Source organism: Nitrospirillum amazonense, from assembly GCF_029594735.1.
GTDB classification, from domain to species: Bacteria; Pseudomonadota; Alphaproteobacteria; order Azospirillales; family Azospirillaceae; genus Nitrospirillum; species Nitrospirillum amazonense.
On the sequence record NZ_JARPAF010000019.1, the window covers coordinates 1 to 57340 of the forward strand.

Consider the following 57340-nt stretch of genomic DNA (forward strand, 5'->3'; position numbering starts at 1 on the left):
CAGCGTCGATGCCGGCACCGGCATCAACGTCACGGCCGCCGTCGGCCTGGCCGGCACCAAGGCGGGCGACTACCAGCTGGCCAGCACAAGCATCACGGGCGCCATCGGCGCGGTGACAACACCTCTACCAGCGATCTCTTCTCTGCCACAAATCACCCAAGCACCGGTAATGGTGACCGTCGGTGACGCAATTGTCACCTCGCGTACTAACGCCTTCTCCACGCTCCCAACGATTATTACCCGCGCAGCGCCTAACGTTCCGCCGTTGTCGGCCGACCTCGCTGGTATTGACCTGTCCATCTTATTCGCTGGCGACCCTCAAGTAGTGCGAACCGGGAATCAGCGACTTGTGCTCCGGCTCGCGCCAGCCCTTCTCTCAACTTCGGGAACTTTTTGATGTGCATCCGCAGTCTCCTCCTCTTCACCACCATCCTGACTGGAGCAGCTGTGGCTCATGCTGCTGACATTCCCCCATCTCCCGAGAACATAACCAAAACAGATAATGACACAGCTCCCCCAGCTCTAGTGCCGGTTCTGAAAGGGATGCGTTTTTCCGCATCAACCGACTGTGTCAACGAGCCAGTGATACAGCCACTGGAAATCGATCAAGGGCTCGATGTGTTGCAGGATCCGAAATTTAAGGGGGTGGTCGAATCCTACTTGGGGCGACCAACCACCATGGCGGACATCCAGCAGATCAGCCAGGCAGTAACCACGGCATACCGCAACCGGGGCGCCCCGTTTATGCGTGTAACAACGCCTCCCCAGGACATCACCGATGGTGCCATCCGCTTCATCATTACGCCGTTCCGCCTAGGTCATATCGCAGTAGCCGGAAACCAATGGTTTTCGGACGAGACCCTTGTTTCCGAATGCGATTTGAAACCCGGCCAAGTGCTTCTGCTTGCCGATGTAAATGCCGACCTGGAGCGGCTCAACGCCAACCCATTTCGACAGGTGGAAGCCCATTTCTCTCCCGGCACCGATCCCGGGACCACCGACCTGACCCTTCAGACCAAGGACAGGTTCCCCATTAAGGTTTTCGCATCGTACGACAATGCCGGCGCCCCCTCCGTTGGGCAAACGGAATGGGCTACCGGCATAACCTGGGGCAACGTCGCCGGTCTCGACGCCCAGGCCTCCTACCAGTACATGAAGAGCGACAGCGGTCGTTTCGAAGGCCATTCCGCGACCCTCTCGGCTCCATTGCCTTGGCATGACCAAATCCAGCTGCAGGGCGCATATTCCGTTCAAACACCCAGCTCTGACACGATACTTGGAATCCAGGGCGTTAGCGGACAGGCGTCCTTGCGCTACATCCATGCTTTCGGCCTTCTACACCTGACCGCCAACACCACTTTTTCTCAGTCCCTGCAGTTCGGATATGATTTCAAGACCACGAACAACAACATAGAATTTGGCGGCTTCCGCATCTTCGCGACACAGGTCGAGGTCGATCAGTTCCCGCTCACCTACGATGCCGTCCTGGCCGATAAATGGGGACAATTCGCATTCGAGAACTCACTATTTCTCAGTCCTGGCGGCCTCACCTCCAACAACAATGCTGCCGCTTTTCGCGCATTACTTCCAGATGCACGAGACACGTACTTCTACGACCGCATGAGCCTCACCAGAACAACCTTCTTCGGAGGCGACTTCAGCCTCACCTCGCGGCTTATCGCCCAGATGAGCCCGCACAATTTGATGTACACTGAGCAACTCGGCATCGGGGGCGTCAACAGCGTTCGCGGCTATTTCAGTAACACGGCAACAGGAAGCACCGGCTTCCTTGCCAGCAATGAACTAAGGGCCCCTCCAGCATCCCTGCTGAAACTGCTATGGCCCGAAAGCCCGGTTCTCGATCAAATACAAGCAGGTATATTCTGGGACTATGGTTATGGACGCCAAGTCACTCCCATTCCAGATGCAACGAATGAAGCGGTTCTATCGAGTATTGGATTAGATCTCCATATGGTCGCTGATAGGTACATCGACGTGAAATTTGACATTGGGTGGCGATTACGGCGCCCGCCTCAAAACGATACGCGTGGCGCTTTCGCTGATTTTTCTGTTACCGCCAGCTTTTAAATATCCGCCTGTATTCATGCAAACCTTCAACTGTCGCGTAAAGGCCGATACCTCAATGTCATATGAAGTCATTCCCGGTACATCCAATTGTGCACCCCGCATCAATTTCTGTTCACCAACAAAGCTTTTGTGGAGCGGCGCATCCGATGGGAACCTCATGGACGACATTGATCTGCGGCTAAATATGGTCCAATGGACTGAGGTCCAAGCTGCAGAACTGGGTTGGCGTGACCAGACTCTGGACCAGCGGAGCGCAAATCCCTTCCATCCAGACTTCTTGCATGGCCGTTTTCATCGTCTCTGGGAGCGATTTTATGCGGCTGGACGCTCTTTATACGATCCCAAGATCACCTTTGATGGCGATACTTTCGCAATGATCAAGGCGTCGGTGACGACTGCCAAAGGCTCAGCCATCCAAAACCCTTATGAATATCCTGCCGTCGAACAAATGCCTCTCACCATTGTCGACATAGGCCAATGTGAAGGTGTGAGCATGGAGCTGCTCACGATCGACACCGGAAACGTTCCTCTCGGCCTGGCAGCCTTAAGTCTCCGCCGCCATGTAAGAACACCCCACTATGACAACCTTTTCGGAAAACCTTTGTACTTTTATCCGGTCATAGGCGATACCGTCTCCTATCTTGGGGCAATCCTGGGCAGGCCTGCACCAGCAAGCAAAGGCGATATTATTGCCATCCCCCTCGTGGACCTCACGGCGGCGGCCGCCCTTTTTCGCGCAGGTCCTCAAGCACAACAAGATGTTTGGGAAGCCTCGGCATTACCTGGTCTGCAGACCGCTGAACTCCTCGATCTCGTGGACAACAGGGATCAAGCGAGCGCCGAGACCACGGCCGCGTTCCACGAAGCTCTGCGAAACCGACAGCCTTGGGCCCTTGATCATGCTCAAGAAGAGGAGGAGGCGCGTTACCTACACTTCCTGGAACATAGATACCCGACGGCCATTAGCGAACATGGACAGGAGTCATTATGGCTCCCCTGGCATGCGCTCATGGTGGGGCCAGAGAGATGCCGGTACAGGAGGCGATATACGAATAGTTTTGCCCTTGATGCCGGAGAACTTCAGATCGTTGTGGGTAAACTCACCCTCGCAGGTAAATTCCGTGAGGCTCCGGACGGCCGCGTGATATACCAAATCGAACAGTATGAGGAATTTGCATCAAGTGACCAAATGTCCTTGGAAGATTTTGTAACCTTCACTATACACAAGATCGTTCTGGAAAAAATTTGGCCGAAATAAAATATAATTCTTTTTTGAGGTTGTTAGTCCGCTTAGACTGCAGAAATGACGGAAAATCACATCAATCCCACTGTTTCCATCTTCAACGCTGACACCCACCCGAAATTAATGGGTGAGGCCTGGCATTTGCGATATCGCTTGTTCAAATGTCACCTCGGCTGGGAACTGGAAACAACAATCCAGGCTGAAGCTGATGAATTCGATGAGGGTGCTCTTCACTGTGGGATCATTGTAGACGGCGTCATGTTAGGTTACTGGCGCGCACTACCCACGACCAAGCCATACCTCCTCAACACGCGATTTAGCTTTCTTCTAAAATCCCAAGAGGATTTTCCGAAAGCCGATGACGTGTGGGAAATCAGCAGATTTGCGATCGATCCCACCCTTTCCACCCGACAACGCCGTCGTGTCGGCCAGGTGCTATCATCCTGCATGGCTGCTTTTGCAGCAGCTCGAGGTGCATCAACGCTGATAGGCTTAGCTGAACCGGCCTTTATGAACTTTCTCAGGCGCCAGGGCCTTCCCTTACAGGCCCTCACCTCTCCATCTCATGTGGGAAACAGCACTGCTGGAGCGGTGCATGCACTATTGGTTTCGGTCCGTACCGTTGATATACCGCCTGCCCTCGCTGCGCCCTATATCCAGCAATTTCGGCAAATGGCTTTTGCCCTGGCGAGTTGAACGGTTGCGCCACTGTGAACCGCTGAGTTCACTTGCGGGATTACCAATGGAACGACTTCCGAATTCGGAACGTTGGACCGTGACGGCCCTATAAGGCTGTCCACTGGCCATCATGAAAAGCGCCGATTTATCAGGGCGTAGCCGCGCCGATGTGACGTGAGGTCGATGCCACGTTTAAATACTGATCAGCCCTGACTGAATCGCCCGAGCGACGCATTGTATTTTAGAATATGCGTTGAATTTCTGACAGGCACCGTCGATATGAAACGTGATTGTCCGAGCTGTAACGCCAAGGATTTCTGCCGTCTCAGATACGGTTTTTCCTGTTGCTGCCCACCGTAGACACTCCTGCTCCCTGCTTGTGAGCTTTGGCAGGTCTGGTTTGTTCCCCAAACGGAGATCCGCGATTCTCTCGTGAAACGTCAGTGCGATGTGACGGAACCAAGGCGGGATGCAGCCGGGCGTCAACATTTCTTCCGGCTTATCAGACCAAAACATGCTGACCACCGCGGACACCAAGCTCCCATCAGGACCAAGGGTATGAGCGGGAATAACGTAGCCCTGGGTATAGCCGTGGTCGGCCGCCATGACCATCACCCCCACACCCTTATCGTCTATCGCTCTTCGTGATTTAGCGAGCTGAGCCGCCTGAAATTCCGGTACATCGGCCCACGTCATAGGTTTTGCCGAACGACGACATGCCAGCATCAATGGATCGTGCTGTCCGAGGCTGTTCCCCAAGTAAGTATCCACAAAATCAGGTCGGGCAGTTGACCGGACGAACAGCTCTGGCTGGTTTTGAATCCCAGTCGGACGAGTGTCAACATAACTTGCCGCCGAAAATCCCAAATTAGATGCAATTTGACTAAAAGTGCGAAAAAGATGCTCCGGGTCTGATGACGACATGAGCAGATCGAGGGTCGTCTCCAGTTCCATAATCACCTGCCAACCAATAATTGGGACCTATACCTACAACGGTAACCCTTCCCCTATTGATCTATACCAGCAGAGATATGCAAGCATTCTTCACTCCGCCATTCGGCCCAATAAACATTACATTTTTGCCGTGGCACCTTACTTGCATTCGTTTAAGCTCGCGCTTAAGCGCCTGATTTCTCGCCCATTTCTCGTTCTGTGAGAGGTTGGCCCCGCAAAATCCTCGCCGCCCTGTCGTTACATATTCTGTCGTTTTCGACATATGACATGACGTTTCCGTCATCTCAATGTACTATAAATCTCCCGCAACAATAATGCGCATTGCCTATGCCTCCACGTTACAATTGGTCCGATATCCAGCTGATTCACGCTGTGGGCCAACACAACAACCTGTCGCAAGCCGCGGAATCCATTGATATGTCACCATCGTGGGTTCACCGACGTCTGTCAGACCTGGAGAAGAAGTTGGGGAGGCCGCTGTTCATACGCAGCCGTCAGCAGACGCGGCCCACCCCATTCGGGGCAGCCCTTCTTGAAGCGGCAGAGACTATGGCAAACGGCGCCCGCATCTTCGATCGCCTATCTGATCCATCCGCATATAAGCCGACGATAACCGTCAGTGCCCCCAGTGACATCGTGGATTACATCTTATCACCGTCAATATATGCAGATAGTCTCTCGCCTTCTCAGCGGAATATGCACAAAATTCCTGATGATCTTTTACGTACAATCTCCGTGACACAAACCAATCCATCACTTAGACCCGATCTTGAATACGTCCTTGTTGCTCCTGGTCACATCGTTCGTCGTAAGGCGGATTATATCGCCGACTATACGACAAAGAAAATCGGAGGTATTTCATTTCAAATATTTATGGCTTCTTCATCTCTTCAATCGGCATCGGCGCGGCACGACATGCGTGTTATGGTCCCTTCGTACCTAGAAGATTTTAACGTCATTCATTTTATTCAAGCCTTCATTCCGGGGGTAGAATCCCCGGACATCGTTTTTCATCCATCGCCATCGATCGCCGCCAAGCTAAGCGAACAAGGCCATTGCATGGCCTATTTGCCAACCTGGCTGCACTCATTCCACCCACAACTAAAGCCCGTCGTATCACGGGGGCGGCCGCCGCTCATCTTAGACCTCAATGCATGCGCCAAGCAGGCAAGCGCCGGCGGCAACATCACGGATCCTCTCCGCCGCGCTTTAGACATGGCGATAGCTCGACATATCAATTCGGACCGCACTCCTGTATGACGTGACCGGTTCCAAAAAGAGGTTGTCCAATGTGCTATCTGGGCAACTTCTAACCGCGTGATGCTACCAACACCTTTCATGTAACGACTTAAGACGGAACGAGACTTTTAGATGGGCGTGACACTGCCACAACCCAATAGTCTTATTTCCCTACTCACAGGCACAAAGCCGAGTAGGAATACTAAAGCGCCGTTGGCGGTTCTAGAGGCTTATTATCCCAATTTTAAGTGGGATATCATGCTTCAACCTATGAAATACATCGCTGATGTCATCGCCGATGCTAGCGGTTCCGTTATTTCAGAAGACCCGAATGAATGGCTCCGCTTATCACTATTCGAACACAACAATGATTTTGCGTCACTTTGGTATAGCGTTCGCCGTGCGGCTTATGTTCGGCTCTCTTTAGAACGCACTCCCATATGGATTACAGGTAGATACGGCCCTGGTTCCTGGGACTGGGTTCAGCTTCGTCTTTATTTAACTAAGAATATTAACTCATGTCCACTGTTCGGTGAGGTATGCCCTGAGACAGAAACTGATATTTTTTATCCAGATGTGGCAGTGACCACTCCTCTAAAGCCTATATCTGCCTATGTTCCGATGTCTGATCCTCACTTCTACTTGTCTGGACACGAGCTAGTAGGACGTGCAGAGGGCCTTACATTTGGGCGTTGGGTCGAGGATTGGTACCGTAGTTCCGCCGGTTCTCATAATCCATCCGTGCACATAGGAATATCCTATGATGCAGGCCTTGGTGTTTATCGTCCGGTACCTTTACGGCCAATGCCCATATCATTACCTTCCGATTCCCAGTCATCGGCGCACTTGGCAGATGCCATTAGCATGTTCAATAAAGAAGCTGGATGGTCTTTCGCGTGGTTTTTCTTTGTCGTTATCAATCAACTGCCGGCATCCCTCCCTTATCATGTTCTGCATCATAATAACACTGGAGCCCTTCGTTTACATGAGCGGGATATCAAAATTCTTGAAAACTGGATAAATAGTCCCTATTTTCTATAGGCGCACAAATCCGATACAATATCAATCGTCGACTGTTTTATGCATGTCGCGAAGCCCTCTGTGGATCGACCGAGTCAATCATGAGCATAGCGCAGTACCTAAACATCGACACATCCTCCTCCAGCATATCTCGACCAACGTCAGATGTGTGGAAGGTCCTAATTGTCGATGACGATGAGGAAGTGCATGCCCTTACCAAGGCCTTCTTTGACGGGGAACCTATCGAAGGCCGAAATCTTCTGATGCTCAGCGCCTATTCTGCCTCGGAGGCGCGTGTCACTCTACACGCCAATCCAGACATTGCCGTCGTAATCCTAGATGTCGTCATGGAGGCAGATGACGCTGGCTTAAATCTGGTCCAACAGATCCGCGAAGCCGATCATAATTGGCTTGTCCGAATCATCCTTCATACGGGTCAACCTGGTAAGGCGCCGGTAGCCGAGGTCATCCGAAAGTACGACATCAACGACTACCGAGAGAAGGCCCAAGGGCGGCGGGAGTATATGCTCACGTCTCTCTATTCAGCGATCCGCGCCTTTGCCGCGATGGAGCGGCTTGCCAATGTCAATAAGGGCCTTGAGACGATAATCTCATCGATCGCCCCAGCGTTGAACCGTCAGGGCCTCGATGACTTTCCGGGCTTGCTGCTGAACATGGCATGCAAATCCTTGTCTCCGCTGGGCGAAGTCGACGGAGCGATGAGCGTGCTGGTGACCCCCACTGAACAGAGACTGAACGCCACCGTCGGCGAATATGCACCCCTCCAGGGGATGTCAGCACCTCATGCCCTATCTCCGCAAACGTACCGCCAAATGGAGGCTATCCTCCGCGCGAGCACTACTGATCCCGTCTTTTCGGAGGGACACTATCTCGCGAAGCTGCCGGCCGGCGGCGACACTTGTTACGTCTTCATCATTCGCATCAGAAGTGCGAGCCAACGTCAGGACCAGCGCATCCAACAAACATTCCAGGCCCTGATCCTGGCGTGCGCGGCCGGCAATGCTCATAGGATGGACGCAAGCCTCCTTCGGCGTGAAATCGTCACCAGACTTGCTGGGGCGCTACAGGCACGGATGCCGAGTGAGACCACCGACCACATTCAGCGGGTCTCTGCGTATTCGATCCTGATAGCAAAGGAACTCGGTTGGGGCGCGGAGGCGTTGAGGGTGCTTGAAGTAGGGGCGACGCTCCACGACATAGGTTGGCTGGCGCTACCAGATGAGGCTTTTCAGGAAGCCCCGGCCAACTCGCCTGGCCATTCTCTTCTCCGAGAGAGCCACACCCAGCGCGGTTCGGAGCTGCTCGCAGGCTCTGATGCGGCCGAACTGCAGATGGCCACCACGATAGCGCTCTCGCACCATGAAAACTGGGATGGCACGGGTTATCCCTTCCGCCACCGGGGCGATGACATCCCACTAGCCGGGCGGATTGTGCGCATCGCTGATTGGTGGGATACGATGATGGTAGGCCGGCCTGGCAATGAACCGCTTCCGGAGGATCAAGCGGTATCAGAACTTCAAGCCAACTCTGGCACCCTCTTCGACCCCACCCTTGTGCGGGTGTTCATTAAAGTGCTTCCTGACGCCCGTCGTGTCTTGGAAGTGTATCCCGGATAATCATGCGCGGGTGATGCGCCCAACCCACCAAATTGGATGGGCGCATCTCCGCTTCAGCGCTTCCAGGGCCCACAGTCACCACAGCCTTCCGGGAACACCGTCACGGCCGATGCCTTAAATGCCATACCCCCAAAGGCGCCCAGAGCAATGAGAGCAAGAACTCCTATCACGCGAATCTTATGCATTTTACACTCCCTAGTTGGTGAAGTCTGAACCAACCAGTTTAGAGCAAGCCATGTGCCAACTCCTTTCTAGGGAATGCCGCCGTTTTCTTGGGTATATTTCGGATTTAACCAGTACTTTTTTGCCGATCTCGTGGAAGATTTTTCCTAGTTTGAGAGAATGACCATGCTCCGTTTGATCATTTCCGCTCTCCTGGTCGCAAACACCATTACCTTGGCGAAGGCTGAGGAGACCTCAGGATCAGCTGAATTGGCCGTCAGAATGGTCTATCCGAATCAACCACCTTTCATGACCGCCGATCCACAAACGGGTCAGCCTACTGGTCCTGTCGTCGAGCGAATTAATGAAATTGCACGTTTGGCCAATGTGAAAGTGCACTGGGACCCCCTTATGTCTCGCCGTGAAATCCTCAGCCTGCTTTCCTCTGATACGGTCGCCTGCTCTCCCAATTTGCTTAAAACAAGCGAACGCGCAGCGCACTATCAGTTTACCGATCCGGCTTTTGCTCCACCTCGGTGGATGATTGTCGGATCAACCCATTTGGATTGGCACCAATACAACTCCGCCAACGAGCTGTTTTCAGACCCACAACGAACTTTCGGCCGTTTAATCAATGCCACTTTCGGTGAATACATAGACAGAATGACGCTGATCGCGGACAGTCATACTCAGACGTTTCGTGGCACCCTTATTGATCTTCTTTCTATGGTGGATGTGGGGCGTATCGATTATTTCCTAATAGGCGATGAGGCAATCAACCATATCTTTGACAATAGCCAGTCTATTGACCGTTCAAGATTCATATTTCTTAAGTTCGATGACCTTTCCCCTCTCTCTGAGGGTGGGAGAATTATGTGCTCGACTACCGTCAACGCTAAAACCATCACCGCCCTCAATCGAGGTATTGAAAAGTATTTCTCCATTCACTCCGACAAATATCGGTAACGAGCATCAATATGCGCTCACTGTCCAGCAAGTTCCGCACTATGCTATTACGCCCAATGCGGCGTCTCAGTCGGTCGACTCTATTTAGTCACAGGATCGTTCACGTTCGGCTTATTTGGATTTGCTACATCACCTTATTTTCTAGTGGCATCATCGTAACTACGGTGTCCATGGAAGACATTGTGTCAGAGGCGCAATTCGAAATCGATAATCGCCTGTCTGTACTCAACAATCAGATCGCCCTTCTACGACATGTCCTTGATCGGACATCTGAACAATTAATGAAGATACTGGAAACTGACTCAGACTCGACTGTTCTATGTAACTTAGCTGTCCGTGTCGATAATAGCTACCTCAGTCGGTATATACGTGGAAACTTTACCCTTCAGGGGTATTCCACGGGTGACTTGGCGTGTTTATCCAATTTCATCGAGCAAGCCCAGCTCAATCAAATATCATCCACCGTTTCTAGAATTAGCATTTACGGTCGGGATGGCCTTATATCTTACCCTGCTTATTCCAGTGCTGGTGAAAACGTACTGGATTTCTTTTCTCAAACCTATCGCCCTCTCCTCGACCTTGCCAAACGCCTAGGAACCCTGCCATCTATCGCTCCCGTAGAGGTCACCGCGATCCTCCCGCCACAGCCGAGCCCGGCCGACGAGGGTGGTGTCCTTAGCCTTGTCGCTATACGGTCCCCCTCCGACCCATGGTATCTGACCATTAAAGTAGATGGCCCGGACAAAAACTGGATGGCTCTCACCGGGGCCCAGGAAGGTCCTGGTTGGATATTTGAAGGCGCCTTCTTCACTGCCTATGGTCAACCTGTAAATGCTGTGCAAGACCCCCTGCGGTTTCCTCTCGATACTCTCAAATTAGAAAGTGCCTTGCCTCCAATGAAACATTGGAGTTTTCGCCATGGCTCCCTAGTTAAATCCTTCCCGCTTAACAATTCGACCTGGCGGTACGAGGCTACCATACCGCTTGTTTCGATTGCATCTATTGCCTTGACAAGCCATCCGCTCCTCTATTTCGGCGTTCTATTTAGTATGCTCATAGTGTTTTTTTTCCATACACTTTGGCTGCAGCCGTCTGCTGATCAATTCTCCCGACAACTGTTTCGTTTGGTCCAGGCTAGGCGCTCTCTGAGCGCTGTGTTTTCCATTTCCCCTGACGCCTGGGCCCTATTGAACAATCAGGGTCAGCTATTATACGCGAGCCAGAAAATGGTTCCGCTTTTATCGATAAACCGTAATAAAAGCGTTCAATGGCGGTTGCCTGCATTTCAGAATAACGTTCCTCACTATCTACCCCCCTTAGATGGAACAGTGGAGGACAGACATACTATTGTTAACGCTTTGGAAAAGGTCTATGCTATTCATCAATACATTAGGCATAATATCACAATCATCCGTATTTCTGATATCACTCAGGAGGCGCGATTAAGCCTTTCCTACAATAAAACACGTTCTGAGCTATATGAAGCCGAACAAAACCTTGGTGCCTTAAGGGCTTCACTATTAGAATCCGAAAAAATGGCTGCGCTCGGTGATCTAGTTGCCGGCTTAGCTCACGAAGTGAATACACCCATCGGTATCGCGATAGGTGCTGCCTACGAAGCCCAAACTATTGCCAAGGAACTCAAATTATCATTTGTGGAAAGCGCCATCAATGTTTCACCATCAGTGAATAAGCTGAGCAAACTCGAGTTTTATGCACAAACAGCCGTAAGAAATCTTGAGCGCGCTTCTTCGCTCATAACGCACTTCAAGGATATTGGCGCCCATACCGCCATTGAGGATATACGGACCACCAATCTCGAGGCCTTCTTGACCGAGCACGTCCCATCCCTTCGCATAGCTGCGGAAGGGCATGGACATCAGCTTCTCCTCGAGTCACCGGGTCCGGTCTACTGCCAATTCGACGTGGGCTTGGGCTGGTCCATCTTATCAAATGTCGTCAACAATGCGATTGCTCACGCATTTGATGCCCCGGGCGGCGTCATCATCGTCCAACTACTGGCCTCTGACGACAGCGCCATCCTCTCGATCCAGGATAACGGCAAGGGTATCCCAGATCATCTGGCCGGCCGCATATGGGAGCCCTTTTTTACGACCAAGCGGGGGACCGGTGGGACTGGTCTTGGTCTCTCCATCGTCTACCGGGCGGTCCATCATCTCGGTGGAACTATAAAAGTGCTCTCCACACCCGGCTCAGGCACCGAATTTGCGATAACCTTTCCGCTAATCTCAAGGACTTAGGTATGTTTTTTCAAGGCGCGCCAGCTCGCCCTCTACACATTACCGCATCTGTCAGAACAATGGTCGCGGCCGCAGGCATCACGAGTTTGCTCGCTGGGGCTATTGGCAACATCTACTTCATGCTAGAAGCACCGAGAAACGCGACCAAGCTAGCCCGCACCATTTCCGTAGCAACCGAGGAACTGATTACCATTTCCGAGGTTTCGCTTGAGGAAATCAACCGCCGTCTGTTGGACGTTTCTACTCAGGAGCTTTTAGGAAGCGCCGACCTCCACCAAACGCTTAATCGCTTTGATCGATACCTTCCCCCTGGGGCCATTATAGTCATTGCTGACTCCAGCGGCAGTATTCAATGGACAAGTCGACCTCTACCGGCACCAGCCCTCTACAAGCAGCTAATTCCAGAAACCAACAACGATAACTCGAGTACCCCAGGCGACTCCATCAGCACCTTTAAGAGCCCCGGGACTTCGAGCTTATCCTATCTCGTGGTGACCCGGCCGCGAACCCGGATCACCACGTTGGTCGGGTGGCTTTCGCTCTATGTGCCCTTATCCAATCTACAACAATTTGCGAGCGTCACCGCGGGCCCGACGCCCTACCAGCTTCTTCTTTCCACCGGGGATCAAGGGCGTCCGTTCGTCCTCGCTGGTGACCAGGGTGCTTCCATGGTTCCGAATTCGGAACCCGTTGGCACTCCACTTCAGGGGCGCGGCTTCGGTAATGACGTGTACTACGAGCAAATTGGCTCGCATGACGCCTTCATCGGCGTTAGGGCCACTCACCAATTCTGGACGAGCACCGTGCCCCACGTCGCCTGCATCAGCGGCCTGGCTGCACTTTCAATCGCTGTGTTCCTTCTGATCCTGCAAGGCATGAGACCGGGCGTCGGCAATGCATCCCTAGATGCCAATACCCCGGTCGGACCCACTTCTCAAGAGAAAGCTCCTAACCTCACCCTAGATGAAGTTCATTGTACCGTTCGCGTGTTTTCAATCCTGCAATCTGACTTGCATAGAAAAATCAATACTATTTTGGCCGACGAATTTGGGGAAACGAAGTTGTCGGCTGAGCAAAAGCACACTATCGCAAATCTGCTTTCTTATGTTGATACCCCCCCAGATGCATTCAGCATTGATCATACAATGGCTAAAAACATTCCTCTTTCTTTGTATCTTCCCTTGTTGGCTGAACTTCTGGAGAAGCTATTCAAACGAGACATCCGGGCGTCGGTAGGCGCCGATCATTTTACGCTCTACGTCACGGCGAATTCTGCGACATTGACGCTGATCATCATGTCGCTGGCCCACGCCCTTTTGCGCCAGAACGCCAGCCGGAGCATTAGTCTATCCGCGACTTTTAAGCCAACGCCCTTTTACCCAAATGCCCTGAACGATCCTGCCGACCAGGTGGTGATTTCTATTGGGTGTACAGACGCCGTGCCTACACGGCTATCACCGTTCGACAACATCACCAATGCCGCCTCTTTCGATCTCGCGGGCCGGCTCGCCAGGATCGCCGCGTTTCAACTCAGCTCAGAGACAGATCCTAAAGGTGGCCTCACATATCACCTGTCGTTACCAGTGCGCTAAAGCTAGTTGTTGGCGGATTCCTGTTTGTCGGGCCATTCCCGCAGGCGGACGTTGCGATGAGCAAGGATCGCGGGGCATTTACTCCTGACAAAACGGGCAAACTGATCCCGCCTGAAGGACTGGCGATCATCCCCCCAATGCGGATCTGAGACCGCCAGGCTCTTGAGCCGCTCGGCCTCCCTTTTCAACTCGCTGGGGGCGCCCTCGAGATTAACGAACGACACGGGGGGCTTATCCAAATCGCCTTTCCTCGACGTTCCCCAGACCACGCCGACTTCGCACAGAGCAACCCTCATTGCCAGACGGTCATTCAGCCGCGGCGCTGCCGTAACGCTGATCCTTTGCGCCAAGCGGAAGGCATCCTCTTGAGACATTGGTATTTGGCTCTGGGGAAGGCCCAGGACCGCGTCAATGGCCGGCGACGTCCAATGAGATAGCCGCCCGTACGCTTCATCGGTAACCCTGAGGGCGTAAATGTAGGCCATGACGGCGTCACTTTCAGGTTTAGGCCAGCGTCCCTGGCGATACCGAATTGCCATAAAGGCGTCCGCTTCCATCTCGGCAAATGGCCCATGCGGAATGCCGCCAGGTCCCGCCGGCGATTCCTCGAGGTCAGCTGCTTGGTCAATGCAGTGCCATTCCTCATGAGAGAATATTGCTTCAAGTATGACTTTCACGACGACCTGGTAATCCAGCTTGCCGTACCTATCTCCCGAGTATAATTGTACTCCACGAACCATTTCTCTTAATTGCTTTGGGGTGGGCATCGATATTCCACATGTACCGGCGGACTCGGACGGACTTACATCCGGGTACAGTTCTTCCAATGGGCCGGCTTCAATTATCCCGGCCTTAGGGATAATCCTCGCTAATACTCTTATTCCGGGGAAATCGGATTCAGCTTGCGCACCCCACTCAGCTCCATTTTGATTGATCATCGCTTCAAGCTGCGTATTGCCGGAAGCGGAGAAGCCCTGGTTGGCGGCTCCGACCGATGGCCCGTTCTGAAGCGTGAAGCTTTCCACATCAATCCCAGCAAATAGGCCCGCTGACAATACCGCCGCCACTGCTAATGTCCTACGCACCGCATCACCCACTGACTGTTAAGCTTACCCATCAACGACATTAAGGCCCCAGAAATATTAATAAATGGCATTAGTTCCGAGCCTTGCCTGAACATTATAGCATAGATGTATCACCCCATGCGTTTCATTTTCGTTATGTTAACTAACAACTCCAGATCGCCCGTGAATACGTATCAATATCGTGCATAGCACGCGAAAGTTTGTACTAATGCCCGACCATAAATGTGCCGCCAATCGGTACGGACATCCGAATTCGGAACTTTCGAATGTGCCCGGGATACTAGGACCACACATGCCAATGTGGTAAAACCAAGGCACATGAAACCCGATAGGCCGTAACATGGAAACCATAACCACGGTCCTCGCCTTCCAAGACATGCTGCTGAGCGCAAATCGCACACCGGGCCATTTCAAAGAAGTGTTTCGGAATGGCATGAAAAGCCTTGGGTTCGAGACATTCACCTTTGCTCTCACCAAAGTCGTTCCAGGCACAATAACGGCAGGGCAGCCAACGTTTTCTGGGCCTCCCTTTTGTATAACGACTTGGGAAGCCGGGTGGCAGAGCCACTATCAGACAAACCGTTTCTATGACAAAGATACGGTCTTCCAAGCGGCCCTTCGAAGCGTCCTTCCAGTCAACTGGGCCGACCACAAGCCTATTCGTAAGGATGATCCGGCTTGGGCAGTATTCTCACACGCGGAAGACGCTGGTTTTAATCAAGGCATCACCATCCCGATACATGGTCCCGAAAACACCTTCGGACTCATCTCAGTAACCTCCTCTATGAATGACAAGGAATTTTCTCGGCAAATACAGGTCCACCAACCTTCAATTTGGTTAATGGCTATGCATTTCTACCAAGCTGTATTGAACAATTTGAACAGCCAGGGTGGCCTCACCTATGATCCTCTGACCACAAAGGAACGTGAAGTCCTTATCTGGGTCAGTTATGGGAAAAATAATGCTGAGGTCGCGGCAATAATGGGGATCGCCGTCGGAACCGTCCGATTTCATATCGCTAACGCATGCGCAAAGCTAAAGGTCTCAAATCGTATACAAGCTGCTGTGAAGGCCAGCCAGCTCGGCATCCTTTTTGGCAGTGTCCCCGTTAGTTTCAACGATACAAACCCCTCCACCTTCGGGGATTTTCGCTAGGAAGACCCTGTCTTCAAGGGCAGCTACCGGACTATAGGGCAACCAAACTTCCCCTCGGCGGGCCCGCGACCTATTGATGTGTGTGGGCATAGTCGCTGCGGGCTAAGCTCCATGGCCTCCCCCCACACCCTGTCTATTCACACAGGTTGTCGCGGCCCCCATTCCTCTCACAAGTTGGAGCCTTGCTAGGGTTGGGATTTGCCGCAAGCGGCAGAAATCACCCGAAGATTTTGGCTCTACAGAGAGTGACGATCATGCCGCGCAGGACATCCGACGCCGTGGAACTGGCTTATGAGATGAAGATTGAACAACATTTGGCAGGCCGCATCCGGCTGCGCCGTGGCCTGTTGGGACTGTCTCAGGTGCAGGTTGCCGACGCTCTGGGGCTGACCTTTCAGCAAGTCCAAAAATACGAAAGCGGGGCAAACCGCGTATCGATCGCCAGACTCGTGCGCTTGGCCGATGTCCTGAACGTTCCAATCACTTTTTTCTTCGACGGCATGGATGGCGATATTACCTCCCGTGAGCCCTTGACACCCCCCGCCCCGGACATCACGGACCTAAAGCTCACACGGCGCGATCTGGACCTTCTCCGGGCCTGGCGGAGCGCACCGGCCAACGTCGCCGACTGTATCACCACTCTCTTGCGGGTCATCTCTCAGCAGGATGAATCCTGCGTCGTGGCTTTCCTGCCCAAGCCAGCCGAGGAAACTCAACCTGCCCCGGCACGCCGCACTTACCGCCGCCGCGCCGCTATCTAGCCCATTTCTGCCCACCTGCCCGCCTTCCCACAAGAGATTGAAATCATGAAGCCCGAATTGTACACGCAGGACCAACTTGACCAGCTCTCCGATCAAGATGCAATCAAGGGCAATGTCACGGTGTTGTCCCGAATGATCAACTCGGTCATTGGCGACAAGCCTGTAGGCCTCGCTGTCGTCGGCAAATGTGGGACCGGTAAATCTGTCACCGCATGTTCTTTAAAACCCGAAATGGTGGGCGGGGCGGATATTGTTCATTTTCCTTGGCGCTGGAATAGCGACGCTATTAAATATGAAAAGCCCACAATCGTTGTCCTCCATGAAGCCGATTGTCACCAAGACTATGAACTCCCCATTTCCGTCTTCGACACGCACATATATACTCACGATGACTATTTTGCGAGACAGTGCAGTCTGATGGCTGAGAGAACGGCAGCGCACATTGAAAAACTAAAAGGCAATCTGGGCCCACGTTCTGCCGTTATTGCTCTTTTCCAAGTGGAAAACGATGTGCCTGCCAATATGCGAATTGCCTCTCCCTATGCATTATTTAAACGCACCGGAACTGGTATGGCTGAACTGACAATCGTTTCGCGGTACGGGCGGCAGTGAAGCGTCGCCCGCAAGGCAATAAACTTCAAAGATATTATCGTGAGCGACTTGACCGCTGCCCGCAGGCTGCACCGGCCACTTTCTGGCACCGTCTTTTCAATCTGGACGGACTGGATGAGGCACAGACTGGAGATTACCCTAATGGCCGTCGTTGAAAATTTTGAAGAAATCGAGATCGATGACGATGAGCCGACAGGGGAGACCAACTGGTCATGGTGGGCAGCGCAACCAGACCAGATACGTAACCTTGATGTCGCCCGAAACGGCGACCTCTCCACGCTAACGCAAGAGGAACTCATCGACGCCCTGCGTGCCCTATCCAAGACCAGTACCGTCAAGGAGTGGTTTGGCCTGGGAAAATTCACTCTTGAGCGTCGCCGCCACGATGAAATCCATGATCTGCTATTGAGCAAATACGGCGTGTTCGCCCAGATTTGCCAGTATTGGACGGACGTGGATGTGACCTATGGCGTCGAGCCATTTGATGACTGAGCCGAGAGGGTCTTTGGAAGCGAAACATTTTGGATGATCTAAATCAGTGTGAATTTCCCTACTGACAATACCGCAAACAAGGGCTGAGTAATTTAACCATGACCTTTACCGCATTTATGTCTTATCTCGCCATTCCGGTGGCCCTGATTTTGATGTTTGAACATCGTCATCCGGTAATCAGAAGAATATCGGATTTTATATTCATGCCAGTGACCTTCGTCAGCGTACTATTCGCGCTCACTTCAACATTCGGCGTGCGCGGAACCTGGAGCCGCTGGAAGGCCGACCGCATACGGTTTGATGGCTATGGCCGCGCATTTACGCTTCCCGATGACAAACTGCCGCCTCAGCAGGCACCTAAGGCCGAGTGATAAGGATATCAGGGAGCTAGGCCCTAACCGCTGGTAAGTCGGTCCAACGGGTCGTATAGCACGGGGTTCTCTTGGCAGATGTAGTGGCCCAGACCCGCCTACCGGCGATCCCCGCCCCTGCCAACCCCACCGTTCCAGCTCCCATCTTCCTGTTCAAGCCATCAACGGCCGCCATCAGCGCCTGGCGCCGCGGCCCGTCACCCTCACCGAACAGTCCCGCGGGCGCGATCGCCGCCGGGTACAGCCCATCCAACACCACGCCGGCCCGCCGGCATACCCGGCCAGGCTGCCATAGTTGCTGCCCGGCACTGACCGCGGCTGCCACCAGGACGCCCGTGTCACCGGACGGCTGGGGCAGGGACACCCCTGCGCTTCGGCTGAAGTACCCGTCGGTAGGCCCGAACCGGTCACCATTGAGGAACACCCTGACGTAGCTGGCCACCAGGCCCTGGCCTCGCAGCTTCTCGCCCGCCCGGGACGTGAACGCGACCAAAGCTTCGCTCACCCCTTCCCATTGCTCCACCCCCCGGCCGAACGTGCGCGTCACGGCCAGGCTCTTCCGCGGCGGCGGTACCTCCTCCAGCGGCATGCAGGACAACCCGTTCAGTTCGTCCACGATCTTCTGCCCAAGCACACCGAGGACTTGGCGCGCCAAGCGACGGTCGAGCCGCCGCAGGTCTTCCGCTGTCGATACCCCTAGCGCCTGCACTTTTGCGGCAGTCGCCGGCCCCACGCCCCAGACATCTCCCACCGGTAAGGCCGCCAGCAGCTCCTGCAGTTCAGGCCCCGCCAGTAGGCAAATCCCCTCCGCCGCCGGCAACGCCTTCTTGGCCAGCTTGTTCGCCACCTTGGCCAGGGTCTTGGTCTTGCCTATCCCGACGCACGTTGGGATTCCTGTCCATTTCCTCACCGCCGCCCGGGAGGCTGCGGCAAGGTCTCTTAGGCCACCTAGCTCAACGCCCGACCAGTCCAAAAAGCTTTCGTCAATGCTGTAGGGCTCCACCCTGGGGGTATACCGACGCAAGACCTCCAGCACCCGCGCGCTCATATCCCCATACAGCGCATAGTTGGAGGAAAGGGCGATCAACCCCGCCGAGCGTTCCAGGTGCTTCACTTTGAAATATGGGTCGCCCATGCCGATCCCCAGCGCCTTGGCCTCGTTGGACCGAGCCACGGCGCACCCGTCATTGTTCGACAGCACAATGACCGGCCGACCTTCGAGTTTCGGATCCATGACCCGCTCGCAGGACACGTAGAAGGCGTTGCCGTCCACTAGGGCATACATGGGCTGGTCAACGCTCCGCCAGCCGCCGAAAAAGGTGAATGCCGGCGGTCACCTTGCCCCAGATATCTATCTGGGAGCCTTCCCGGGGCACCAGCTGGCGGAGATGCGCTTCGTCCTCGGGGAAAGGTTCCGACGCAAGAGCCAAACCACCAGCCGGCCCGCGCACCAGGCGCTTCACCACCAGCTCAGCGTCAACGGTAGCGACGACGATGTCCCCGACCCGAGCTTCGCTGGACCTGTCACATACGATGATATCGCTGGGATGGATGCCCGCGCGCCGCATGGATGTTCCATTCACGCGGAGGAAGAAGGTCGCGGCCGGCTCCTTCACCAACAGCCGGTCCAGGCTCAATCGCTCCTCGATGTAGTCCGCCGCCGGCGACGGAAACCCGCAACCGGCACGCTGAACAAAAAACCGCACGTCTCGGCAATGCGGGCCGAAGACCAGATCCACAATTTGCATGGCGACCTCACAAACGATGAGGCCAAGAACATAACGGGAACATTGATCAAAGAGTCAAGCGCGCGATAGGGTCCATACCCAAACGCACCGGCGCGCGCGCCTTCAGGGTCAGCAAAACAAGCGAAGCAGAGCCTGGAACAGCCCCTCGATCGCGGCGCTGAACCAATTCCGACGTCGCTCATCTCCGCGAAACCGCAGGTTTGCGCGCCCGATGACGGTGTTGGCGAACGACCCGCCAGGGGGCTCCCAGCGCTGATACCCCTTTTTCACCCCATTCCCCATTTTCCCCTCCCAAAACCTCTACCCTGAAGATGGACAGGCCCCGGCCGGTTTCAATCCCGATGCTCAGCATCCGGGTGGCGCGCTGGGGGCCGGCAGCGCCCTTCCACACTTCGTGGTGCGACGGCGGCCGGTAGAGGAAGAGGGCTGCTTGGTTCGAGTGAAGGATTTGAGCCGAGAGAGTGTCTCAAGGCACCTTCCCAGGAGCCCGATAAGCCATGAGCAAAGCCGCGACCAAGATCGTCCTTTCCCAGATCAGCAATATCTCGCTCGACAAGCTGCAGCTGTCCCAGAGCAACGTCCGCCGCATCAAGGACGGAGTGTCCATCGAACAACTGGCCGAAGACATCGCCCGACGCACCCTGCTTCAGTCCCTGTGCGTCCGGCCCATCCTCGACGCCGAAGACCAGCCGACCGGCTTCTATGACGTCCCCGCCGGCGGCCGCCGCTTCACCGCCTTGCAGCTTTTGGTGAAGCAGAAGCGTCTCGCCAAGAACGCCCCCATCCCCTGCATCATCCGTGAGGACGGTATCGCCGAGGAAGATTCCTTGGCGGAAAACACCCAACGGGCTCCGCTCCACCCGTTGGACCAGTACCGCGCCTTCAAGGCTCTGCGCGACCACGGCAAGTCCGACGAAGAGATCGCAGCCGCCTTCTTCACCACCGCCAAGGCCGTGGGCCAGCGTCTCCGCCTGGTCACCGTCTCCGAAACCCTTCTGGACGCCTACGGGCAAGATCAGCTGACCCTGGAACAGCTGATGGCCTTTTCCGTTACCGACGATCACGCCCGCCAGGAGCAGGTTTGGGAGGAAATCAAACGCAACCCGGGTTGGGGCTGCCAGCCCTATCAAATCCGGCATAAGCTGACCGAGAAGTCGATTTCCAGCACCGACTACCGCGTCAAGTTCCTCGGCCTGGCCACCTATGAAGCCGCCGGCGGCGCCGTCACGCGGGACCTCTTTTCACAAGAGGATGAGTGCTTCCTCACCGACACCGCCCTGGTTGATCGCCTGATCATCGAGCGCCTTGACGCAGAGTCCTCCGCCCTCAAGACAAAGGGCTGGAAATGGGTGGAAGCGGCCCTCTCCATCCCCTACAGCGCCAGCTACGGCTTGCGCCAGATCCAACCCACCGGTGAGCCCGATCCCACCAGCCTCGAACGACTGGCCCAGCTGGAACAACAGCGGGACGCCCTGGTGGAAGGCCACCCCGAGTACGAGGACCTGCCTGACGACATCAACGAGAAGCTCGAGGAGATCGAAGCCGCGATAGCCGAGATCGAAAACGAGCCGGCCACCTACACTCCCGCTGAGATGGCCATGGCCGGCTGCTTCGTCTCGGTGTCGCGCGACGGCGAACTGGCCATCAGCGCCGGCTACGTCCGGCCGGAGGACGAGCCTGTCCTGGACGCTCCCACAGATGCGGACGCCGACGGCGTTTCCGATACGGCCAAGGGTGACCCCACCGACCCGGACACCACCAACCCCACTGACCTACCCACCCGGGCTGCGCCGGAGCCCGAGGAAGACGACAGCGGCCCCGCCATTCCCGCACGCCTGCGGGCTGAGCTGAGCACCTCCAAAACCGTCGCCTTGCGCAACGCCGTGGCACAGCAGCCGGAAGTCGCCCTGACCGCATTGCTCCACCGACTGGTGGCCAAGCACTTCGCCGGCACCCCGCTCGCCTGCCTGGAGGCCAGCGTGCATGAGACCCGCTTCACGGCTGAACCCCCCAACCTCGATCAGAGCATCGCCGCCATCGAAATCACCAACCGGAACCTGCAATGGGCCCAACAAGTCCCCACCGAAAAGATCGCACTCTGGAATTGGCTCACCAACCTGAGCCAGGCCGACCGTCTGGCCCTACTGGCACACGTTGTCAGCTACGGCATCAATGCCATCGACGAGGTCACCTACTCCTACGGGCCGTACACCAGCCCCCTGGATCAGCGCCTGGCCGACGCGGATCATCTCGCCGCTGTCGCCAACCTCGACATGGCCACCCACTGGGAGCCCACTACCGAGAACTACCTCGCCCGCGTCACCAAGAGCGCTATCGTCACTGCCGTCAGGGAAGGGTGCGGCGACGAGCGCGCTTCGCTGATCGAGCATCTCAAGAAGCAGCAGATGGCGGCCGAGGCCCAGCGGCTGCTGAGCGGCACCGGCTGGCTTCCCCCTCAGCTGCGTGTCACCGCCGCCAATGACGATTTTGTCCCGGCTATCGCGACGTCCGACGAACTCCCCGCGTTCCTGGAGGAGACCATCTGCGATGACACCCCCGACAACATCCAGGCCATCGCCGCCGAATGATTGAATCGAAGCAGCCCCGAGCACCGGCGCTTGGGGCTGCGCAACCTCAACGGCAAAAGAGACCGCAATGAGCTACCGCATCGTATTTCGTCAGATGGCCATCCTCTTTCCCTTCGATGACGTCGCGCGCACCAAGAGGCTGACCTACGACAGCCAGTACCTCCTCTTGGAAGAAGGGGGCGACAACAACCTCTTTGACGCGCGGACCAATAAGGTTGCGCGCGACTGGACCGTCTTGGCCGCCGGCATGCATTGGCAGGTCATCGGAACTGTCACCAAACTGGCGGCGGCGGCCGCCGGCGGATCGCTCAGGCTCCGCAATCGGCAGACCACGCCGGAGGGCTACATCGGCGCTATCCGCCGACACCTTGCCGACCCCATCGCGCCGGACGAGGCCAAGCGCCAAGGGGTTCGTGTCAACGGCACCATTACTATCGGCCAAGATGAAGTCATCTACGACCCCAAGCACTACGAACGACTGGCGGAGCGCAATCACACTGAAACCAGTCGCGACGGCCAGGCCGTAAAGGTCTGGACCTTCAACTTGCTCGACCCAGGGGACCTGCTCGACTTCCTGACCTTCCACACCCTTGAACAGTACCAGGTCCAGGCAACGCGGGTGCCCAAATCCATCTGGAATCAGACCGCAGCCTGGGCTCCAGACGTCCTGTGATGCCGGACTTGAACCTGCGTAATACCCACCGCCGGGCCCGAAAAGCTCCGCGGCCCGCATAGTCGGGCCGTCGCGCCGGGCCATCTGTTTCAGGAGCCAGACATGACCGAAACACCAAACACAGTCGCAGCAACGGCCGACAACCAGTCCCTGATGTCGGAATATCAACGCTTCGCAGCACTTGACGCTCAATTATTCGAAATCAACAAAGGAGCGCTACTGGCCGCGCTCGCCACGGCGGGCATTACTCATGTCGTAGTCACGTTCGACGGCTGCGGCGATTCTGGACAAGTCGAGGATATTGAGGTCAAAGCCCGAGATAATATCTCCACTTTTCCATCCACTGTTGTCGAGTTTCTCGACGCTGTTTGGGGTGAAAATGAACCGCGCAGGTCCACTGTCAGTTTAAAGGAGGCCACTGAAAGACTAACCTATGACGTTCTCAGTCAAGTCCGTTCCGGCTGGGAAAATAATGATGGTGCCTACGGCGAGGTCGTTTTCGACGTCGCGGAGAATACCATAACGCTCGATTTCAACGAGCGTTATACCGCCATCGAATCCCATAACTACAATTTCTGAGAGGACAACATGGGACACTGCTATCACCATGCCCTCTCATCTATGAGGAAATGGGGCGGCGCACCGGAAAACTATCTCCCTCTGCACCAGTGGTTCGATGAATCGAAGGCGATCACCGCCGACTTCCGCCATCGAGCGCTTCGCCACCATGCCGAAGGCATCTTCATGCTGGAGCGCTTCTTCGGGCCGACGATCACGGTCTCCACCGGACGCATTGTGCCGGTCCGCCTCATCGGCGAGCAGCACGTCCTCGAAGACCTCGGGTATATCCCGAGCTTCGCGGACTGGGTTCGCTGCATTCGGCCCGAAGCATGGATGGGCCGCGCCCAGCCCATCCACAAGCTGGTGGACCCATTCGCCAGCCAGGCGCCGACGACACCAGTCGAGCGTGCTGCCCTTCCTGGCCTCGCAGCGCAAGCTCCAGCGTGAGAGTGAGAGGACAGTCCCTGCGGGGTGTAATCGGGCCATAGCAGAGCCCGGCGCCTAAACCCGGAGACATCATGACTACCCACCACGATAAGGCCGCCCGCATCGTCGGCGCGGCCCGCGAACTGCTGCCCATGCTCAGCACCGGCCAGCGGATCGACACGCAAACCCTCCACGCCGCCATGACCAGCGCTTTCGGGCAAACCGACGCCGCCGGCGCCTGGGATTGGAAGGCCGCCTACGACGCCTGCGAAGTCGCCGCCGTGCTCTTCCTCCTCAAATACGGCCGTGCCCTCCTGGCCAAGGCCACTTCCCCCGTTGCCCTGCTACCCATGCTGGAGCGGGTCGCCGGCCTGTTCCCCACCCACACCCGCCGGTCGGAGGAGAGCGTCGAGCTGCAGCAGTTTTCCACGCCTCTAGTCCTGGGCCTGGCCGCCGCGGCGGCGGCCGACATCACCGGCCAGGACCTGGTGCTGGAACCATCGGCGGGCACCGGCTTGCTGGCCGTCCACGCGCAGATCGCCGGCGCCACCCTCATGCTCAATGAACTGGCGGGCACCCGGTCGCAACTGCTGCGGGCCCTCTTCCCCGGCGCCATGCTCAGCACCCACGATGCCATCCACATCGACGACCACCTCGGGGACGCCCCCGCTCCCACCGTCGTCATCATGAATCCGCCCTTCAGCGCAGCGGTGAAGGTCGAAGGGCGCTCCAGCGGGGTCGGCATCCGACACATTCGATCCGCCCTGGCGCGCCTCGCCCCCAACGGTCGCCTTGTCGTCATCTCCGGGGCTCAGCAGGGCCCTCACAATCCCGCCTACCGCGCGGCCTTCACCGAAATGCAGGAAGACGCCACCCTGCTGTTCACCGCCTCCGTCGATGGCAAGCTCTTCGCCAAGCACGGCACCACCACCGACACGCGCATCAGCGTCTTCGACAAACGCCCGGCTCCTACGGTGGACCATCTGCCCAACTGCCATGGCCATGCCACCGACGGCCGCACGCTCCTGACCTGGATTGCCGACGCGCTGCCCCCGCGACTGCCCCTGTCTCCCCAGCCTTTACGATCGATCTCCACACCCACGCTGATCACCGGTCCCAAGGCCCGCCCTGCCGCTCGGCCATCCGCGCCCGCAGAGGTCCAGGGGGTCGAACTCGTGTACGAGCCCATAGCCCAGGCCCATACCACCGCCATGCGCGACGGCCAGGTCTACGAGCCCTACCAACTCCAATCCATCCGCATCCCCGGCGCCAAGCCCCACCCCACCGCCCTGGTCCAATCGGCCGCGATGGCGGCCGTCGCCCCGCCGATCCCCACCTATCGCCCGCGCCTGCTCCCCCATGTCGTCAGCGACGGCCTGCTGTCCGACATGCAGCTGGAAACCGTCATCTACGCCGGCGAGGCTCACAGCCAGTACCTCGCCGGCTGGTGGAAATCCGACGAAACCCTTGACCGTATCGAACTGGTGGCCCCGGATACCGAAGGCGCCGTCCAGTACCGCCGCGGGTACTTCCTGGGCGACGGCACCGGCGCCGGCAAGGGCCGCCAGAGCGCCGGCATCATTCAGGACAACTGGCTCCAGGGGCGCACCAAGGCCATCTGGATTTCCAAGTCCGACAAGCTGCTCGAGGACGCGCAGCGCGACTGGTCGGCCGTGGGCATGGAGCCGCTCCTTGTCGTTCCCCAATGGCGATTTTCGCACGGCGCGCCCATCGTCCTTGACCGGGGCGTCCTGTTCACCACCTTCGCCACCTTGCGATCCCAGGCACGTGGGACCGCCATCTCCCGACTACAGCAGATCGTCGACTGGGTCGGAGCCGACTATGACGGCGTCATCATCTTCGACGAAGCCCACGCCATGCAGAATGCCGCCGGCGTGCAGGACGACGAAGGCGACCAGGTCCAGGCCCCATCCCAGCAGGGCCGCGTCGGCCTGCAGCTCCAGCACAGCCTGCCCAATGCGCGGATCGTCTACGTCTCCGCCACCGGTGGCACTTCCGTCGCCAAGTTCTCATACGCGCAGCGCCTGGGCCTCTGGGGGGGCGACGACTTTCCGTTCGCCACCCGCGACAACTTCATCGCCGCCATCGAGGCCGGGGGCGTTGCCGCCATGGAAGTCGTCGCCCGCGACCTGAAGGCGATCGGCCTCTATGCCGCCCGGTCATTGAGCTTCGACGGCGTGGAGTACGAAATCCTCACCCATGACCTGACGCCGGAACAGATCAGGGTCTATGACGCCTACGCCGGCGCGTTCACCATCATTCACAACAACCTGGAATCCGTGCTGAAGGCCGCCGGCGTCATCAGCCAGGAAGGCGTCACCAGGAACCGGCAGGCCTTGGCCGCCGCGCGCAGCGCCTTCGAATCCACGAAGATGCGCTTCTTCTCCCACCTGCTGACCGGCATGACCGTCCCGACGCTCATCCGCAGCATGCAGCAGGACTTGGGCGAGGGCCGTGCCCCCGTCGTGCAGATCGTGTCAACCGGCGAGGCCCTCCTCGAGCGCCGCTTGGCGGAAATCCCCACCGATCAGTGGAACGACCTCCAGGTCGACGTTACCCCCCGCGAGTATGTGCTGGGCTACCTGATGAGCGCCTTCCCCACCCAGCTCTACGAGGAACACTCCCTATCTGATGGAACCGTGCTGTCCAGCCCCGTCTACAAGGACGGGCAACCGGTCGCCTGCCGCTTCGCCCTGCAGCGCCGCGAGCAGCTCGTTGAAAGGATAGCGGCCCTTCCCCCCGTGATCGGGGCTTTGGACCAGATCATCCAGCACTTCGGTACCGATGCCGTGGCGGAGGTCACAGGCCGCCGCCGGCGCATCGTCCGCCGTGGGCACCGCCTGGCCGTCGAGAACCGCCCTGGCAGCGCGAGCCTGGACGACACGACCGCCTTCATGGACGACCGCAAATCCATCCTCATCTTCAGCGACGCCGGAGGCACCGGCCGGTCCTACCATGCGGACCTGTCCTGCAAGAACCAGCGCCGGCGGACCCACTACCTCCTGGAGCCCGGCTGGCGCGCGGACAACGCCGTCCAGGGCCTGGGCAGGACACAGCGGACCAACCAGAAGCAGGCCCCCATCTTCCGGCCGATCAGCACCAACGTGGCCGCCCAAAAGCGCTTCAGCTCCACCATCTCCCGGCGGCTCGACAGCCTAGGCGCCATGACCAAGGGACAGCGCCAGACCGGCGGCCAGGGCTTATTCCGCCCTGAAGACAACTTGGAATCCGTCTACGGCCGCGACGCGCTCCGCCATCTCTACCACAAGATCATCGGCGGCAACGTCGACGGCTGTCCCCTCGCGGATTTCGAGAACATGACAGGTCTCAGCTTGGTCACCCAAACCGGCGCCATCAGGGACCAGCTTCCGCCAATCACCACCTTCCTGAACCGCCTCCTGGCCCTGCCCATCCACCTGCAGAACACCATCTTCGAAACCTTCCACGAACTCATGACCGCCCGGGTGGAGGCGGCCATAGCCGCTGGCGTTTATGACCTCGGCCTCGAAACCCTCACCGCGGACAGCTTCCAGGTACGGGACAGGCGCACCATCTATGTCCATCCCGCCACCGGTGCGCAAACCCAGCTGGTGACCATCGACGAGCAATGCCGTACCGACATTCTGCAGGCGGATGAGGCTTGGAAGATCATTCAGGACGGCCAAGGCAAGCCCGTGGTCAACCAGCGCTCACAGCGTGCCGCCATCCTCACGTCAGCTTCCTCCCTTCTATCTGAAAAGGGCGATCTCATCGCCCGGCTTCGCCTGGTCCGCCCCGCCAACATCGACTACATGCCCGCCAATCACCTCGCCGAAAGCAGCTGGATGCCGGCCGACGAAGAGACGTTCCGCGCTATCTGGAGCATCGAGGCCGACGCTCTGCCGACAACCACCACTCGTTCCCTGCGCATCGTCACCGGCCTCCTTCTGCCGATTTGGCGCCAACTTCCCGAGTACAGCTCTCGCGTCTACCGGCTGACCACCGATGACGGCGAGCGCATCATCGGCCGCCAGCTCCCGGCCGATTGGAACAAGTTCGGTGACTGTGCCACCGACACGCCTGACCCCGACCACGCCTGGGCCACCGTCAGCAGCGGCGACGCCATCCTCAACCTGGCGGACAACCTCAGCATCCGCAGGGTCCGTGTCATGCATGACCAGCGCTTGGAACTCTGCGGGTGGTCCGATACCGACGTCCCCAGCCTGAAAGCCGCCGGCTGCGTCAGCGAAATCATCGCGTGGCGGCTGAGGCTCTTCATCCCGACCGGCAGCCGCCACACCTTCGACGCCATCCTCGAGCGCCATCAGCTGCAATCCTCCGTCAGCACCGAGGCAGCGGCGTAGACAGCCTGGCCATCGCTCCACCCCAAAGCTTTAGAGCCCCACCCCGGCCTTCTCTCGTGGGACTAAACGCTTCTCCCGACCGCCTAAAGCGCAACGTTGAGCGGGGACTATTTTCCGCCGCCGGGCAGGCCCGGCTTTGCATCGCGACCAAAATAGCCCCCGCTCCGCCGTCCTCCGCTGCACTCCGGCCGCCGCAAGCGGCGGTGCGCCGCCGGCCGGGGAAGCGTGTGTCGTCTCCACGAAGGCCGCGAGGGCGCGGCCCCAAAGTAAAGTGGGGATCACTGAAATGACCGACCATCAATCTTCCGCCACGGCACGCTTCATCGAGCACGCGCAGTTGTTCGGCCTTCGGGAGTTTGACGACGACATCGACACCCGCCCGATGCCCGATCCCCATCAGTCCCTCGGAGCGATCAGCGACATCTTCGACGCCCTGGTTTCCACGCTGGAGGCCACCCGCATGGAACCGGACCTCGAGGAGCTACTTTGGGCCACCACCAACATCTTCCAGCGGGCGGCCGACCGCATCAGTCGCGACCTCGACCAGAATGAACGCTCCCAGCGTGAGGCCCAGCAGCAGCAGGACGGGTCCGAAGTCCGGTCAGTCGAATTGGAACGCCTTGTCGCCATCGGACAGACCATGATCGACCGCCAAAACTGGCTCGAGGCCATGCGGGACCACGCGGCCGATCTCTTCTCGGTTCACACCGGCAGCACCTGGCGTCCCCGCAGCTCCAGCCAGGTCAACCACCGACATCTCACCGCCGCCATGCTTGACAGCCGCGACTTCATGGCCGCCCGCCGTGAAGCCCGGAACTCCGTCTACATTCCCAAGGGCCCCAAGGTCGCGGTCATCGGTGGGCCCGACATCGTGGACGTCAACCAAATCTTCGGTGTCCTGGACAAGGTCCTCGAGCGCCACCCCGACATGGTCCTTCTCCACGGAGGCAGCGAAAGCGGTGCCGAACTCATCGCCGACAGGTGGGCCGCCAACCGCAAGATCACCCGCATCGCCTTCAAACCCGATTGGGCCAAGCACCAACGCGCCGCTCCCTTCAAGCGCAACGACGCGCTCCTTGACGTCGCTCCCATCGGCATCCTGCTGTACCCGGGCCAGGGTGTCGTCGACAACATGGCAGACAAGGCGAAGCGTCTCGGCATCCCCGTCATGGACTTCCGGGGAACCGGCGGCTGACGCCGCCTCTCCCCGAGGGCGGCTAAAGCCGCCCTCTCATGGCGCCCTCATCCTCCACCAGGCAATCCGTCCAGCGGCACCAGGCCTTGGACCTTCATTCCCCATTATCCTGCCCAAGCTTCCAGCACCTTCAGCCGCCGAAGCAAGGAAGGCCCCAGAGACCTCTTCACCAATCGCTGATGAAACAGCAGCATCTCCAACAGCGACGAGGCCGAACAGATCTGCACGGCGAAGCGATCTGCCACCTCTTCGCGCCTATCCAGTTCCCACTCCATTGCCCACATGTTGAACCACAGCAACAGCAGCCCCGACGCCAGGGCTCCAGCCACCCACTGCCATGGCAGCTGACCGTCGGGCGGGATGCCGTGAAACCACCATACGACCCAGAGCGGCAGCACCATCGACAGAAGCATCACTATCATCAGCAGCAACTGGGTCAGCAAAGCCCGGCCGCGGTCCTGCAGATGGCCGACCTCATGGGCAAGCAGCGCTTCAATGTAGGGATCGGGCATTACCTCCAGGAGACGGGTATCGACATGAACCCGCCCCGTCACCAGGTTCACGCAGGCCTGGTAGTACAGCTCCTTCTCCCACCTTATGGGCGGGGGCCTGACACCAGCCCTGTGAGCCGTCTCCACTATGAACGCCGTCGCCGTATCCTGATCGTGCGCCAAGTGCTCTCACCTCCCGAGGTGCAGATCCTGGTGGGTCCCTAGGCTCACCACCAGTCTCAGGTCCCGGTACAGAAACCTCAAACCCTTTCTTGCGCCCCCGCCATAAATGGCGGGGGTCATGCCCGCCCACCGGCAGGCATGACCGGCGGTACCTCCCTAGGGGTTCCGCCGTGCCCTCAGGCACGCCAGAACCCGAGGGAGCCGAGCCAGCAAGCTGTCTCGGGCCTTCGGCGTAGGGCCGGCGGGAGCCACCCGCGACTTGAGTGAGATACCCCCTCCCTCAGCCAGGCGGCGCTGACGGGTTTTCCAGCCCCTGCCGGGGCCGGGAGGCTGGGTCCTGTTCCGGCCCCACCTCCGGGCATGCCACCTATAAGGGGGGCGGCGCCGCGCCGCGCAGGGGCCAAGGCCCCCTACGGCGCAACCCCGCCCCCCTCGCCGGCATACCCCCTCCAACCCGACCCAGCTCGCCGCTCGGCAGGGTTTGCAGCAGTGGCTGCAAACCGCTAAAAATTAGGAAACATGAGGTGACCATGATCACGCAGGTGCATCCAGACCTGGCGATATGGCACCCCGTCATCCCGCGTATCCACAGCACAGCCAGGGCCGGGCGCCATACAGCCCGTAGCCGCGGGCATCGAACAGGGCTACCCTCCACCAGATTGTAAAGTTCAGCAACCACCGCGTGCCGGTGCAACAGCTGGCCGCTGAACTGTTCAACATCCAGCGAAAGGCCGACCGGTGAGCATCATCCAAAATCTCCCTGACGAGTGGTTCTCCAAAAACCCGACCAAGGACATGTTCCTGGTCGTTCGTGCCCTATCTGTCTCGCTTTTTCTTGATGTTGCTACCGTGATCGCAGGCACCTTCACCGGCGCGGAACTGGCGCCTCATACCCCGGCCGTCATTGGCTTCATCCAGGGCGGTTTGCTTCTCTGGGCATTGATCGCGCTTTGCCGCATTGCGTACCAGCTTTGGCGCCGCCGGTTGCTCTCTCGCGCCTCAGGCATCAGCGTTCAGACCTTGATGATCACCGTGGTATGTGGGTTTGCTCTCCTGCTCCAGGCCGAACCCCTTCTTCTGGCCATGTCGGGAGCAATCGCAATAGCCGCCAGAGTCTGGCCAGTTTGGCAGGCCCTCGTGGATCAATACCCAATCCCCGGTGGCATGGCCGCCGGCGCCACCGGAATGGCGCTCTGGCTTCTAGTCAGGCCCATGGTCGCCGCTCCTGCGACAATCGTGGTCCGCCATGCTTCACCCGCATTCGAGGGCAACATCCAGTTCACGGGACGCGACGGGAATCAACTCACCGGGCTTTGAACCGCCAAGAATGGTGCGACCGCCCAGCCATCTTGCGGTCGGGGCCAGCAGCGTGAACATGATCACCCCTGGCAGAAGCGCTCGTCTGGTTCGTGCAGCTTCTACCGCCGACCAACCTCAAAGGCGCCGATCGTCAGGCACATGCCCCAACGTGAAGGAACAAACAATGACCGTAGAGCGTGCGGCCTTCGAAGGCCTTCCAAATGAGGTTCAACAAGCGGTGGAGCAAGGCCGGCAAGCGCGGTTGTCCGGCCAAACTGTCGATGCGTGTCCTCACCACGCGAACGAACCTATGGAAGCCCTTCGTCGGAAGGCTTGGCTGAACGGCTCGGTGGGGCTCAATTTGGTGAAGGATGCAGGAGAACGCCCAGCCTTCGTTATTGATGCTCAACTACGTAATGAAGTATCGCTACGATTTGCGGCGGTAGAAGATCACTGGAACGCTCTCCGCACATTCTACGGATATGACTTCTCATCCATCCTTGAGGGCGAGAATACTAGGTGAAGGATGCGTTCGCAGAATGGTGTCTTTCGCAGGCCATTCTGGTTCAATCGGCACTGCTCACGGAGGAAATGCGGCATGGGAAGCTACGGCCAACAACTTATCCTCGATAACGGCCTCATCTCGGTCAGCGGCTATGCTTCGAGGGATGAAGCGACGGCTGTTGTCGTGGAACTTGCCACCAAGGACGGGTGGCGCCCACGCAGATGGTGGCAGCTCTGGCGGCCCCGGTGTCCGCCTCATGTACGGGCTGCGTTCCAACGGCAGCAAAAGCGATGACCAGGTTCAAGAACCCGATGCACCAGACGGCCTATGATCGGCTCACCGCCTTTCCTCCGCCGCCGGCCGACGACGGCGCCCCACGTGGTGGACGTGCGTTCTGGGAGGAATACCGCTTGGGTTTCCTGAAGCCTGCAGTGAAGCCGGCCCGCATCGGGCAAGGCACGCCCGGCTATGCTGCCTGGGCTGCCGGCAGGGATGCGGCCCGCCGGAACGCCAAGGCCACTGGCGTGTGCGCAGATAGCTAATGAACCGCCGGCGCAAGGACAATGAAATGGACTGGGCAGGAGAGCGGGCACGAGCCGTGATAGCGCCTTTTAGAGTGTTGTTCGAAGCGGAGGCCGCGCCACTGGCCGACGGTCTCGCCGATGCCATTGCCGGGGAACTCCGCGGAACTGCGGAGAGAGGCCAGGGCGGCGCATTGAAGGCGGCCGATGAGTTGATGGCCAAGCTCTGGGCCCTGCCTGGAGCGCCCAGAAAAATACTCGAAGTATAGCCCGGCGCGGCGGAACCGCGAAAAGGACGGAATTGGATTGGAGAAACGGATGGGCTGGCCATTCCCTTTCCGGCGGCTTCTCAATGTTGCGGCGTTGCTGCCAACGATGATTTGCGGCCTGATCACCGCATACCACATTACCCTGGCGCTTCGGCTTCAACGGGAGCCGGATCAGATTGAACTCGCTCACTTTTTTTGGCTATTGGCGGTGTGGGGCCTTTTGGGCTTCGCGCTGACAGGATGGTTTTTCGGCATATTCTGGCGCAGAAGCAATGCTCCAAACGGTACAGGACGGACGGAGACCAGGGACCGCTAGACTTTGATGTTCAGCCGCAAGGCGAACGTGAAGTTAAGGCATCTTCAACGCAATGACCTGGCCGCCGCTACGGTCGCAAAGTAGGCTCTCCACTCAAGACAGGCACAGCTCAGGGCGAGGCCGTCGCCCCGCCCTTGGGCAACGGCCCGAGCCGCTCTCCGGCCGGTTAGAACAGCGCCTGGGTCAAACTATGCTCGGAAGCCGGTATCGGTGTATGCTCCATCTCAAGCGACGTCAGCCACTGGAAATAGGAAACCACCAACACTCGGACGGCAGACGACAGGCTGGTCTGTTGATCGCGGTTGCGATCAACAATATCCAGCAATTCCGTAATCTGACAGTTCTCTTGGCGAGCGAGTAAGTCCAGTCCAATCCAGAACTGCGGTTCCAGCCTCATCGATGTCCGTCGGTTTCCCACCCTCACACTTCGGGGTACCAAGGACCGCGGCGCCGTCGCCTGGTGAACAGCAGCCAGAACCTGGAACGGAAGCCGATGGGTAAACACAAGAGACATTTCTGTACTCCAAAGTGAGCCCCCGGCCGCGCTTCCCAATCCAGGGCGACAGATCGGAGTGACCATCGCCAAACCGCAGCTTAGGTGGCGTCCCACCCACCATCGAATATGATGTGCGAGTGACAATTAACATTTACCGCTAGTTGCAGTACATTTCAATGTAACAATTGAGACGAAGGTTCGGCAGCCAGCCCCCGGGGGGCTCAGCTGACCGGGTTCCAACCGAATGGTCCAGAGGTGCCTATGGCCAATGAACCTTGTCCCGCGTGCGAAGGGGAGTGCCGTCCAGGATTCGTCCCTGATCCCGACGGTGACGGTTGGTTGACCTGCTTGAACTGTGATGGTTCCGCCCTGGTCGATGGACCATCGGTGCCGCGTACCTCGCTCTTCGACAGCGCCCCACCGGCTAATCCGGAGGATTTCAAGGCCGCCGTGCGCGCGGCGTTCCCAGCCCTTTTCACGATGGGCTGACGGATGGCGTACCTGGACATCGACGACCTGCTGCTCCTCGCCAGGCCCTGGGATGTACCCACACATGAAGCTCACCGGCGCGCTGATCCACTTGTCCGGCTACAACTGCTGGAGCGTTGCCATGGCGATTATTTTCGCACCGACGAAGGCCGTCAGGCGCTCGAATTGGCGAGTACCACGATCATCAGGTGAAGGCACTACATCAACGGCGTCGGCGGACGTAGCCACGCCCTTCAGACACAGGTGGAGAATGTTGGCTGATCGTGTACCAAAATTGATCGCCGTCGCCTTCCTGGGCCTGGCGTTCTCACCCTCGGATGCTGGTGCCCTTTTCAGGGCCGCCATAGTCCTGCCAGGGGTTTGGTCCGGCATCTTCGATGGCGACATACTAATCCAGGCCGCAGCCTTCTCCTGGTAGCTTGTGCACCCGCAGATGCCTGCCGGGCCAATAACCGGCCCGACCCTCACCGAGTGCTCAGTGAATACCCGGCTGACCCAGTCGCGCCATCTCCGCACGAACGCTTGCGGCCTGCTTCTCGGGCATCCGATGAAGCTCTTGGTCCTGTTTTCCCTTCGGTAGCTTCAGCAGCCTGAGAGCCATTTTCTCGAAGTAGTCAACCATGTCTCTTTCCTCTTTTTCGAAACTGGGTTCCACACCGGCCTGGATGGCGCTAAGGCGCCAGGACCCCCCCCGGCGGGGGCGACATCACCAGACGCCGCCCCCGGAATATCACATGGTGAATTTGAAGCTGTGGCCTTCTTGCGTCCGCGTCACCTCGGTGCCCGGTACGTATGGGAACGTGGCGGTGAAATTGAACCGCGTGAATTCCATTTTGAAGGGCTTGCCCAGGGGAGCCTGATTGGTCGGCCCCGCAAATTCGATGCGAACCTCGACCTGGCCGTTGACCACCTTAGACGCGACCACCCGACCGCCACTGCAGCCCCGCGACACATCCTTGACCGAAATCACGTACCGCTCGGCGCCGTCGCCTTGGCCTACCACGGGGCTCACATGCTCAACCGTGGTCGGATCCAGGTCGTACTCCAAGGCAAACTGATAGAACGGCGCCCCGGTCAGGCCAGGACTGTTGAGCTTCAAGTGGCAGGCCGCCTGCAACAGCGGCTGATCAGGACCGGGCCCTAAGTCGGCCGCAAAGGCGGAACCCGCCGTCATGGCGATGACGGCAACAGGCAGCAGAAATTTAGGCTTCAGCACCATACCCTCCGTGATTGTGCGTCCCACAGCTTCAACCGGAGGGGTGTATCTTTGCAAGACTATCGAGCTTGAAGCGCGCCAAAATTCACAACTGGCCGCGACCGCCCTTTGACGGTGATTTAACGCCAAAATAACCTCGTATGAAATAGGCGATGCATAACGCCCACGACAAGGCGAACGCCCCATGAAAGATCAGCGGCAGCATCAGTCCTTCCCTCAGGTCCTTGAAAGCATCCGACGCCGAACTCGCGGCCATCCAAACAAAGTTGAACAGCATGAAAAAGACGACTGTCCATTCGAAGATTTTTTTCTTCTTGGCTTCCGTCATGACACCATCTCCACGAATGCTTACCAATAAATGGAAGTCAGCCGGCACCCCTCCAAGGGTCCACTCAGAACATCGTCCAGGCAGCGACACCCGGTAACCTAGTGTCACCGCACCTTCAGCTGCTGGAAGGGCGTACTGCCCACCCGGCACAGCTCACGCTGGGGACTCCTCAGGGCATGATACAGATCACGCGTCGTCGCCGCGGCCGCCCAACAGAAGCTCCAAGCCGAAGATGGCCAAGAGCACCCAACGCGCCTTCCAAGCGAGCCACAGAACCCCCATGCCGACGAAAGCCACCACAAGGGCGAAATGCACAGCCAGGTGCATGCCAAAGTGCAGCACGCAGAACAGAACCACCAGCACGCCCGCCCACCACATCATAACCCTCCATCGAGAAGAATCCGGCCCCCGGGTCGCCCTGCATCCATTCCGCACAGGTGCGCGAGAACACCGTTATTGCCCCTGAGGCCTGTCGAAAGGCGAAACCCCACCCACTGGTGGCCCAATCAGAAGAACCTGAACGCTCTCACCTCGGCCGGCGCGAACGCGAAGCCAACGTCCCCCGCGGGTGACGATCCACCAGCATGTGTATGCCATCACCGCCACAAGTCCCAGCGCCATGCTGCAGATCGTTGAATTCATGAGCATATCGACATAATGAAGCCTGTCCTCGAAGCAGGACCAGCCGACGCCACCGACAGCCCCAAGGGTGCCGGGCAACCCAATGATCCCAGCAAGCAACATTATCGTTCTATCGTCAGGAGAGGCCTCCGACGCGCTTTCGCCGCCGCCCTCGGGTGGACTGTGATAGACGAAGGCCCAAAGTCCGGTGACACACCACCAGACCAAGTTCATGACCAACGCAAACAGCAGAAGCACCCCGCCTGCGACATAGAGTGTGCGGAGCGCAAGTTGCAGAGTGGCAGCAACCAGTGCCCACCCATAAGCCACCAGGGCCGGCTGGTGCCTAAGCTCTTCTTTGCTGGGAATTCGCATAGTCGATCACCTCGTATTTGCTGGCCAACCAGACGACGCTCGCGGCCCGGTTAGCGGGGCCATCGCGATATGCCTGCAGCTTGGGTTAAAGCGCTCACACGCCGCAGCCCTCCCATCCAAACAACAGGTGATGCCAGCATGGCCTAAACCGGGCTCCGTCATCCCAAGGCGAGAACGCGCGCCCGCTCAGCATTGATCGTTCATCTTGAAAGAGCCCCCTACATCGATAAAGGCCATGCGCAGCCCGGTCATGGCGTCAGAAATTCACGTGGCTGCTGCGCGCCAGGGTTCCGAATTCGGAAGCGTTGCGGCATGCTCCCTTTCCATCGTCTGGGCCAAACCCGCACGACCAAACCGGCTCCGCTTGGGTGACCAGCGACATCGCAGTTCCATGCATCGCGTTCGGAAAAGCGGGAATGGCGCTTCGTCGCATTGCAACGTTAGCCCTTGGGACCTTCAGCGCCATCCCATGGTCTTCACCAATTCCTGCCTGTTCCTTTGAAGCTCCCAGTCGTCGGGTGTGGGCATACTCGCGTCCACATTCTCTTTATGAGCGATAGCCCACCTCACACACTCTTGCCGTCCAAACTGGCAGAAGGACAGTAGGCGAACCCACCAAGGGAGATATTGCGCAATAAAAAGAAAGGCCTTCTCCGAAGAAATTTCAACGCCGTACAGGCCTCGACCATAAATGGCAGCCAACTCAAAGGAGGCTGTAGCACACCCAGTCCTTGCGGAGTGGATTAATAGACTGATGCCTCTCTCTATATCCTGAGGTACCCCTTCCCCTTTCAATAGCTTTAGTCCATAGCTTGGCGATGGACGGCCACATGCAATCGCTTTTTCAATCATGTCAATCGCAGTCGAACTGGGCTCGACCCCGGGCACTTCACCATCCAGGACTGAAAGACCGTAGATTTCGAGGCAAAAGGGACTTCCGGCTTCGGCCCCCGTCAGGAGATGCCTGTACGCCTCAACATGATCACCGTCTGCCAAAGCGACTATGTGTTTCCGGTAGTAGATAATTCCAACATCTAATTCAAAATTATACGTCACAATACTCACCTCGTGTCATTTAGAAAGAACCCCAATAAATTAGGAAGACAATCCCTTAGATCACCTCATGGCCCAAGGCAAATGTCTCTTTTCTTTCGCTGAATGAACACCCGCAGGCAGATCAACAAGAACCAAACAGTCACGCCCATACACGCTGCGCCACCTAGTAAGGAAATAGCAGCGTACATGCCCGCCTTGAACGCTTCGGCGTGTTCCAAAGGTTCGATCTTCATTGCGGTTACCATATCCGGAAAGGCGAAGTTGGCGAACCACCATCCGGCCGGCGGGCCCAGCCAAGGAAGAGCAAAAAATAACACCACCAAAGTGATCAACCAACCCCATTGGCCAAGCTGTGCCACTGCTAACTTCGTCACCAAATTCTCCTTCAATCGCGGAAATCGTTGTCACTATACGAGAATTGACTGTTGCTGACTTCGCTGGTTCCTATAATTACCGAACTAGCGAACTTTATTTTTTGGAAAATCCGATAATTGATCTTGTGCCCACTACACCTGGGTGGGATATTTAAAAGCCAGATCAAGCCGGCCAGCCAATTGCCGGAATTCCCAAAAACTAAACGCCAATATTTGCCCCGACATCTTATTGTATGCAACCTGTCAAAATCTACAGCTTGTCATTCGAGCGCCGCTCCTAACAACTCAGGTTCGACACCTCACCAGCCCCGCGGCTCCTGAGACTGGTGGCCATTTGAGTTATTCGACATGTATGCACGAAGGCCGCGTGAATTTCCGGGTCCGCCGTCAGTGGCGTCGGAGGCCTCTCCGATTTATTGTCAATGGCCCAAAGAGACTGCCGACTTGCGCGGACTTATTTACGCAGCAGCCTCTGTCGTTAAACAAACCGCAATCGAATTGCTTCACCGAACGGGAGCTTCAGAATTCGGAACCGCCACGCGAGGTATTCGAATTTTCCCCCAATCCCGCCCACCACATCGCCGGCGTGCCTACGGTCAGGCTAGCAGCTTGCTGCTAAGGTCAGGAAATGGTCGGCGGCTTCAAGCGGTAGCGGTTCCGTTTCGGTCCCAACCCACGCAGCCGACGCGCCATCTCCCTATCGATAGCCGTCCTAATAAAGTCAAGGCGCGTCTCGCTGGGCACCAGCAGCGCATCTATGCCCTCCTTCACGCCTTCGGGCAGGGTGATAGTCAGGCGCTCAGTCCATAGTTTCCGTCGTCCCATACGCCGGTGGGTAACATACATATGATATTCCGCCAAGACCCGCTTTTCGTATGTACGATATTGACGCTTTAACATATGGTCGTTATTGTCAATATCGTACATACGTTATTCCCCTTTCGGGGAACGACCAGTCGAGGAAGCATGAGGTGCGACGAAATTGTTCGCCGCCTTCCTGTAGCTGCCTGAGATTGCAAGGAGTGACCCCGGATGAACGCGGAGCCCAGAGCGAGGCGCGTTGAGCGCATCAAGAAGCTCCTCGCCTTAAGCAATAGCGCGGGCGCCAATGAGCATGAGGTTGCCACGGCGCTGCAAATGGCCCAGCGCTTGATGGAAGCGGACGGAATCACCGATAGCGACCTGGCGGCAGCTGATGCCTCCGAGAACTTCACTCAGTCTGGTGCGCCCGTGAAGGTGCCTGCCTGGGAAAATAAACTCGCGGGGGCAATCATGGGCGCTTTCGGCTGTGATGCCATTTATCACGGAGCAAGTTGGTCCTTTGTGGGTATCGATCCCGCGCCCGAGATCGCCGCCTATGCATTCGATGTGCTGCGGCGACAGTGCTTGAAGGCAAGGGCCGCCTACGTTTCCAAGGAGCTTAAGAGGGTCACCGTTCGGGCCAACAAGATCAGGCGAGCCGACCTCTTTTGCGAAGGTTGGATTGCCACTGCTGTCGCGAAGGCCCGTCCGGTAGCCCGTACCAAGCAAGCAAGCGCTGCGATTGCAGCCCTTACCTCGCTGACCTACGGTCAGCTCAAGTCAATAAACACCATCAACCGTAATGACGGACGGACACTTCGTGACTACGAGTTGCGTGACCGCCAACGGGGAGCAAAAGCCGGTAAGGAAGTTGACTTCCATCTGGGTTTAGCTGCTGATCCGGCACCCCGCCACCGGCTTGGCAATCAATAATCACCCAGGAACCGCCCTATGACCCCTATAGAACTCATGTTGCCGCCGACCATCCTCATGGCAATTGTCTGCGGCATCCTTTCATTAACTTGTGTTTGGGAGGCATATAAGGCGCGGTCCATGATTATGGCAACAGTTTACAGTTGCGTCGGCCTGTCCATCGCGGGTCTCGGCGGTGTGTTACTGTGGATCTGACATAAACGTCCTGGACCATCGATGATACTCTTGCGGCCATGTAGATCGGCTCGCCTCTTAACCAAATAAGGAGAGTTAGTTGAGTAACGTTGAATGCGACAATCGGACGCCTAGTAACGATGTTCAGCCCAGCAAAGGCCACCGACTCTATGTCATGGCATGGTGCTTATTATTAATTTCACTGTCGGCATATTTCGGCGTGTCTTTATCGCTACACACACACATTGACGGTGACCATCTCGTATATGATGCCTATATACCGTTGATGTATGGCCTTTCCATCAAACCGTTTGCCTTGGGTGTGACCTCTTTTGTTTTGGGTCTGGCGACGCTCATAGCGTACGCCAAAGATGATTTTGACCGATATTTTTATTCCGTTTGTCTTTTTCTTGTTTCAGCAATCTTGTCCGGTATTTTATCTTGGTATGGCGCCTGTCTTTCTTACAATGGAACACCGTTGCTGAATGCAGAGAATTGTATTGGTTGTTTTGGCTATGCTTTCTCCGCTTTTTCAGTAGTTATAGTTCTATATTTTTCTTCTTCTAATGAAAAATGTAGTTCAGCACCTCCCGTTAACTCCCCAACTATAGAAATATAGCCCAGCTGCAGAAGGAGCCCGACGCCGTGAGCAAGAAGCGGATCGTGATAGAGGTCGACGACGTGAAATTCTTCGATGCGGCGGCGAAGATAGACAAAGTCACCCTGGGCGACCGCTTCATAGAATTGTGTCTGTCGCCGGACAGGTTCCTCACCCGGGTTGGCCTGCTTGCCGCTTATGGCGTCGAAATCGTATCAGCCGAAACTATCTGAACGGAGCCTGCCTTGGATAACGATGCGCTCAGAGCCGCCTTCGAGGCCCACACAGAAGGCTCAGATCGGTTCACACGGCGGATGGCCGTTGCCATCGCTGACCTGGCCGGCATGCGGCCCATGTCCCTGGTGTGGCGCCTGGAAAAAATGGGGTCGCTGAAACCCGGTGCTTTGAACTGGTTCCGCGCCAACGGGGGGATCACCGCCGCCCATGTTCGTGAAGTTCGAGCGGATATCATCGCCGCCAAGGCGGCCGCCTGAACACCGGGCCTCAGAAGGAGCCCTCCTTGGGCCCACCTGGAGGGAGACGGCGAAGAACCCACCAAACAGCTCATCGGGCCCGACGACGAGCGACACGCCTCTTACCCAGGAACACAATGATGAAATGGAAACGGTACAATAGTTAAATCTTTGCTCCAAGCATCAAAACATTGGGACAACATGGCTAATTCCGCAGTCTTTAATTTATTATGCGCGTGCGTAAACGCCGCCACCTTGATTGTCACATTAATTAGTATCGTTATGCAAATTTCTCTTACTGTTGCCAGTAATGGGTACTTCTCGGCGTGGCAACTTGCTTGGATGCCCCTGATTCCCGCTGTTCCTGCGGTTGGTTTAGTATGGTGTAGCCTTCATGCCGTCCGCTGCTGGATCGAAAAGCACTCAAGTACAACTTCCTTGCCTGACCCTACGATTGATGCTGAGAGAAAACGTGATCCAGGGCGAGTACGGTTATGAAGCAGGCGAATTCACGGTCTATCCGGAACACTGGAGGCCGCTGTTCAAAGAGGGCCTGACGCCGGCGCAGGCCTTCGCGCGCGCACTATCTGCCGCTGATACCGCCCGCCACGCGAAGGACGTCGCTGCTGTTGGCGCCGCCAAGGCGGCCGGCTGATCAAGACCACAGAAGGAGGTAGGCCTTGTCTGATATGAAGAAATTAAAATGGACGGACGTTGAGCGGGACTACCCTGCCGTCAATCTCTTCGTGGACGACGATGGCGAAGCCGAGTGCCCGCGTTGCCACGGGCTCGGATCAGAACGCCGCCGGAACTACGCCACTATGTCCCCGTCGGACGACTTCGATGTGGCGTGCCACGTCTGCGGAGGTGAAGGCCGCGTCGAGATCATCGACGACCGTTACGGCGATTCTCCGGCCGCATAACCGCCAGGACGACAGTAGCAGTGCCGCCAAGACGGCGGGCGCGGTCGGACCCACAATCCGCCATTTCTATCAAGGGCAACAAGAGGAACTTGCCGGACGATGTCCAGCACGCCTGATATCCCCCCAACCGAAACCTATGGCCGTGCAAGACGCTGACCAGCCAGGACTACCGATGGAGACTCACTTTGAACGAACTTGAAAAGGCAGCTCTCTCGGCCGCCCACGACCGCTGTGAGTGGATGGACTTTGCCGGCGGCCGAGCTTGGATCCACGATGAGGCTACTTACGTGGCTGAACTGCGTGACGGCACCACCAGAGACGTTGTCGCCGAAATCTACAGCGCCGAGGAAAGCTATCTGCGCCCGGCCGTCGAGGGCGAACCCGACGTCGACAACAGCCAGATCGCCCGCCTCCGCTGGCTAGGCTACTGAAAACAGAAGGAGGCGGCAGTGGAAAAGCGCAGCGGGATAATGGATGCAGAGGGTGGCTGTCATACCTGCGATGGGGCCGGCACGTACACTATCCGCTGGGCCGGCAAAAACGCCTTGGCGTGCGCCGCCAATCACGCCAAGCACAACCCTGGGCATACGACATGGGCGCAGCAGACCGTCGGTGTTAGCTACGGCCCACGCCTCGGCGCCGATCATGAAGGAGCCCTCCCTTGATCGCCTACTGTATGACCGACAACACTGGGAGCCAGGTCGAGGCGCCCCTTATCCACATGCAGTCTTGTGAGACGCTGCGGACAATGATCCGAAGCGGCATCCGGACTGAAGAATCTTGGGCGGAATTGAAGACCAGATCAGAACGGTGGCACGCGGCTCTTCGCATCATCCGTGACGGCCTGCCGATGTCCAGTACCCATTCCTCCCCACAACAAGAAGGGATCTACATTAGATGAGCGATCTTTCGGAGAGTGAAAAAGAGGCAATTGTTGGCTATTTATATGGTCGCAGACGAATTCGAGAATTTAATAATCGCGATATAATTATGGCGGCTATCTTAGTTGCGGCGATTGTCGAACTGGCCATCGCATTCACGCTTCAGATTTCAATCTTTGTATTCACGGGTGGAATTTCTTTATTCATTCTGTTTCTGATTCGGAAAGAGCCATTATACATAAGAACGGAGAATCAGTGGCGTTTACCTATTACGGATTATGTTCTTGGTCACATTTCATCTACGTTTAGTGAAACGACAAGAACGGCCTTGGAAGGCTATAGAAAAGCTCAGATCGATGGTGTTTTACGCTTTCGTGATCTGTATCAGCTTTACAGCGTGAACAATACGCGATCACGTATCGCACAAGCAAAAATAACTGGAGCGCTGCAAAGTGCGGCCCTAGTGGGCAACGGCACTACATCTACATTGCCCCAAGACCAAAGGTAAATGGACGAGGACATGTTGAGTAGGTGCTCTGTGCCTGCCACGTACTGGCCCGTCCACCTGATGCCCGAAGGGCAACGAAGCAGCACCAACCTCATCCCTCGGACACGAAAGTTCACCTCCGCCTATGACCAAATCCCCCCCTTCGAAAAGCGCCCTAGCCCAAAGAAGGCGCCGCCAGGAAGCCGGCCGGTCCCAGCAGGACGCGGAGCGGGCGGTGACCTTGCCAAGCCGCGGGCAACTGATGCTTCCCCTGATCCGTTGTCTGGGCGCCGCCGGCGGCGAAGCCGATGCCGCCGACCTCTACGACAGGGTGGCCAGGGAGATCGGTGCAAGCGCCGAAGTTCGGGAGGCGAAAGCTTCATTCGCCGGCGACGAGCGCAACTTGTTCGACCGCCAGGTTCGCCACGCCCAGCAGCTGGCAAAAACGAAGGGCCTTATTGCCGCCCACGCCCGCGGCCGATGGACCTTGACCGACCGCGGCCTGGGCCTGCTGGAGAACGCGAGGCCTGGCGTGGTCATGACCGTCTTCGAAACGCGCCAGGGCCTGGCCATCTGGGGGCATGTCGAGGACGCGGCCGCGATCATCGAACCGGGGTCGGTGAGCACGATCTACACGTCTCCGCCCTACCCCATTCAGACCGCCAAGCCCTATGGCGGCATCGACACAGCATCCTGGATCAGCTGGATGCTGGACCTGGTAGACTTATGGAAACCTCTCCTGGCGCCCGGCGGCTCCCTGTTCATGAACTTGGGCGCAGAGGTCTATCGTCGAGGCGCTCCCTACCAAAGCACCTACCTCGAGCGGTTTGTGCCCGCGGTTGAAGATCGTTGCGGGTTTCAGTTGGCCCAGCGCTGGTATTGGGACAACCCCCACAAACTGGGCAGCATCCAATGGGTCTCAATCCGCCGCCGGCGGCTTCGACAGACCGTCGAGCCCATATACTGGTGGATCAACGAGGTGAACGGTATCCAGGACCAGGCCAACAACAGGGCGGTGCTGCAGCCCTACGCTGAGAAGACACTGAAGCGCTACATCGGCCAAGACCGCTCGGACGAGGCCAGGGTTAAACCTTCCGGGATAGATATCGGCGCCCATGCTTTCGCCAAGGACAATGGCGGGGCCATTCCGTCGACGGTGCTGCGTAGCGCCAACTCCGCCTCAAATGACCCGTACCGCCGGGCCTGCCGAAACGCCGGCATCGCACCCCACCCAGCCACCTTCCCAGCCAGCCTCCCGGAACGGGCCATTCTCATGACAACGCGGCCCGGTGATATCGTCTGTGACCCTTTCTTCGGCTCCGGCACTGTCGGCCAGGTAGCCGAGCGCCTCGGCAGGCGCTGGATCGGTATTGAACGCTCTCGGCTATATCTGGATAGCGCGAGGCTACGTTTCTCCGAGACGGCCGCCGCGTAGACTGAAGTCGGCCGTGCAAATGTGTCCCATCCGATCGACCCTGAACACGAAGAACCAGCACCATGGAAACCTACCTCTCCCCAATAGGCCTTCCCGCCACGATCTCTGTCGGCGCCACCGTGGAAATGGTGGATGGCTCCGGGAAGCCCTATGGCCGCCAGGCGGTGATCAAGCTCAGCGGCCTGGTCGTCACGACCGCCTGCGGCCGGGACTGGGATCGCTTCACCGGTGGTTGGCGGGACGAGGATGGCCATGTCTGGCCTTTCCCGTCCATTCGCGCAGTGTGATCAGGGGAGCCGGCGGCCATGGGTGAGCCATCCGACGTTAGATACTGCCACTGGTGCGCGGAGGCCGGCCTGGTCACCTTCGGGCACAATGGCTTTTCGCTCAAATCCCCACGCGGTACCGTCACGCGATGGGCTTGTGCCAAACATCGACAAGCCGGGAAGGAATGGAGCGCCCCAGCACCCCTAACCCCGGGGCCCGAGCCAAAACAGAAGTCCCTCCTGTGATAAGCGCCTCGCCCAAGAGGCCATCTCGGCTTGGGACCGCAGACCCATGGCGAATGCCGCTGCCCATAAGCAGCTACGGTAGCATCAGGCTGCCAGGACCCCGGTGACGGCCGGGGCTTTCTCGCCCAGCCCACCTGCAGGTGCTCTTGCCCCCGCCTTTCAAATCAGGACGATCACCCCAGCCAAGGCGGCCGCGAAGCACGCCCACATCGCCCACCGCCTATCCGCGGCTCCTTCAAACAGCCCCAACCATAGTGCAGCCGGGACAATGAACCAGAGGCTGTGGGTGGTCAGATGCAGGATCACCAGGGTGATGAACACGCCGACGTACAACCACTTCGGCACGCGCCGCACCAGGTCGAATAGGGTCTTGGCCGTCTGTTCCATCGGCGTCACCGGGCCCCGCCCGAGGCGACATATGCGCCCCCACCCCGCGTCGCACCCCGCAGGTATTCCCGCCGTCTGGCGTCGATTTCATAGCGTCGGATCATCTCAGGCTTGGATATTTGCTTCAAACCATAGTTGACCGCCGAGATAATCGTATTTCCCACAAATATCGGAACCGTCAAGCGCTCCAAGATCGCCGATATCGGGCCCATGATGGTGGGGTAATAAGTCTTGAGAAACAATTGCCCGGCGGAAAACGACCAGCGACCAATCGCAATCTGATCATCCGTCATCAGGCTTCGGTCATAGTCCTTCAAAACCGGCTCGGTTCCGTCCCGGATATAGACGAAACAATATTCGAACTCGGCTTCGGACAGGCACCAGGGGGCGAGCACCAGGCGGTCGCTGCTCTGGATGCTAGTATCGTCGAGACCGTTGCCAAAGGTGTTCTCCCGGGTCTGTCGCAACGCGCCATAAAACACGTTGGCGCTGCTGCGAAAGCCACTGCTGGCGTTGCGTTCCGCCGCCGCGGTCGCTACCGCAACGTCCCAAGCATGCCGTGTACTGACGCCCATTCGCCGGAAGTTCAGCAAGCCCTGCATGGCGCCGTAGGCGTCATCTTCGAACCCGAGACACATCGTGGGGCTGAGGTTCAGCGTGGCCAGGCCGTTCAGAAAATCCTGCTGATCGATCGGCACGGACATCCCCTCCTTGTGCGCGACGCGCGCGCGATCTCGAGCCGGGATACAATCTATGGCATGAACGCTGGGCCGCCACCGGCCGGACGGCATATGCCGACGGGATGCGGTTGTGAGCCCAATGTCATGCAAGATCACTTGGCTGGGTAACCACAGGCCCCTCGCTGGCCGCCTGGTCGATCAGCCGCTGCCACACCACCCAAGCGCCCCGGCTTTCGTCAGCAACCCAATCGGGCACGCCGGCGTCAGCCGACACCCGCGCCTCCTCCGTATCCCGCAGTCTCCTGCCGGTTCGAAATTCAAATAAGTCCGCCACCCCCAGCTCCTCTCCTTGTGGGCGTCATACCTAAGGCCATAGCCACCCCGCCAATCTGATGCATAGGGCCAGGCCAGTCGATCCTACCATCTTCCGCCCGCTGGCCAGCTCCAGTATCCCAGCGTGGCCCGCGTTGTGATCATGCACCCCTTGTCCCTTGCATCGTTGAGCAATAGACCCGCCGCCGGCAGGATCGCCGAAAGGCAAGACCCTATCTCGCGCCCCCGCCCCGTAAGGGCGGGGGTCATGCCCGCCGCCCGGCAGGCATGACCGGCGGTACCTCCCTAAGGGTTCCGCCGTGCCGGTAGGCACGCCAGAACCCGAGGGAGCCGAGCCAGCAAGCTGTCTCGTGCCTTCGGCGTAGGGCCGGCGGGAGCCACCCGCACCCTGAGTCAGATGAATCCCCCCAGCCACGCGGCGTCGAAGGATTTTCCAGCCCCTGCCGGGGCCGGGAGACTGGGGCCTGTTCCGGCCCCACCTCCTGGCGTGCCGCCTAAAAGGGCACCAGGGCCGCGCCGCGTAGGGGCCAAGGCCCCCTTCGGCGCAACCCTGCTCCCCTCGCCGGCACACCCCCTCCACACCCGTCCCAGTTCGCCACTTGGCAGGGTTGCAGCAGCGCTGCAACCCATGACCAGGAAGGAAAAACACCATGGCCGGTGTGCCGAACCTCTCGATCCAGATCATCAGCGACAGCGGGCAGGCGCAGCCCCTGTTTGCGGGGTATCTCCCCGTGGAATTCGCGCTGGACGCCGCCCTGCAGTTTGTTCGATCGACGTTCAGTCGCGACGAGTTGCGCGACATGGTGGTCACCGACGTCATCGGCCTCATATACGCCGTGGCCACCGACGCGGACATGTCGCCGGCCTACGCCGACCTTCCCGCCGTGGATTGCCGATTCCAGGTGAGCCGGGAACCCATCGCGGACGCCCTGGCCCCGGTAAAGGGGGCCAAGCCATGACGCAATTGACCGCCTACCGGGAACGCCTGTTCTGCGGCGTTACTTCCACCGGCCTCATATGGGCCGATCGGTCACGCGAAAAGCACGGCGACTATAAGCGGCTGGCATTCATGGCCTTTTCCACCCTCGAGCTGTCCTTCGAAAAGGACTGCGGCGCAGCGTTCCGCCAGCTGATCGGGGAAGACGCAGCACCCATCCAAGCGCGCCGGGGAGAGCCGTTCGAAGTGTCTACCGCGGGCCAGACCATCACCCTTGGTCACGCCCTGCCCTGACGGACGCCCCCCTTCCCGTTGAGTACCCATACGCCAGAGCGGATCGACCTATGGAAACGACAGCCTGCACCAGCACCCTCGACCAAAACGCCGCCGCAATCCTTCGCACCGTGGCCGAACCTGGCGCGACCGTCATTCGCCTGGGGCAGACAGAGCAGCAACCAGGTTCCCCCGAGCGCCGGCGCGTCGTGACCTTTGCCGACCAGTTCTGTGGAGCCGGCGGTTTCACGACAGGCGCCATGTTGGCCATCGAGGAACGCGGCATCGTTGTTGGGGATGCCATCGCGGCCAACCACTGGCCCGTGGCGATAGCCACGCATACCCAGAACCATCCCGCAATCCGGCACTACTGCCAGGACCTCGCCACCCTGCGCCCCCTCGAGGCGGTACCGTCCGGCAAGCTGGATCTCCTAATTGCCGCGCCCAGCTGCATCTACCACTCGCGGGCCAGGGGCAAGAAGCCCACGAGCGATCAACAGCGCATCGATCCCTGGTACATCCTGCCCTGGCTTACGGACCTGGACGTCACGGCCGTCGTGGTCGAGAACGTCCCCGAATTCATCCAGTACGGCCCTGTCGATCCCAAAACCGGACAGCCTATTCCGAGCAAGAAGGGGCAATACTTCCTTGCGTGGGTCAACGCGATTTGCGCGTTGGGCTACACCTTCGAATACCGGTTGTTCCTGTTCGCCGACTACGGCGACGCGACCACCCGCCTCCGCTTCATCGGCGTTTTCCGCAAGGACGGCCGCTCTCATTCCTGGCCCATGCCCGCCTACAGCCGTGACGGCGATGCGGGCCTGTTTCCCACCAAAAAATGGCGGGCCGCCCGCGACATCATCGACTGGTCCCGGAAAGGCACCTGCGTCTTCGAGCGCCCCCGCCCCCTCGCGTCGAACACCCTGCGTCGGATCATCGTCGGCGTTCGCCGCTTCTTCGGCACCCTGGCCCCGATTTATCTCCCCGCCTTGGAGCTTGAGCTGGAGCGCTCCGTCGCCCACGAGGAGAAGGCCGGCAAGAAAACCAAGCCGGTGCCCATTCCCCGCCGAGACAGCCAAACCACGGACGAATGCGCCGCGTTGATCGAGTTGCACGGCACGGGAACCGCCCACAGCGTGGGCTATCCCCTGCCCACCATCGCCGCCAAAGGCTACCACTATGGCGTGGTTGAGGCGGGCGCCGAGGCCCTGGTACTGGGCCAGCACGGCGGCGCCGCCGTCCGCCCGGCCTCCGCGCCCTTGCCCACCGCCACCACCTCCGGAGCAATCCGCGTCGGCAGCGCCGTCATCGTCATGCAAGGCAAGTCATGGGCGATCGCCGACACCGAGCCACTGCCGACCACCACAGGCGTCGCCAAATGGGCTGTCGGAGAGGGGTTCCTGTGCCATGTAAACCACGGGGGTGATGACGCCCGGGTTCACGCCCTCGACGCCCCCCTGCCCGCGCAGCCGGCCAGCCGGGGGATCGGCAAGGCGGATGGTCACATCCTGTCGTATCACCACACGGTCGCCCACACCGCCACGGACCAATCGCCGGCCGGGACCCTGGAGCCCCAGGCCCTGGCCCAACCGTTCATCATCCAGACCGACCAGACCGGCGGCGGCACCTCTGGGCGCGTCCGCAGCGCCGACGAGCCCTTGGGCACCACAGTCACCGTGCGCAATGCCGCCATGGGGAGCGCCAGTATCGTTCGCCTGGACACCGACGACCCGACCCTAATCGCCCTGGCCCAGCGCCGCCGTCTCATCCTGGTGCTGGACGACGAAACCGGCACCGCCCATCTGGCGAAAATCTCCCTGCCGTTCCGCATGCTGGTGAATCAGGAACTCGCCGCCGGCGCCAGCTTCCCGGCCGGATATCAGTTCGCCGGCACCGACAAGGATATCACGCGCCAGATCGGCAACGCGGTCCCGATCGAAGGCGCGAAGGCGATCATCGGGGCGCTGCTGGACAGCATGGACTTGCCCTATGTCGACCAGGTGGCGGCATGACCCCCGCCAGTACACCAACCCCTGGCACCACTTTGGGCAGCCAACAGCCATCCGATGCCGGCGACGTCCACGACGGTGCTTGCGATCCCGTACAGCAGCCGCCCGTAATGACGCCGGCCGCCGGCACCAACCCTTTCGCCGCGTGCCAGGGCCAGGAGGTGATCGTCGTCCATACCCGCGACGGCCGGACATTCAAGGGCAGCTATCTGACCGTAGCCGGCATGCATTTCGTTCACATGACCGGGCCTGGCCACCCCGCCATGGGCAAAGTCAGCGAGCCGTTCGAGCCGGCGGAGGTGATCCGTGTGGACGTGGTTCGAACGAAATCACAGGTCCAGCAGGATCGCCATGTCCGGTCCCGGGGGGAGCCGTTCCCCGGTCGACCACCAGTCTCGCGCGACGACTATGAATACCGCCTGCAGCTGCTGGCCAGGGCCGTGACCACGGAGGCAGACCGCCGCCGGAAAAGCGAACTGCGCCATCAATTCGATGACCTGGCCGACCTGATCAAGCTCTCCAGCGGCAAAAGGGCGTGGATGCTGGCTGCGGCGGCGTGGTCCCTGACATCCAATCAGGACCCCGTCATCGCCGACCTATGGCACTCCGACATTGCATCGCCAAGCCTCCTGGCAAAACCGAGGCCCCAGGACTTTGACCCAGACCCTGCTGTTCGCCGCCGCCGCGAGGCGCCGACCGGAAACCGCCCTCCCAATTCCGTTCCGGTCATTCTTGGCCAACTTCGGGCCGCAGGCTTCAAGGCGCGGCGTACCCTCATCGGTGACGACCCCACCACCCGGGCGGAAATTCAGATCGACCTCGACGAGTCCAACCGCTGCCGGTTCATCGCTGAAGCAAGGCCGGCGCCAGGCGGCCGCGTGTCTTGGCGTTTGAAGTGGGGCGGGAACGGATCAGCGGCCGCCACTCGCCGCTATCATCGGTGCCTGCGCAATCCGGCCCTACAGGTGATCCGGGGCATCCTAGGCCTGAATAACCGCCCATGACCGCCATTTCCCGGGCCAAGGTCATAGTCTATGGCCTGGTGCCCCCCCAGCTGGCGGCCCTTGGTGTCACCTTGCGACGATCCCCTGAGCCAGGTGCCCGGCCCCGGACGCCTAGGCCAGACCCCTGACGTGCCGGCCTCTGTGAATGTCAGAAAAGAATGATCCACGAGGTCATCGCCTTCTGATAAAAGCGCCAAAAATTACAATTTTTTTGTACAAAAGTAGGTGATCACGATTGGTGTTTCTCGGCAGTCGATGACGACGTTTCATGGTTGCTGGGCGTATCCCACCATCACCGCTTTGGTCCATTTACGTGGGCACAATCCACAGCCATTGCTCGACTAATACGCCCTGTTGCAATGCCAATCTGAATAGCAACGTGATCTAGCCAGTTTGGGTCATTGCAAAGCGCCTCTATCTCGGCAGCACCAACCCCTTCGCTCTTCAATTTATCAATGCACACCCCGCTCATATCTGTAGTCTCCCCCAATGTCGCCAATATTTTCCAGCCGCCAGCGATAACATTAGCCGGCGTAAAGTCACCCCCCTCATACGAGGTCCAACAATCAGGCTTATCACCCGGGAACATCTCCCAGCGTGCAAGAAAGGGCCGCTGCTTATTGTGAGCAGGAGCTAAGAACCACAGAATTGTTTGCCGCATCCTGTTGGCGACAGGTGGGGTACCGTCCCACTCCGGAGGTTGCGGCAGGAGTGCCCATTTTGGTTCCACTGTATCCATAACCATCCTTTCAGATTCTACCCGCTCCCGCTCCCTCACGTTGCCACAAACGGAAACCGGGCACCGTAGTCATCCACTTTTGGCGTGGTCATCGACTTGCGCGATTCACTGCCTCAGCTCATCGGTGACGCTGGAGCCTTCCAATGTGCCGGGGCCCAAAGCTGGGTTGGCACTTGGCGGTAGGCCGCGGTGCTGATCGAGGGCGCGCCGGCGCCGAGGCCAAGCCCGTCGTTTTGCGCCGCCCATGCCAACACCAGCCGAAATTCACGGGGGACAGTCATGCGATCATGGTTTTCACCTTGGCCTATCTATTGCCGGAACATTTTTTAGCGGCCCCTGTCGGAAAACCTCCACCGGCACCACCCCTTGGTCCTTGACCAGGAAACGTCCGCATCGGTAGCGCAGATGGTTGGGATCTCCGACGATGGCCTTCGTCTCAATCCAGTCCCCTTTGCAGTTGAGGTCAGGAACATAGTCCCCGTTATAGGTCACCTCCACCGGCTGGCCATCGTTCCACCAGATGATACGGGCTCCGAAAGTCCAGACGGCGAAAAGCCCGGTGGCCAGGCACAGCATTGAAACTCCGAGATTCATAGCCCTGGTCACGGTCATCGCAAAATCTCACCTTGGGGTATAGGCCAACAGCGGGTGGACTGCCGACCAATCCAGCGCCGGCACCACGATTCCATTGACGCCGGCTACAGCCGCCGCCTGTGTCTCAGCCCACCGCCGCGTACACGGCCCCGTGTTCTCCACGCACATCCCCCATTCGTCGCGCCAGGCAGGTATCCAACCACGCGGCGACAAGTCTGGGTAAGCTGGCAACTCCGATCCGGCCACGGTGATCTCCCGCCCCATCGTCCGATCATGAGGGGACCGCCACCTGGCGTCCCCGCTCAATGGCTGCCCAGCAGGCGCATTCTCGCGAGTAACCTTCAACATCGCGATGGACACAGAAAAAAGTGAAGCCCCCCAACTCCCGTTGAAGGTACATCCAGTCGAAGTCGTCTTCCGTCAACGTCTGCGGATTGCTCCGGCGGAAAGCGCACTCGCGGCATGCTTTCTTATGGGCTTGGCCGTCAGGGTGGGCAAACACAACCTCCTGCAGATGCTCATGAGCCATGTTCGCCACCTCCAAATAACCCCTTCATGACGGCGCCCCCCTGTCATCCAGGATCCCCGCTTCATCAGCCGCGGCGACGAATGCATCCCGCGCCACCTCCACAGTCCCCGCCGCTGAAATTGCTTCCTCGCACGCGTCGATAGCAGCCTCGTATGTAGCAGAGGCGCGGTGTTCGTCCGGCCAAAGTTCCATCAGGCAGCGGAGTGCTTCCTCCACACTGGTCACCCGCCGGCTTATCGCCGGCGTCTCCCATATTGGTGCCGCCTTGAACCAGTGCCTAGTCATCATGGCCACTCGCCTGTCGCTCAGTCGTTCAGCCTTGGCCGCTAGCGAACATCCCGTCGCGCATAAGCGCGCCGAACTCCGCCCGGAGCGCGCGGGTCGGTGACGATCCCAAAGTCCGCATCGGCCGGATGCCGAATCACCCCGACCCCAGGATCATTGATGAACTCGACATTTTTGAATTCGAATGCCCTGTAAATCGCGGCGAGCGTTGTGTCGCTCACCTCAATAGTGCCAGCCTTGGCTTCGATCCTTTTGATGGTAGCAAGACCAATGCCGGAGTGCTCCGCAAAGTCCGCCTGCGACCACTCCAGAAGCGCTCTCGCCGCGATGATCTGCTCACTCTGTAGCATTCTAAGCCTCCAATCTCTGAATAGACTTTTTGCATCATATGGTTCTTTTGGGCTACTTTTCAAGGCCCCCTTCCCCGCCCCTACTGCGGATACCGCCAGCCCGGTACCTAACAGGTCAGGATAAATTCTGGTCGCGGGTGGACGGGTTGAATGAGGATGCGCACAGGCTAGACCAGCCAGGCGCCCAACTTCGGTATCCCTGGCGTTGAGGCTGGTGCCTCTCCCGCGCCACGGTAAACCAGAATAGGGTGGCCTTTTGCTGGGGGTGACTTGCAGAATTCGGCCTCAGCAGGCCGCAATCGCCACGATTTAACGGGCGGTCGTCCGGCTCACCACCGGCAAGCATATATGGCCCGGAAATGTACCCGCGCTCCCGGTAATGTCCGATCCTGGCCAAAGGTGGCGGTCAACCTGCCAGCCCCTGCCGGGGCCGGGAGACTGGGGCCTGTTCCGGCCCCACCTCCTGGCGTGCCGCCTAAAAGGGCACCAGGGCCGCGCCGCGTAGGGGCCAAGGCCCCCTTCGGCGCAACCCTGCTCCCCTCGCCGGCACACCCCCTCCACTCCCGACCCAGTTCGCCACTTGGCAGGGTTGCAGCAGCTGCTGCAACCCATGACCAGGAAGGACAACACCATGGCCCGTATCGTTTCCCCGGAACTGCAAAAGGCGTTTGGGGACGGCTTCAACGCTGCGCCAGATGCCAAGGCCCCCCACCTGTATTCTTCACGCTGCTGGGAGGCCTGGGCACTCGGCAAATACCACCGGGAGCACGGACTGCAGGCGGCATCGCCCCGACCCAGCCGTGGCCACTCCTGGGTGGACAACGAACAGCGGACTTTCCGTTTCGACTATCAGGACGACGGGCGCATCACGCTCACCTGATGGGAACCAGCCCAACACGGCGCCCAACCTCGACCACCATCCCGGAGGGGTACCTTGAACACAGAAAGGATTTTCCTTACCTTCCTCGCGAGAACATTCCTTGACCGGAGGACACCGTGATCACCAGCAAGTTGACCAGCAAGGCACAGACAACGATCCCCCAAGCGGTTCGCGCGGCGTTGCACCTGAGAGAGGGAGACGAGATCGCCTACGCCATCGATGGCGACCGGGTGCTTCTGACCCGCGCAACCAAGGACCGTGAGGACCCATTCGTCACCTTCAGCGAATGGAACAGCGAAGCAGATCGGAGGGCCTATGCCGGGCTTTGAAAGGTGGGACATCGTCAAGGTCCCCTTTCCCTACACCGATCGTCCAGTACGAGAACGCAGACCAGCCGTCGTCGTCGCAGCGGGCGGCATCCAGCAAGAGCATGGATTACTGTGGGTGCTGATGGTCACGAGCGCCGCCAACCGTGCCTGGCCGAGCGACGTGGCTGTGTCGGACCTGGCCCAGGCGGGTCTACCCGCTGAATCAGTGGTTCGCACCGCCAAAATTGCGACGATCGAGGCAAAGGAAGCGGAGCGCATCGGGAGCTTACCTGCACTGGATCGCGCCGACGTGGCACGACACCTCACGCTTGAACTGGCGCGGCCGACCTAATGCTCCTATGGCCAGGTGGCTGCGCAATCGGAACCGGAAGGCGACAAACCGCCGCCCAATTATGTGCAAGGCGAGGGGCCCCGAGGAATGCCTCGGGGGTCCCAGCAGATTTCTGCGACCCCTTTCGGGCCAGGCTCCCTTGAAATCACAACGGGCGGGTGAACGGTGTGAGCGCCCCCGTCCATGCCGCCCAGCTGGCATAGGGCGGCAGCCGACGCCGGCGAGCAGCAGCTGGACCATCCCAACGCCAGTCGCGCAGCGCAGGCTTCAACTATCCCTTATTCTTCGCCGCCCATTCCTGCCTAAATCGTTCGGCAGCAAGTCTCTGCTTCTCAGCCGCTTCCGCTTGCCTTTGTTGAATGGCCGCTGCCGCGCTCCTACCGTTATCGTTGATTATATAATCATGGGCACAGGCACCTGGTTTCGGATCTGGCACCCGATCGACAAGCCCCTTCTCATGCAGTGTTTCCAAGACTTGAGCGTGTTGTCCCCACGAGCGATTTGGCCCAAGCAGTTCAATACCGGGCGTCCAAGTTCCAGCTGGCGCGTTCTGTAAATTATTAAGCGCTTGCTGCTGAACAGGGCCTAGACGTGGGATTTGCGTTCTTGTCGTCATTACACATTTTCTCCTTTCATCCATTGCCATCGTTCCGCCAGACTAGCAGTCGATAACGGTGGCCTTACTCCTAGCTTGGCGCGGCTTTGCCATCGTCCCACGCGTTCGTCTTACAAGCACCGCCAGCGGTCCGTCCTGACCATACATCGCCGCATAGTGCCCAGCCTCCCGCCGGCAGGCATCTTCCGTCGGCGCCGAGCCGCTCGCCACCGTCAGCCCATCCTGCCGCACAGAGAAAGTCCAATTCGACATAGCCCCCTCACTCCCTGGACCGCTCGCCGACAGATACCGTAGCGGCACCGGTAATCCATCTCGGGGTGTGTTTATCCGCTATCACGACCCCATGATGCCTTGCCGTTTCTCGCACGAACATCGCCCAGGCCGCGGCATCTGGACGATGGTGAGTGCAGGCCAGGCACTCCGGCATGCCGGCCACCTGATCAGCGACAGTACGATGGACGTCGACGCCGCCCCGACCAAAACGCGCGATGCACTCACCCGTAGGCGCATTGACCCAGACCGACACCCCGTCACTCAAAATTTCGGGTCCCTGTGGCACAGCCAGATCAACCTGCTCGAAATCCAACATCATCGTCCTCACCTCAACCAAGCCGGAAGGGCCAATATAGACCACCGTGCGCCTCGGTCTCCGCTCATCGGCCGGAAACTGGCGACCAGGTTCACCACTCTCTTTCCTGATCGAGGGGCACGCCCCGCGAAGCTCCTATGGCTTGATCAGGATCGCGTCCGCTGATCGGGTACCCGTACGGGGCAGCCTGGTGCCCGTCGACGCAGGCGACTTAAATGATCCATCCACTTCGTCTCAGCCGTGAATGAATCTATGCCATAATGGCCTCGGGCGTAGCCGCTCGTAGGCCGAGGCAGTCGGCTGACGGCAAGCCAGGGCCATCCAGGGCGCGGTGGCATATAGCCTGCGAGCCAAACGGTAGGTTCATCCCTTGCCTGTCCTAGAGGTCCTCGCAAGTCGATCCCCTGACGGCCGTTCCCCAGATCGCGCACGGCGGCCGGTTGCCGAGCCCACTCCTTAACAAGCAGCAACTCCTCAGGGGTCTCGCACACCTGTACGGCGTACTGACCATCCAGCAATGATCCTGAACGAAGGGTCGCGGGCCGTCGCAACAACACTACGTCCGGCAACCCGGGCATATAGCCAGGATAAATCGCCCAATCCTCAACAACGATCATCGCCCAAGCCCTTCTGCAACCGCTCAGCAAGCGATCGCATTTCAACGATGCGAGCGTCCGCCCTCACTGCTTCTTCGGAAAGCAAAGCACCCAAAACCGGCCCCACCCAGACTGGAACAGGTCGCTCCTGGGCCGCCCACCGCTGCACAAGGCGCGGGTCGAGGGACTCCCTGGGGCCATCAGGATGATGTGGCCCGAGAACCCTTGCCAACGCGCGCTGCCATTCCGGG

General features: G+C 58.6%; 60 protein-coding genes. 42 read left to right on the top strand and 18 right to left on the bottom strand.

Going from position 1 to position 57340, the window contains the following annotated elements; genetic code table 11:
• From P5F91_RS29085 to P5F91_RS29100, 4 genes are all read left to right on the top strand, one after another.
• On the top strand, window positions 1–397 hold a 397-nt coding region (locus P5F91_RS29085; RefSeq protein WP_277909014.1), incomplete at its 5' end, for a hypothetical protein.
• Window positions 397–2088: a ShlB/FhaC/HecB family hemolysin secretion/activation protein gene (locus P5F91_RS29090; protein WP_277909015.1), complete on the top strand. Its 1692-nt coding sequence runs from the start codon at window positions 397–399 to the stop codon at window positions 2086–2088. The genes P5F91_RS29085 and P5F91_RS29090, both read left to right, overlap by 1 nt.
• A 157-nt stretch (window positions 2089–2245) precedes the next feature.
• A complete protein-coding gene (locus tag P5F91_RS29095; protein WP_277909016.1) occupies window positions 2246–3346 on the top strand; it encodes a hypothetical protein in 1101 nt (366 codons plus the stop codon).
• Between the two features lie 45 nt (window positions 3347–3391).
• The gene (locus tag P5F91_RS29100; protein WP_277909017.1) at window positions 3392–4027 is read left to right on the top strand and encodes an acyl-homoserine-lactone synthase; all 636 of its coding nucleotides are present in this window, start codon (window positions 3392–3394) and stop codon (window positions 4025–4027) included.
• A gap of 174 nt (window positions 4028–4201) precedes the next feature.
• Here the strand turns inward: P5F91_RS29100 and P5F91_RS29105 are convergent, their stop codons facing one another.
• Window positions 4202–4963: a helix-turn-helix transcriptional regulator gene (locus tag P5F91_RS29105; protein WP_277909018.1), complete on the bottom strand. Its 762-nt coding sequence runs from the start codon at window positions 4961–4963 to the stop codon at window positions 4202–4204.
• Between the two features lie 327 nt (window positions 4964–5290).
• Between P5F91_RS29105 and P5F91_RS29110 the strand changes: the two genes are divergently transcribed.
• The 6 genes from P5F91_RS29110 (at window position 5291) to P5F91_RS29135 (ending at window position 13840) form a co-directional block, all read left to right on the top strand.
• Window positions 5291–6223: a LysR family transcriptional regulator gene (locus P5F91_RS29110; RefSeq protein ID WP_277909019.1), complete on the top strand. Its 933-nt coding sequence runs from the start codon at window positions 5291–5293 to the stop codon at window positions 6221–6223.
• Between the two features lie 111 nt (window positions 6224–6334).
• On the top strand, window positions 6335–7243 hold the full coding sequence (locus P5F91_RS29115) for a hypothetical protein (protein WP_277909020.1): 909 nt from the start codon (window positions 6335–6337) through the stop codon (window positions 7241–7243).
• Between the two features lie 80 nt (window positions 7244–7323).
• Window positions 7324–8859 carry an HD domain-containing phosphohydrolase gene (locus P5F91_RS29120; protein WP_277909021.1) on the top strand — a complete coding sequence of 512 codons (1536 nt, stop codon included), beginning with the start codon at window positions 7324–7326 and terminating at the stop codon, window positions 8857–8859.
• Between the two features lie 348 nt (window positions 8860–9207).
• The gene (locus tag P5F91_RS29125) at window positions 9208–9987 is read left to right on the top strand and encodes a substrate-binding periplasmic protein (protein WP_277909022.1); all 780 of its coding nucleotides are present in this window, start codon (window positions 9208–9210) and stop codon (window positions 9985–9987) included.
• A 170-nt stretch (window positions 9988–10157) separates the two neighbouring features.
• Entirely contained in the window at window positions 10158–12248 is a 2091-nt protein-coding gene (locus tag P5F91_RS29130) for a sensor histidine kinase (protein WP_277909023.1), read from the top strand.
• A gap of 2 nt (window positions 12249–12250) precedes the next feature.
• Window positions 12251–13840 carry a hypothetical protein gene (locus P5F91_RS29135; protein ID WP_277909024.1) on the top strand — a complete coding sequence of 530 codons (1590 nt, stop codon included), beginning with the start codon at window positions 12251–12253 and terminating at the stop codon, window positions 13838–13840.
• 2 nt (window positions 13841–13842) lie between these two features.
• Here P5F91_RS29135 and P5F91_RS29140 read toward each other — a convergent pair whose 3' ends face one another.
• A complete protein-coding gene (locus P5F91_RS29140) occupies window positions 13843–14907 on the bottom strand; it encodes a hypothetical protein (RefSeq protein WP_277909025.1) in 1065 nt (354 codons plus the stop codon).
• Window positions 14908–15265: 358 nt separating this feature from the next.
• On the opposite strand from P5F91_RS29140, the gene P5F91_RS29145 reads away from it, so the two are divergent.
• The 5 genes from P5F91_RS29145 (at window position 15266) to P5F91_RS29165 (ending at window position 18317) form a co-directional block, all read left to right on the top strand.
• Window positions 15266–16081 carry a helix-turn-helix transcriptional regulator gene (locus P5F91_RS29145; RefSeq protein WP_277909026.1) on the top strand — a complete coding sequence of 272 codons (816 nt, stop codon included), beginning with the start codon at window positions 15266–15268 and terminating at the stop codon, window positions 16079–16081.
• 278 nt (window positions 16082–16359) lie between these two features.
• The gene (locus tag P5F91_RS29150) at window positions 16360–16842 is read left to right on the top strand and encodes a helix-turn-helix domain-containing protein (RefSeq protein ID WP_277909027.1); all 483 of its coding nucleotides are present in this window, start codon (window positions 16360–16362) and stop codon (window positions 16840–16842) included.
• A gap of 45 nt (window positions 16843–16887) precedes the next feature.
• Window positions 16888–17454 (top strand): hypothetical protein, encoded by a 567-nt coding sequence (locus P5F91_RS29155; RefSeq protein ID WP_277909028.1) that lies wholly within the window; start codon window positions 16888–16890, stop codon window positions 17452–17454.
• Window positions 17455–17493: 39 nt separating this feature from the next.
• Complete coding sequence (locus P5F91_RS29160) at window positions 17494–17946, top strand: hypothetical protein (protein ID WP_277909029.1); 453 nt, start codon at window positions 17494–17496, stop codon at window positions 17944–17946.
• A 98-nt stretch (window positions 17947–18044) separates the two neighbouring features.
• Window positions 18045–18317, top strand: coding sequence for a hypothetical protein (locus P5F91_RS29165; RefSeq protein ID WP_277909030.1), 273 nt, complete (start codon window positions 18045–18047; stop codon window positions 18315–18317).
• A 16-nt stretch (window positions 18318–18333) separates the two neighbouring features.
• Here P5F91_RS29165 and P5F91_RS29170 read toward each other — a convergent pair whose 3' ends face one another.
• Both P5F91_RS29170 and P5F91_RS29175 read right to left on the bottom strand, forming a co-directional pair.
• Window positions 18334–19602, bottom strand: a complete 1269-nt coding sequence (locus tag P5F91_RS29170) for a Y-family DNA polymerase (protein ID WP_277909031.1) — start codon at window positions 19600–19602, stop codon at window positions 18334–18336.
• Between the two features lie 7 nt (window positions 19603–19609).
• Window positions 19610–20065, bottom strand: a complete 456-nt coding sequence (locus tag P5F91_RS29175) for a LexA family protein (protein WP_277909032.1) — start codon at window positions 20063–20065, stop codon at window positions 19610–19612.
• A 497-nt stretch (window positions 20066–20562) separates the two neighbouring features.
• Between P5F91_RS29175 and P5F91_RS29180 the strand changes: the two genes are divergently transcribed.
• The 6 genes from P5F91_RS29180 to P5F91_RS29205 all read left to right on the top strand — a co-directional run bounded on the left by P5F91_RS29180 (window position 20563) and on the right by P5F91_RS29205 (window position 29872).
• Complete coding sequence (locus P5F91_RS29180) at window positions 20563–22653, top strand: ParB/RepB/Spo0J family partition protein (RefSeq protein ID WP_277909033.1); 2091 nt, start codon at window positions 20563–20565, stop codon at window positions 22651–22653.
• A gap of 67 nt (window positions 22654–22720) precedes the next feature.
• Window positions 22721–23326 carry a hypothetical protein gene (locus P5F91_RS29185; RefSeq protein ID WP_277909034.1) on the top strand — a complete coding sequence of 202 codons (606 nt, stop codon included), beginning with the start codon at window positions 22721–22723 and terminating at the stop codon, window positions 23324–23326.
• 102 nt (window positions 23327–23428) lie between these two features.
• Complete coding sequence (locus P5F91_RS29190) at window positions 23429–23905, top strand: DUF6878 family protein (RefSeq protein ID WP_277909035.1); 477 nt, start codon at window positions 23429–23431, stop codon at window positions 23903–23905.
• A gap of 9 nt (window positions 23906–23914) precedes the next feature.
• Entirely contained in the window at window positions 23915–24334 is a 420-nt protein-coding gene (locus tag P5F91_RS29195; RefSeq protein WP_277909036.1) for a DUF6915 family protein, read from the top strand.
• A gap of 71 nt (window positions 24335–24405) precedes the next feature.
• Window positions 24406–28677 carry a strawberry notch family protein gene (locus P5F91_RS29200; RefSeq protein ID WP_277909037.1) on the top strand — a complete coding sequence of 1424 codons (4272 nt, stop codon included), beginning with the start codon at window positions 24406–24408 and terminating at the stop codon, window positions 28675–28677.
• A gap of 286 nt (window positions 28678–28963) precedes the next feature.
• The gene (locus P5F91_RS29205) at window positions 28964–29872 is read left to right on the top strand and encodes a DUF2493 domain-containing protein (protein ID WP_277909038.1); all 909 of its coding nucleotides are present in this window, start codon (window positions 28964–28966) and stop codon (window positions 29870–29872) included.
• A gap of 104 nt (window positions 29873–29976) precedes the next feature.
• Here the strand turns inward: P5F91_RS29205 and P5F91_RS29210 are convergent, their stop codons facing one another.
• Complete coding sequence (locus P5F91_RS29210; protein ID WP_338424095.1) at window positions 29977–30510, bottom strand: M48 family metalloprotease; 534 nt, start codon at window positions 30508–30510, stop codon at window positions 29977–29979.
• A 774-nt stretch (window positions 30511–31284) separates the two neighbouring features.
• On the opposite strand from P5F91_RS29210, the gene P5F91_RS29215 reads away from it, so the two are divergent.
• From P5F91_RS29215 to P5F91_RS29225, 3 genes are all read left to right on the top strand, one after another.
• Window positions 31285–31863: a hypothetical protein gene (locus P5F91_RS29215; RefSeq protein ID WP_277909039.1), complete on the top strand. Its 579-nt coding sequence runs from the start codon at window positions 31285–31287 to the stop codon at window positions 31861–31863.
• Window positions 31864–32029: 166 nt separating this feature from the next.
• Window positions 32030–32368 carry an Rmf/CrpP family protein gene (locus tag P5F91_RS29220; RefSeq protein ID WP_277909040.1) on the top strand — a complete coding sequence of 113 codons (339 nt, stop codon included), beginning with the start codon at window positions 32030–32032 and terminating at the stop codon, window positions 32366–32368.
• A gap of 272 nt (window positions 32369–32640) precedes the next feature.
• Entirely contained in the window at window positions 32641–32892 is a 252-nt protein-coding gene (locus P5F91_RS29225) for a hypothetical protein (RefSeq protein ID WP_277909041.1), read from the top strand.
• Window positions 32893–33622: 730 nt separating this feature from the next.
• Here the strand turns inward: P5F91_RS29225 and P5F91_RS29230 are convergent.
• Complete coding sequence (locus P5F91_RS29230; RefSeq protein ID WP_338424094.1) at window positions 33623–34036, bottom strand: ribbon-helix-helix domain-containing protein; 414 nt, start codon at window positions 34034–34036, stop codon at window positions 33623–33625.
• Window positions 34037–34444: 408 nt separating this feature from the next.
• Here P5F91_RS29230 and P5F91_RS29235 point away from each other — a divergent pair, with 408 nt between their 5' ends.
• Window positions 34445–34633, top strand: coding sequence for a hypothetical protein (locus tag P5F91_RS29235; protein WP_277909043.1), 189 nt, complete (start codon window positions 34445–34447; stop codon window positions 34631–34633).
• Window positions 34634–34916: 283 nt separating this feature from the next.
• Here P5F91_RS29235 and P5F91_RS29240 read toward each other — a convergent pair whose 3' ends face one another.
• The 6 genes from P5F91_RS29240 to P5F91_RS29265 all read right to left on the bottom strand — a co-directional run bounded on the left by P5F91_RS29240 (window position 34917) and on the right by P5F91_RS29265 (window position 39338).
• Complete coding sequence (locus P5F91_RS29240; protein WP_277909044.1) at window positions 34917–35063, bottom strand: hypothetical protein; 147 nt, start codon at window positions 35061–35063, stop codon at window positions 34917–34919.
• A gap of 108 nt (window positions 35064–35171) precedes the next feature.
• A complete protein-coding gene (locus P5F91_RS29245) occupies window positions 35172–35660 on the bottom strand; it encodes a hypothetical protein (protein WP_277909045.1) in 489 nt (162 codons plus the stop codon).
• An 82-nt stretch (window positions 35661–35742) separates the two neighbouring features.
• Window positions 35743–35985 carry a hypothetical protein gene (locus P5F91_RS29250; protein WP_277909046.1) on the bottom strand — a complete coding sequence of 81 codons (243 nt, stop codon included), beginning with the start codon at window positions 35983–35985 and terminating at the stop codon, window positions 35743–35745.
• A gap of 186 nt (window positions 35986–36171) precedes the next feature.
• On the bottom strand, window positions 36172–36348 hold the full coding sequence (locus P5F91_RS29255) for a hypothetical protein (protein ID WP_277909047.1): 177 nt from the start codon (window positions 36346–36348) through the stop codon (window positions 36172–36174).
• 1754 nt (window positions 36349–38102) lie between these two features.
• Window positions 38103–38411, bottom strand: coding sequence for a hypothetical protein (locus tag P5F91_RS29260; RefSeq protein ID WP_277909048.1), 309 nt, complete (start codon window positions 38409–38411; stop codon window positions 38103–38105).
• A 621-nt stretch (window positions 38412–39032) separates the two neighbouring features.
• Window positions 39033–39338 carry a YlcI/YnfO family protein gene (locus P5F91_RS29265; RefSeq protein WP_277909049.1) on the bottom strand — a complete coding sequence of 102 codons (306 nt, stop codon included), beginning with the start codon at window positions 39336–39338 and terminating at the stop codon, window positions 39033–39035.
• A 105-nt stretch (window positions 39339–39443) separates the two neighbouring features.
• On the opposite strand from P5F91_RS29265, the gene P5F91_RS29270 reads away from it, so the two are divergent.
• From P5F91_RS29270 to P5F91_RS29315, 10 genes are all read left to right on the top strand, one after another.
• Window positions 39444–40145 carry a DUF2786 domain-containing protein gene (locus P5F91_RS29270; protein ID WP_277909050.1) on the top strand — a complete coding sequence of 234 codons (702 nt, stop codon included), beginning with the start codon at window positions 39444–39446 and terminating at the stop codon, window positions 40143–40145.
• Between the two features lie 274 nt (window positions 40146–40419).
• A complete protein-coding gene (locus P5F91_RS29275) occupies window positions 40420–40938 on the top strand; it encodes a hypothetical protein (RefSeq protein ID WP_277909051.1) in 519 nt (172 codons plus the stop codon).
• Window positions 40939–40964: 26 nt separating this feature from the next.
• The gene (locus P5F91_RS29280; RefSeq protein WP_277909052.1) at window positions 40965–41150 is read left to right on the top strand and encodes a hypothetical protein; all 186 of its coding nucleotides are present in this window, start codon (window positions 40965–40967) and stop codon (window positions 41148–41150) included.
• Between the two features lie 12 nt (window positions 41151–41162).
• Entirely contained in the window at window positions 41163–41411 is a 249-nt protein-coding gene (locus P5F91_RS29285) for a hypothetical protein (RefSeq protein ID WP_277909053.1), read from the top strand.
• A 436-nt stretch (window positions 41412–41847) separates the two neighbouring features.
• A complete protein-coding gene (locus P5F91_RS29290) occupies window positions 41848–42045 on the top strand; it encodes a hypothetical protein (RefSeq protein WP_277909054.1) in 198 nt (65 codons plus the stop codon).
• A gap of 25 nt (window positions 42046–42070) precedes the next feature.
• Window positions 42071–42313, top strand: a complete 243-nt coding sequence (locus P5F91_RS29295) for a hypothetical protein (RefSeq protein ID WP_277909055.1) — start codon at window positions 42071–42073, stop codon at window positions 42311–42313.
• 185 nt (window positions 42314–42498) lie between these two features.
• Window positions 42499–42744: a hypothetical protein gene (locus P5F91_RS29300; protein ID WP_277909056.1), complete on the top strand. Its 246-nt coding sequence runs from the start codon at window positions 42499–42501 to the stop codon at window positions 42742–42744.
• A gap of 466 nt (window positions 42745–43210) precedes the next feature.
• On the top strand, window positions 43211–43702 hold the full coding sequence (locus P5F91_RS29305; RefSeq protein WP_277909057.1) for a hypothetical protein: 492 nt from the start codon (window positions 43211–43213) through the stop codon (window positions 43700–43702).
• 241 nt (window positions 43703–43943) lie between these two features.
• Window positions 43944–45116, top strand: coding sequence for a site-specific DNA-methyltransferase (locus P5F91_RS29310; protein WP_277909058.1), 1173 nt, complete (start codon window positions 43944–43946; stop codon window positions 45114–45116).
• A 62-nt stretch (window positions 45117–45178) separates the two neighbouring features.
• Window positions 45179–45403, top strand: coding sequence for a hypothetical protein (locus tag P5F91_RS29315; RefSeq protein ID WP_277909059.1), 225 nt, complete (start codon window positions 45179–45181; stop codon window positions 45401–45403).
• A 384-nt stretch (window positions 45404–45787) separates the two neighbouring features.
• Here the strand turns inward: P5F91_RS29315 and P5F91_RS29320 are convergent, their stop codons facing one another.
• Both P5F91_RS29320 and P5F91_RS29325 read right to left on the bottom strand, forming a co-directional pair.
• Window positions 45788–46015 (bottom strand): hypothetical protein, encoded by a 228-nt coding sequence (locus tag P5F91_RS29320; RefSeq protein ID WP_277909060.1) that lies wholly within the window; start codon window positions 46013–46015, stop codon window positions 45788–45790.
• A gap of 5 nt (window positions 46016–46020) precedes the next feature.
• Complete coding sequence (locus P5F91_RS29325; protein ID WP_277909061.1) at window positions 46021–46719, bottom strand: hypothetical protein; 699 nt, start codon at window positions 46717–46719, stop codon at window positions 46021–46023.
• 959 nt (window positions 46720–47678) lie between these two features.
• Here P5F91_RS29325 and P5F91_RS29330 point away from each other — a divergent pair.
• Genes P5F91_RS29330 through P5F91_RS29345 form a run of 4 tightly spaced genes read left to right on the top strand, consistent with a single transcriptional unit; the run spans window position 47679 to window position 51251 of the window.
• Window positions 47679–47987: a hypothetical protein gene (locus P5F91_RS29330; protein ID WP_277909062.1), complete on the top strand. Its 309-nt coding sequence runs from the start codon at window positions 47679–47681 to the stop codon at window positions 47985–47987.
• Window positions 47984–48259, top strand: a complete 276-nt coding sequence (locus P5F91_RS29335; RefSeq protein WP_277909063.1) for a hypothetical protein — start codon at window positions 47984–47986, stop codon at window positions 48257–48259. Before P5F91_RS29330 ends, P5F91_RS29335 begins: the two co-directional genes overlap by 4 nt.
• A 50-nt stretch (window positions 48260–48309) precedes the next feature.
• Window positions 48310–50250: a DNA cytosine methyltransferase gene (locus P5F91_RS29340; RefSeq protein ID WP_277909064.1), complete on the top strand. Its 1941-nt coding sequence runs from the start codon at window positions 48310–48312 to the stop codon at window positions 50248–50250.
• Window positions 50247–51251, top strand: a complete 1005-nt coding sequence (locus P5F91_RS29345; RefSeq protein ID WP_277909065.1) for a hypothetical protein — start codon at window positions 50247–50249, stop codon at window positions 51249–51251. The genes P5F91_RS29340 and P5F91_RS29345 overlap by 4 nt, the downstream gene beginning before the upstream one ends.
• Before the next feature lie 1033 nt (window positions 51252–52284).
• On the opposite strand, the gene P5F91_RS29350 is transcribed toward P5F91_RS29345, so the two are convergent.
• The 3 genes from P5F91_RS29350 to P5F91_RS29355 form a co-directional block, all read right to left on the bottom strand.
• Window positions 52285–52602 (bottom strand): hypothetical protein, encoded by a 318-nt coding sequence (locus tag P5F91_RS29350; protein ID WP_277909066.1) that lies wholly within the window; start codon window positions 52600–52602, stop codon window positions 52285–52287.
• Between the two features lie 535 nt (window positions 52603–53137).
• The gene (locus P5F91_RS29970; protein ID WP_422394508.1) at window positions 53138–53401 is read right to left on the bottom strand and encodes a DUF982 domain-containing protein; all 264 of its coding nucleotides are present in this window, start codon (window positions 53399–53401) and stop codon (window positions 53138–53140) included.
• A 38-nt stretch (window positions 53402–53439) separates the two neighbouring features.
• Window positions 53440–53748 (bottom strand): helix-turn-helix domain-containing protein, encoded by a 309-nt coding sequence (locus P5F91_RS29355; protein ID WP_277909067.1) that lies wholly within the window; start codon window positions 53746–53748, stop codon window positions 53440–53442.
• A gap of 631 nt (window positions 53749–54379) precedes the next feature.
• Between P5F91_RS29355 and P5F91_RS29360 the strand changes: the two genes are divergently transcribed.
• The 3 genes from P5F91_RS29360 to P5F91_RS29370 all read left to right on the top strand — a co-directional run bounded on the left by P5F91_RS29360 (window position 54380) and on the right by P5F91_RS29370 (window position 55288).
• Window positions 54380–54628, top strand: coding sequence for a hypothetical protein (locus P5F91_RS29360; RefSeq protein WP_277909068.1), 249 nt, complete (start codon window positions 54380–54382; stop codon window positions 54626–54628).
• Window positions 54629–54744: 116 nt separating this feature from the next.
• Window positions 54745–54957, top strand: coding sequence for an AbrB/MazE/SpoVT family DNA-binding domain-containing protein (locus tag P5F91_RS29365; protein WP_277909069.1), 213 nt, complete (start codon window positions 54745–54747; stop codon window positions 54955–54957).
• Window positions 54944–55288, top strand: a complete 345-nt coding sequence (locus P5F91_RS29370; RefSeq protein ID WP_277909070.1) for a type II toxin-antitoxin system PemK/MazF family toxin — start codon at window positions 54944–54946, stop codon at window positions 55286–55288. The genes P5F91_RS29365 and P5F91_RS29370 overlap by 14 nt, the downstream gene beginning before the upstream one ends.
• Before the next feature lie 875 nt (window positions 55289–56163).
• Here the strand turns inward: P5F91_RS29370 and P5F91_RS29375 are convergent.
• A complete protein-coding gene (locus P5F91_RS29375) occupies window positions 56164–56496 on the bottom strand; it encodes a hypothetical protein (RefSeq protein ID WP_277909071.1) in 333 nt (110 codons plus the stop codon).
• Between the last annotated feature and the right edge of the window lie 844 nt (window positions 56497–57340).

Bases quoted from the DNA above. Each gene is read 5' to 3' on its own strand.
- P5F91_RS29195 (WP_277909036.1), top strand. From the start codon at position 23,915: ATGGGACACTGCTATCACCATGCCCTCTCATCTATGAGGAAATGGGGC.
- P5F91_RS29145 (WP_277909026.1), top strand. From the start codon at position 15,266: ATGGAAACCATAACCACGGTCCTCGCCTTCCAAGACATGCTGCTGAGC.
- P5F91_RS29100 (WP_277909017.1), top strand. From the start codon at position 3,392: ATGACGGAAAATCACATCAATCCCACTGTTTCCATCTTCAACGCTGAC.
- P5F91_RS29230 (WP_338424094.1), bottom strand. From the start codon at position 34,036: ATGGTCACTCCGATCTGTCGCCCTGGATTGGGAAGCGCGGCCGGGGGC.
- P5F91_RS29370 (WP_277909070.1), top strand. From the start codon at position 54,944: ATGCCGGGCTTTGAAAGGTGGGACATCGTCAAGGTCCCCTTTCCCTAC.
- P5F91_RS29290 (WP_277909054.1), top strand. From the start codon at position 41,848: ATGCTGAGAGAAAACGTGATCCAGGGCGAGTACGGTTATGAAGCAGGC.
- P5F91_RS29310 (WP_277909058.1), top strand. From the start codon at position 43,944: ATGCTTCCCCTGATCCGTTGTCTGGGCGCCGCCGGCGGCGAAGCCGAT.
- P5F91_RS29110 (WP_277909019.1), top strand. From the start codon at position 5,291: ATGCCTCCACGTTACAATTGGTCCGATATCCAGCTGATTCACGCTGTG.
- P5F91_RS29190 (WP_277909035.1), top strand. From the start codon at position 23,429: ATGACCGAAACACCAAACACAGTCGCAGCAACGGCCGACAACCAGTCC.
- P5F91_RS29270 (WP_277909050.1), top strand. From the start codon at position 39,444: ATGAACGCGGAGCCCAGAGCGAGGCGCGTTGAGCGCATCAAGAAGCTC.
- P5F91_RS29245 (WP_277909045.1), bottom strand. From the start codon at position 35,660: ATGGTGCTGAAGCCTAAATTTCTGCTGCCTGTTGCCGTCATCGCCATG.
- P5F91_RS29155 (WP_277909028.1), top strand. From the start codon at position 16,888: ATGAAGCCCGAATTGTACACGCAGGACCAACTTGACCAGCTCTCCGAT.
- P5F91_RS29095 (WP_277909016.1), top strand. From the start codon at position 2,246: ATGGACGACATTGATCTGCGGCTAAATATGGTCCAATGGACTGAGGTC.
- P5F91_RS29200 (WP_277909037.1), top strand. From the start codon at position 24,406: ATGACTACCCACCACGATAAGGCCGCCCGCATCGTCGGCGCGGCCCGC.
- P5F91_RS29185 (WP_277909034.1), top strand. From the start codon at position 22,721: ATGAGCTACCGCATCGTATTTCGTCAGATGGCCATCCTCTTTCCCTTC.
- P5F91_RS29125 (WP_277909022.1), top strand. From the start codon at position 9,208: ATGCTCCGTTTGATCATTTCCGCTCTCCTGGTCGCAAACACCATTACC.
- P5F91_RS29120 (WP_277909021.1), top strand. From the start codon at position 7,324: ATGAGCATAGCGCAGTACCTAAACATCGACACATCCTCCTCCAGCATA.
- P5F91_RS29375 (WP_277909071.1), bottom strand. From the start codon at position 56,496: ATGATGTTGGATTTCGAGCAGGTTGATCTGGCTGTGCCACAGGGACCC.
- P5F91_RS29265 (WP_277909049.1), bottom strand. From the start codon at position 39,338: ATGTACGATATTGACAATAACGACCATATGTTAAAGCGTCAATATCGT.
- P5F91_RS29320 (WP_277909060.1), bottom strand. From the start codon at position 46,015: ATGGAACAGACGGCCAAGACCCTATTCGACCTGGTGCGGCGCGTGCCG.
- P5F91_RS29135 (WP_277909024.1), top strand. From the start codon at position 12,251: ATGTTTTTTCAAGGCGCGCCAGCTCGCCCTCTACACATTACCGCATCT.
- P5F91_RS29350 (WP_277909066.1), bottom strand. From the start codon at position 52,602: ATGACCGTGACCAGGGCTATGAATCTCGGAGTTTCAATGCTGTGCCTG.
- P5F91_RS29180 (WP_277909033.1), top strand. From the start codon at position 20,563: ATGAGCAAAGCCGCGACCAAGATCGTCCTTTCCCAGATCAGCAATATC.
- P5F91_RS29170 (WP_277909031.1), bottom strand. From the start codon at position 19,602: ATGTATGCCCTAGTGGACGGCAACGCCTTCTACGTGTCCTGCGAGCGG.
- P5F91_RS29165 (WP_277909030.1), top strand. From the start codon at position 18,045: ATGACCTTTACCGCATTTATGTCTTATCTCGCCATTCCGGTGGCCCTG.
- P5F91_RS29205 (WP_277909038.1), top strand. From the start codon at position 28,964: ATGACCGACCATCAATCTTCCGCCACGGCACGCTTCATCGAGCACGCG.
- P5F91_RS29340 (WP_277909064.1), top strand. From the start codon at position 48,310: ATGGAAACGACAGCCTGCACCAGCACCCTCGACCAAAACGCCGCCGCA.
- P5F91_RS29240 (WP_277909044.1), bottom strand. From the start codon at position 35,063: ATGGTTGACTACTTCGAGAAAATGGCTCTCAGGCTGCTGAAGCTACCG.
- P5F91_RS29335 (WP_277909063.1), top strand. From the start codon at position 47,984: ATGACGCAATTGACCGCCTACCGGGAACGCCTGTTCTGCGGCGTTACT.
- P5F91_RS29235 (WP_277909043.1), top strand. From the start codon at position 34,445: ATGGCGTACCTGGACATCGACGACCTGCTGCTCCTCGCCAGGCCCTGG.
- P5F91_RS29115 (WP_277909020.1), top strand. From the start codon at position 6,335: ATGGGCGTGACACTGCCACAACCCAATAGTCTTATTTCCCTACTCACA.
- P5F91_RS29345 (WP_277909065.1), top strand. From the start codon at position 50,247: ATGACCCCCGCCAGTACACCAACCCCTGGCACCACTTTGGGCAGCCAA.
- P5F91_RS29360 (WP_277909068.1), top strand. From the start codon at position 54,380: ATGGCCCGTATCGTTTCCCCGGAACTGCAAAAGGCGTTTGGGGACGGC.
- P5F91_RS29315 (WP_277909059.1), top strand. From the start codon at position 45,179: ATGGAAACCTACCTCTCCCCAATAGGCCTTCCCGCCACGATCTCTGTC.
- P5F91_RS29250 (WP_277909046.1), bottom strand. From the start codon at position 35,985: ATGACGGAAGCCAAGAAGAAAAAAATCTTCGAATGGACAGTCGTCTTT.
- P5F91_RS29330 (WP_277909062.1), top strand. From the start codon at position 47,679: ATGGCCGGTGTGCCGAACCTCTCGATCCAGATCATCAGCGACAGCGGG.
- P5F91_RS29175 (WP_277909032.1), bottom strand. From the start codon at position 20,065: ATGCAAATTGTGGATCTGGTCTTCGGCCCGCATTGCCGAGACGTGCGG.
- P5F91_RS29355 (WP_277909067.1), bottom strand. From the start codon at position 53,748: ATGCTACAGAGTGAGCAGATCATCGCGGCGAGAGCGCTTCTGGAGTGG.
- P5F91_RS29105 (WP_277909018.1), bottom strand. From the start codon at position 4,963: ATGGAACTGGAGACGACCCTCGATCTGCTCATGTCGTCATCAGACCCG.
- P5F91_RS29970 (WP_422394508.1), bottom strand. From the start codon at position 53,401: ATGATGACTAGGCACTGGTTCAAGGCGGCACCAATATGGGAGACGCCG.
- P5F91_RS29090 (WP_277909015.1), top strand. From the start codon at position 397: ATGTGCATCCGCAGTCTCCTCCTCTTCACCACCATCCTGACTGGAGCA.
- P5F91_RS29220 (WP_277909040.1), top strand. From the start codon at position 32,030: ATGACCGTAGAGCGTGCGGCCTTCGAAGGCCTTCCAAATGAGGTTCAA.
- P5F91_RS29325 (WP_277909061.1), bottom strand. From the start codon at position 46,719: ATGTCCGTGCCGATCGATCAGCAGGATTTTCTGAACGGCCTGGCCACG.
- P5F91_RS29305 (WP_277909057.1), top strand. From the start codon at position 43,211: ATGAGCGATCTTTCGGAGAGTGAAAAAGAGGCAATTGTTGGCTATTTA.
- P5F91_RS29130 (WP_277909023.1), top strand. From the start codon at position 10,158: ATGGAAGACATTGTGTCAGAGGCGCAATTCGAAATCGATAATCGCCTG.
- P5F91_RS29225 (WP_277909041.1), top strand. From the start codon at position 32,641: ATGACCAGGTTCAAGAACCCGATGCACCAGACGGCCTATGATCGGCTC.